Here is a 55,565-nt window from a genome sequence, read left to right as displayed (position 1 = left end):
CGATATTGTTTGATACTTCAGAGACGAGTCCAATACCCCAGAAGTTTAAGAAGTGTTGTCCATTTGCTTTTGCGACATCGATTGGTTTTATATGTCCTTTTGTAATGAGTTTTGCTGCTTCTGCAATATTTTGCGGAACGCCGAGTGTGCGAGAGAAGTCGTTGCAAGTTCCGCCTGGAATGATTGCAAGTGTAGGTCTAGTTTCAAGAGGGGCTAAGCCGTTTGTGCATTCAAATACAGTTCCATCACCACCAAAGACGATAATTAAATCTACTTTACTAGCAAACTCTTGGCAATATTTTGTTGCATCACCTTGTTTTTTCGTATGAAGGATATGCAGGTCAGGAAAAGCTGCCGCAAGAGGTGGTACGATTTTTGTTAAGTTCGTATGTAAATCGCCTTGTCCTGCTTTCGGATTTACGATGAGGAGTACTTTTTCAAATTTTGTCTTTGTCATTTTTATTCTCTCCCTTTGTCTTTTACGAATCGTGATAGAAAATAAACTTCCATCAATAATTGATGGAAGTTTACTCTATTTATATTACTCCGTTACAACTGAAGCGATAAATGGTAAGTTACGATATTTTTCTGCGCAGTCGATACCGTAGCCAACGATAAATTCGTCTGGAATTTGGAAGCCAACATACTCAGCTTTTAAGTCCACTTTACGGCGTTCAGGTTTATCAAGTAACGTACAGAATTTCAATGCTTTTGGTTTATGCATGAAGAAGTGATCTTTTAAGAAGTGAAGTGTTAAACCAGAATCGATAATGTCTTCTACGACAATTACGTTTTTTCCAGTAATGTTTACATCGATATCTTTTAATAGTTTTACTTTTCCAGTTGTTTCTGTTTGATTTCCGTAGCTAGATGCAGAGATAAAGTCGATAGTTAATTCGTTTTTAATATGACGAATTAAATCAGCAGCGAATACGAAAGATCCTTTTAATACAGCGATTACAACGATTTCTTCTCCTTCAAAATCACGTTCGATTTGAAGCGCTAGTTCTTTTACTTTTTCTTGTAATTGTTCTTCAGAAATTAAAGTGTCTTTTATTTCAATTTTCATTTGAATCCTCCTACAGTGTAAAACTTGTGAACATTTCGACTGTAAAGGATAGAAAGAAAAAAGTCAAAGAAGATATAAGGTTTTTACAGAAATCCCCACAAAATAGTCAGATGATATGATATACTGATAGCATTAAGAAAACGCTTCCAAAAAGGGTGATTATGATGAAAAAGAAACAGTATACAAGTGTAACATTTATAAAAGCATTGCTTTTAACAATTGTTCTTGGTATGTTGGCTTACATAATTGATGTACCTGCAATTCGCATTTCACTAATTGGAATGACTTTAGTATTAGGCGCAATTTCCCACGGTATGATGTCGCAGCTGCAAGAGGCTAGACTTGATGATATGAAAGATTCTATAGATAAGAAATGAGAAACCTTCACGTATATAGAGTGAAGGTTTTTCTTTTCTTACAAAAATGTAAGGTGATTTGTAAGACAAATCGATAGTTGCATAGTAGTGTTTTGGATAAACTATAAGTGTAAGGTAAAAGGCAAGCATATTTTAGGTAAATTAAGTTTTAGGCACTCTATATGTGAAAAAGGAGTAGGAGGGCATGGAGAAACATTGGACGACCTTTTCTTTTTTAGCAACTAGTAACACCGTAATGCTAGCTGGAGAAATGGATTTTTTGCATACGTTTGATCGAGAAGACGATCATTCTTCTTCTAAATTTACAATGAAATGGAGTAAGTGGAGCGATAGTTGTAAATTGGAAGAAGAGGCCCCTAACGAAAGGCAAAAAATTATTTTAACAAATCCTATTAAAGCATGGGTCGTTCAATGTCGTAAGTGTAACGTCAAAAATCACTTCAAGAAAACTGAGCCGAGACAATTAGTTATCACTCCGACCCTTTCTACTTCTCAATCACGCGAAAGTAACAAATAAATATCGAGACACACACCCGAAAAAACATCGTATATATTACGGTGTTTTTTTATTTTTCTAAAATGAAATCTTTAAATGAAATATATTTCATCTGCATCTTATATTTACATCCGTTGTTTACTCTAGTAATACATCCGGTGCGACGTGATGTGTTACTAGAATAAAGTATAAAAGGAGAGAAATAAAATGAAAAAAAAACTATTACCAATTTGTGCAATGGCACTTTTAACAGTAGGATATTCTTCAGTAGCGAGTGCGGATACTGGAACATTAACAAAAGAAGAATCAGCGCAAATGCAGCAAGATAAAGCTAAAAAAGAAGAAGCAATTAAGGAACAGCAAAAGAGCGAAGTAGAGAAAAAAGAAGCAGCACAAGTACAAGAAAAAAGTGATATGGCTAAAAAAGAGGAAGCAATAAAAGCAGGGCAAAAGAATGATACAGCGAAAAAAGAAGTAACACCACAAGTTCAAGAAAAGGAAGCTCTTGCAAAAAAAGAAGAAGCAATTAAGGCGGGGCAAAAGAATGATGCAGCGAAAAAGGAAGTAGCAAAGCCAGCTGTACAAGGTGAAAAATTACCAAACACAGCATCAAATAATGTAGCAATGATGGCACTAAGCGCATGTCTTGTAGGGATAGGGACATTATTTGGTTTGAAGCGTCGTAATAAAGTTAAGGCGTAAATAAAATATTTTTCTATAAAGAATGGGATAATTTCATATATTAAAAATGGTAGGTTATTCCTACCATTTTTTGCATGGAGGGATGGAACATGAAGTTACTCAATTATATCGGTATCATATTGATGGCCATAGGGCTATTCATGGGATCGTATTACGCTGTGGAATGGTATAAAGGAAAAAGCTCTGCTCAAGAATTAACGAAAGAAGAAATAAAGAGCCTTAAAAATATACAAGATAATCAACTTTCACATGAAACACCTGTAACTTCCAAAGTACCTTCTTCTCAAACTGAGCATAAAGAAGGAGAAAAGGTAGCAATGTTAAATATACCGAAAATAAAGAAGAAGTTTTCTATATATTGGGGAGCAAATGATGCAACATTGAAAAAAGGAGTCGGTATGTTTGTTAGTGATTTAACGACAACACCATCTGGAGGGGGACATACTGTACTGAGTGGGCATCGAGATACTGTATTTACAGATTTAGGAGAGTTAAAAGAAAAGGATAACCTTATTTTGGAGTATGATAATAAAATTTACACATACGAAATTCAAAAGACATGGATTACACATGCGGATGATCGCACTGTTATTGTAAAAAAAGAAGAGCCGACATTAACACTGACGACTTGCTATCCATTTGATTATATAGGGGATGCACCGGATCGATATATTATCGAGGCAAAGTTAATTACGAGCAATTCAAAATAAAATTATCAACTACAAAATGCTAGCTACTTAAAATGAGAGGGGGAGACATAGATTATGTCAAAAAACATTTTAATTGTTGAAGATGAAGATATTTTACGCGAAATATTAAAGGATTACTTTTTGAGTGAACAATATAAAGTGCTTGAAGCGAGAGACGGGAAAGAGGCTTTAGTTTTATTTGAAGAAGAAGAGGTCGATTTAGTTATACTTGATATTATGTTACCAGAACTAGATGGATGGTCTGTTTGCCGAAGAATTCGTAAGACATCCCAAATTCCTATCATTATGTTGACGGCACGTGTTGATGAAGATGATACGTTACTTGGGTTTGAGCTTGGGGCAGATGATTATGTTGCGAAACCATATAGTCCGCCTATTTTATTAGCGAGAGCGAAAAGGTTGTTGGAAAGTAGAAAAGCAACAAAGAAACCTTTAGAGAATGAAGATGATACGTTATCAATTCACGGCATTCATGTCCATTTCCCGTCACGTACTGTTACTGTTGATGAGGCAGACATTAGTTTAACACATACAGAATTTGAAATATTAGTGTATTTCATGAAAAACCAAGGAATTGTACTAACAAGAGAGCAATTAATTTCAAGAATTTGGGGATATGAGTTTGCTGGTGATGATCGAACGGTTAATAGCCATATTCGTAATTTGCGAAATAAATTAGGAGAGAAATCAAAGCACATTACAACTGTAGTGCGAACCGGTTATAAATTCGAGGGGAACATATGAGAAATGGGATTGTACTTAAATTATTTACACTTACAACAGCCCTATGTATGTTGATTTTAGCGACGATATTTATTGGGCAAACAATATTTTTCAAACAATATTATGCGAATCGAAAAGTGGAAGATATTAAAGTGAACTTAAATTCCTTTGCAAAGAACTATTTAAATTATGCAGGAAGTGCAGAAGAAGTTCAGAAACTGGAGCAAGATTTTTTAAGAGAAAATAATACGTGGATTACGACATTAGATCAGAATGGGAATTTAAAACATGTGGATGATTTTTATTTTGAAGTAACGATAGACCGTAGGCAACAAAAGAGCTTTGGACAACAAATATTCAAGATTCCCTTAGGTAATCTCGTCAATATAGAGGAGATTGATAATAAATTATCAGAGAAGTTTTTAGGACAAGAAATTTATTTTTCTGGAGTGAGAAAAGAAGAAAGTTTTATTCCATTCTCTTTCTCGTTAGGTAAACAAAATTTAAGTGGATCTAATAAACCGTTAGAAAAAGCATTTAATGAGAAAATGATTAAATTAGATCAGGAGAAAAAGAAAGCAGCTGAGGAACAAGTTGTTAAGGAAAAGAAGCCGGCCGTTCAGGAGCAAGCTGCTCAGGAATTAGATGCTGTCATAGTAGGACGTGTTACGAAAGTACAGTTCCCCGATGTAAAAGGTCCTGTGAATCCAATTTATAAAAATAGTTTATTCTTAGATAGCATAAAGGAATTTCAAACTGATTTATTATTAAAAGAGAATGATCATATACAGTATTCAACACAAATAATGGACTATGAAAAAAATGATATAAAATATAAATTATTAATTAAACCAAAAAAAGAAAAAGACGGATCGGTAACATATATATATGCGATGGCTTCTTTGCAACCTGTCGATGAGGCTGTACAAATGGTGCAAGATTATTACATCTACATTATTGCATTTGTAGTCGTTCTTATATTTCTAGCTTCTTTCTATTACTCAAAACAAATTGCAAAACCGTTACTAAAAATAAATGATACAACGAAGAAAATAGCTCATTTGGATTTCACAGAAAAAATTCCGATTACTTCAAAAGATGAAATTGGTGATTTATCGCAAAATATTAATACATTATCTAATAAACTACATTCACATATTGGACAGTTAGAACAAGATATTGAAAAAGAAAGAAAGTTAGAAAACACAAGGAAAGAATTTATTGCGGGTGTATCGCATGAACTAAAAACGCCGCTGAGTATTATGAAAAGCTGTATTTCCATTTTAAAAGATGGGGTAGCTGAACATAAGAAAGACTACTATTTTCAGGCGATGGAAAAAGAAGTAGACAAGATGGATATACTAATTTTGGATATGCTTGAATTAGCTAAATTTGAGTCTGGCACATATAACATGAAGATGGATTCTTTCTATATCGATGGAGTGATTGAAGAAATATGTGAACAGCTTTCAGCGGAGATAGAGAAAAAAGAACTGAGTGTGCACAAACATATATGTCCAGCAGAAGTGATTGGGAATCAAAATAGAATTGAACAAGTAATTGTGAATTTTATTACGAATGCAATACGTTATACACCAGAAAAAGAAGATATTATTATTTCCACAATAGACGGGAAGGATCATATAAAAGTATGTATTGAAAATAAAGGTGCTCACATTGAAGAAGAACAATTAGATAAAATTTGGGACCGTTTTTATCGCGTGGATGCGGCAAGGAAACGTTCACAAGGTGGAACAGGGCTTGGTCTTGCAATTTCAAAAAATATTTTAGAATTGCACGATGCTGAATATGGGGTGAAGAATACCGAAGATGGTGTGTTATTTTACTTCTATTTACCGAAAAAAGCGTAGACAATACAATCTACGCTTTTTTAATTTATTTTCATATTATCTTTACCTAATCTTTATTTCTAAACAGTATACTTTGAATAGAAGATGAGGTTATGTAAGGAGTCGATGAACCGTGCATAGCAATTGGCTAAGTATAATGGTATTTATTTTCTTTTGTGCATTTATTGTATTTTTAATTGATATTACGATATGAAAAAAAGAGCGCTAATTAAGCGCCCTTTTTTTGTGTATTCATTTGATAAGCACCGATGCTTTTGAATAAGCGTGGTGAAGTTGTAAATAAAAGAATTAGTAATACAGTACATAGTATGAAAGAACCGATCATGGTACTGCCGTTTACAATTAATGAATATAGCACAGCTGATTGTCCTTTAGGTGCATATTGACCAAAGAAAATAATACCAGCGATAAAATGACAGAAATAGCGTGCAAAGCTACCGACAAATGTTGCAATGATAATGTAAACAAGTGCTTTTTTTCCTTTGTTTTGTTTTGGTTTATCTTTGCGATTACCAAAACTTGAATGCTCTGCATTACTGATGTCTGAGGCAAGTGCTTTTTGAATTGGACGATAGAATAAACCAGCAAAGCCGATAAAGGCAAAGGCAATGAAGTACTCAATGAATGCTTGAACTGGTGTTAGAATGTAAGCATCGCCTACGACAATTTGTAAAAGTCCCCAAATTAAGCCTCCTAAGAAAGCCCTTTTGAAGCCCCAGCGGTATGCGATAATAAAAATGGGAATCATAGCAAATGAGATGGAACCGCCTGTTGGAAGTTTAATTGATAATGGTAGAATGTCGATAATCAAGGCGAAGGCTGCAAGAATAGCAGATTCGATCATCGCTTGTAAATTGGTGTTACGCATGTTGTCTCCCCCTAAATCCAAGTTGCACAAAAAAGAACATTATCATAGGAGGATACGAAATACGTAAATAAAAAAAGAGGTGTGTATTTCGGACGTTTGCACAATTCCTGCGTTAGCATTAACTAACAGGTTCAAAGGGTCGGAACGAATTGTTCCCTCTCAGCGGTAAGGCTCCCCCTGTGATAACGAGATTCTTTATTTGCTATTGTTCATTGTAAGCGAAATGGATGAGAATGGCAAATGAATACCGTATGACAATTATTGAAATAGAATTGTAGCGAAATGTTAATAAATATGAAGCAAAAGGGTATAGTCCAATTGAAATAGAGTATGATATAATTTTTCTGAAAATAATTATCATTCTCTTCTGAGGGGGAAGGTTATGAGCTTAGTAGATATTAAAATTGGCGAGAAAGTGTTAGTAAAAAGTATTCAGTCGTTAGATCAATTATTGAAGCGTAGACTAGCTGCTTTCGGTCTTGCGGAAGGAAGCGAACTTCGCTTGAAACAGAAAGCGATGTTTAAAGGTCCTTGTACATTGGAGTGTCGTGGACAGTTAATTAGTATTCGTCATTGTGACGCGAAAATGATAAAGGTGGAATTAGCGTGAATAAGGTTGCTTTGCTAGGGAATCCGAATACAGGGAAAACATCATTATTTAATGCACTTACTGGTTCTTATGAATATGTAGGAAACTGGAGTGGTGTAACAGTAGAAAAGAAGGTTGGTAAATTAAAAGATAAGCAAGGAACATTAATTGATTTACCAGGCGTTTATGATTTGAATCCAGTTTCACGTGATGAAGGTGTCGTTACGAATTTTCTACTAACAGATGAATTTCATCATATGTTAAATATAGTGGATTCTTCTCAATTTGAGCGAAATATGCATTTAACATTGCAATTACTTGAATTTGGTAAGCCCGTTTCAATTGGTTTAAATATGATTGATGTGGCAAAGCAAAGAGGAATTGTGATTAATGTAAAAAGGTTATCAGAAATATTAGGTGTAACAGTCGTTCCTGTCATCGCAAGAACCGGAAAAGGCTGTGAAGAATTACTTACTACTCTTCATGAAGAGAAACAAAAAGAGAAAAAGCCATTCATTATTTCATATGGTGTACAAATGGATGAAGGAATTGGAGAGGTAATCGCTCTTTTAGAGACAGCGAATTATGAGCATCCGAGATGGTTAGCCCTTCAATTTTTAAGCAATAACGAAGTAGTAGAAAAAGAAATGAAAGCATTACCAATTTATAAGGAACTTATAGCCATTCGATCTCGTTTAGATGGAAAACTTGATTGTACGTTGGAAGAGCACATTTACAAGACTCGTGAAGCGTATATTGAAAAGTTAAAAACAAATGTTATGCAACATGAGAAAGAAGGAAAAATTCCTTTTTCAGAAAAAATTGATAGGTTAATTACACATAAAATTTTAGGACTTCCAATCTTTTTAGCAGTTATGTTTTTTATTTTTCAAGTTACGTTTACGTGGATTGGTACACCTTTATCTGATATGCTTGATGGATTTTTTGGCGGACAACTTACTGATTGGGTTACAGCTGGGCTCACAAGTGTTGGGGCTTCTGACTTTATTCAAGCACTCGTTACAGAAGGTATTATTGCTGGTGTTGGTGCGGTATTAGTATTCGTTCCACAAATCTTTGCACTATTTTTCTTCATTTCATTATTAGAAGACTCAGGATATATGGCACGAATTGCAGTTGTTATGGATAGAATTATGGAGTTTTTCGGTTTAAACGGAAAAGCATTTATTCCGATGATTATCGGCTTTGGATGTAACGTTCCAGGTATTATGGCAGCGAGAACGATTGAACAAGAAAAAGAAAGGTTACTTACAGTTCTTGTAACACCGTTTATGTCTTGTTCGGCACGTTTACCTGTATATGCACTATTTGCGGGAGTTTTCTTCCCTCATAGTCAGGCGACTGTTGTGTTCTCTTTATATATCGCAGGGATTGTTCTTGCATTACTCGTTACAAAAATTATGTCTCTTACTATTTTAAAAGCAGAAAAATCTATTTTTGTAATTGAACTACCACCTTACCGTGTGCCGCAAACGAAAACGTTATGGCTGAGCACGTGGGAGAAAGGTAAAGGATTTGTTCGTAAAGCGGGTACATTCATCTTCGGTGGTTCTGTTGTCATTTGGTTATTAAACTATGCAGGTCCATCAGGATTTGGTGTTGATATGGGAGACAGTTTCTTAGCGATGATTGGTGGATTTATTGCACCACTTTTTGCACCGCTCGGTTTTGGAACGTGGCAAGCTGCGGCATCCCTTTTAACAGGATTTTTAGCGAAAGAAGTTGTCGTTTCTACGATGGCAATTATTTATGCGGTTAAAGAAGATGTGCTAGGAAATGTAATGGGAGCACATTATACTGCGCTATCAGCCTATGCATTTATGTTCTTTATTTTATTATATGTTCCGTGCTTAGCGACAGTAGCTGTTATTAAACGTGAAACAGGATCGATGAAATGGACAGTTTTCTCTGTCGTTTATCCGCTCGTTGTTGCTTATGTATTAACGCTCATTATATACCAAGTTGGGTCCTTACTCGGATTCTAGAAGGAGATGTATCGCGGTGATGGTCAATATTATAATTGGAGCTATCATTTTTGGTTATGCAGCATATACGTTAGTTAATTTTGTAAAGAGAAGTAAAAAGGGAAAATGCGCAGCATGCTCTTTAAGTAAGTCATGTCAGTCGCAAACTTGTAGTCCAGATATGGAGCAAATTGCTCAGAAATAGAAAAAAGCTTTGCGAATTTCGCAAAGCTTTTTTGTTTACTTTTTAATTTTTACAAGTTGTGATGCTTCTACTCCATTTGCTCCAGGTAATTCTTTGCTAGGGTCTTTATCAAATTTTAGAATACCTACAGATTTTTCTTCACCTTTTACATTTCCATATGCTGCGTCATCAACGATGGCAAACATATCTCCATAAGAACGGCCGTCACCGATAATTGTGTTACCTTCATATTTTAATTTCGCTCCATCAAGTGTAGCATTTTCAACTTTTTCTTTTGCAAATAATACACCTTGCTCTGTTGTTACAGCTGGTAACTTATCAATTGCTTTTGTGTCATCATTTTTATCGACTTTTTTAAGTAGTTCTTTCTTAACGAGTTCTTCACCAGTTTTCTTATCCATTACAAGTACTTTTTTACCTTCAAGTGTTGCAACTTTCATTTTATATACATCTTTTTCTTTTACATCTTTTTTGTTTTTATCTGCGATTTGCTGAACTTGATCTTCCGTTCCGTATAATACTAAGCCGTTCGCCTTTTCTCCTAATAAAGAACAACCTGATAATGCTCCGAATGAAATTGCTGCTGCTAATCCGATTCCTACTAATTTTTTCATGATGATTTCTCCTTTTTATATGTTTTATAGTAAATACAGTTTTTGTATTAGTCCTTACAGTATGAGAAGCTTTTTTGCTATTCCGTTGCTTCTGGTATTAGTGTATAAGAAATATTGAAACGTAACTATCGAGTTAGCTTACAGTAACATTACAATTATGTAATTTAGTGAAATCGCGCAAAAATAAGTTAATTTTGGAGGCAGAAATAATAAGGATATAGTAGGAATACAATATTATATTTGGAATGTCATATTATATTAGTTGTATTTTGGAAATAACATGTAAGGACATCTTAGTTTTGTTATAATAAACACATAGGTTGTAAAAATGAATATTCTTACTGAAAAGGGAGATTTTTAATTTTCCAAGTAGTGAATTTGAAATATGAGGTATATCATAGGAGGAATTTGGATGTCTGTATTTAAACGATTAAGAGATTTAACAATGTCGAATGTGTATTCATTAATTGAAAAAGCTGAAGATCCAGTTAAGATGACGGATCAATATTTACGCGATATGCAAGCGGATGTACAAGAAGCTGAGAAAAGTGTAGCAGCTCAAATCGCACTTGAGAAGAAATTCAAAATATTATTTGAAGAGCAAGAAGCACTTGTGAAAAAACGTGAAGAGCAAGCTCATATGGCTGTTCAAGCTAGCAACTTAGATCTTGCGCGCCGTGCTTTAGAAGAAAAACAAAATGCAGAGCAAAAGATGAATGAGTATAAAGCGAGCTATGAGCAAAACAAAGCAGCTGCTGATAACCTTCGTCTTAAGCTAGAAGAAATGCGTAAGCAATTAACAGAGCTGAAAAATAAACGTGAAACACTTGTTGCACGTGTAAATGCAGCGAAAGCACAAAAGAATATTAATCAGGCGATGTCTGGATTTGATTCAAATTCAGCAAAAGCTGGTTTAAGCCGTATGGAAGAGAAAGCACTTCAATTAGAGGCTGAAGCAGAAGCAAGCGGTGAAATTTACAAGAAAGAAAAGTCGTTAGATGATGAATTCGCAAGCTTAAACAAAAATTCTGTTGTTGACGATGAATTAGCTCGTATTATGAAGCAGTACGAGAAATAATATAGAATAGACAAAGAAACCGACATGTCTGAAGAGAATTCATGTCGGTTTTCTATTACCCCGCTATTTGCGGGCAAAGACTCCCACCTCAACATTTTGTGAAAGCAGAGAGGTTGGTGGGAGTCGGGCTGCCCGTAAATGCCCGATTGGTTCAACTAATAATCAGTAGGGGATGGAAAACTCCCCACTGATTAAAGTTTCACTTTACTTTTTTAGAGGAGGTTTTGTAATGACGTGGATGAATGTTTTAGCTATGCTTGTATGGACTGGAGCGAGTGCGGTACTTTTATTTGCAATTATGTGGGTTGATTCGATTTTTACAAAATACAATGATTTAAAAGAAATGAAAAATGGAAATACAGCAGTGACAACGCGTTTCGTTATGAAATTATTTGCGCAAGGGTACATTTTATCTCAATCTATAACGAAAGCGAATGACTTATGGCAAGCGCTTCTTGCCTCAGCAGTTTCATTCGTTATTTTATTAATTGTAGAAATGTTCATTGAGTTTGTGTTAAAGAAAATGTCTGGTTTAGATTTAGAAGAAGGAACGAAAGAAGGCAGCTTAGCACATGCGTTGTTAGCTGGTTCATTACATATCGTTGGTGCACTTATTTTAGGCGCTTGTTTATAAAGAGAAAAGGAGGGGTAGATTGTGAGTTTATTTAAACGTATTAAAAATATAATGAAGAGTCCGGAGCCGCCGAAGCCAGAAAAGAGTCTTTTAACATTGGCTCCTGGCGATATGATTGAAGTCTCGTTAGTCATGTACGAATTAACTGGGAAAACGAGCATGCATTCTAGCAAGGAGATTATTTTAACTTTGCAGGATGGGAAAGATATTCGTTATTTGAAAATCGAAGACCGTGAAAATACGTATTACAAATTGTATACACCGATTGATGGTCGTTTAGATTCAATCGATGAAATTCCGACGACGATTGAAATGGATGATATAGAGTATCATATGGAAGAACAATATAATGGACGTGTTGTTGTTATGGGGAAAACACCATTTGCTGCTTCAGAAGAACAGTACGTATGGGAATTCCAATCTGATAACCGTAAATTATTACGTGTTGAATGGCAAAATGGTCGCACAATGATGTATGAGGGAGAAGTAATTATTCCTGCTGATGTACAAATCATAAGAGCAACATAAGGGGGGCGTAATCATGTCAAACCGATTGTTTACCATGATTAAATCGTTCGTAATCCCTATACTTGCTATCGTTACATTACTTGTTATTGCCGGTTATGCTTTATCGGGCTGTCAAAGTGGTCAGGCGAAGTCAATTCAGGACCGTTACCCACTAGAGTCTGTCGCAAAGGATGGTAAACAAGAATCTTACGTGTATAGGGCCGCCAATCGGTCAGTTCCTGAAGTTGCAAAGGAACTTATAGCCGAAAGGAAACCGAAGCAAGCATCTAAAGAAGACGAAAATCAAATGTTCCTCGTTTATTCTGATAAAATGTATAATTTACAAAAGGATAAAGAGAAACCATCTGATACGTTAATTGAAATAAGCAATGAAGAATTTGTCCGTCAAAATTACCAACCATCCTTTTTACAAGGATATATCATGGGGAGTATATTAAACGATATATTCGGTTCACGCAAATCATCATACGGTGATTATCGCGGATATAATGACAGACAAAATCATAAACCGGTGATCCCGGAAAGACCACCTACGAAAGAGGAAAAGAAAACCCCGCCTCCAATTACGAAGGAAGGGAAAGGATCTATTATTAAGCGAGGCGATAATGTAGATCCGAAATCATCTGTAGGTGATAAAGGAAGTATTACGGAAAAAGGAAGTAAAACGACGCCACCGCCTTCTACCGGAAGTAAAGGGAAAATTACGAAAAACCCGGGTGGCTCGAGTGGATCTGATGTGAAGCCGAAATCATCCATTAAAAGCCCACCAAAGAATACGTCGCCCCCGAAAACAAGGGTTGGCGGTTCAGGGAAAATTATGAAGAGAAGATAGTATAGAGACTGAAAAGTGGAATTTGCTTTTCGGTCTTTTTATTATGGGAATTAATTCCTTATAGCTGGTACAATTAAGTTATAAGGAGGAGATTATTATGAGTATATATAAAAGGTTTAGTTTGATTATGTTCCTCGTCTTATTCCTCAGTTTGTTTATTAGCACAACGATGAAATTTCACTTTATAGTAGGTATTCTATGGATACTGTGTACATGTACTCTCTTTCTATATGTTCCGCTTCGCTTTCAGCATGAAGTGCCCGCCTTTCAAAAGTACGTCGATTGGATTAAAAGCGGGGGAAGATGGGGGGAGTAAAATATATCAACGGTTTTTCGATTATATCTATCGTAGCTCAAAATATATCAACGATTCGAAAAGGAATATCGATTTACCAACTTCATAATAAAAAGAGGCTGCACCAATATTTTGGCACACCCTCTTTTTTCATAATGATTAATGAATATCACGTTTCTTAAAGTTACCGCCTTTTACTTCAGCTACGTCATAAACTGTAATAAAGGCATTAGGATCGATTTCATTAATCAGGTCCTTCATTTTACTTTCTTCTAAACGGTTAATTACACAAGAAATTTCTTTGAATTTCTCTCTTGAATAACCACCGTATACTTCGTTATACGTTGCGCTTCGGCCTAAACGATCGCGAATTGTTTCTACCATTAATTCAGGCTCTTTCGTGATGATTTTAAATGTTTTCGAACCACTTAAACCAACTTCAACGATATGAATCACTTTCGAAGCGATAAAGTAAGCAATTGCCGAAAGGATAGCCCCTTGAAGACCAAATACTGTTGAAACAAAAATAAAGACAAACATATTTAAGAATAAAATAAGGTCACTTGTTCCAAAAGGTAACTTACGAGAAAGTAATACAGCTAGCATATCGATTCCATCTAATGCGCCGCCGTTACGTAATGCTAGTCCCATACCGAAACCGATAATAATACCACCAACAACTGTAACGAGTAATGTATCGCCTTCAATAATAATTGGTATTCCGTGCATGACAACGGTACCTATTGCTAATGAAGCAATCCCGATGATGGAATAAATTGCAAAGCTTTTACCGATTTGTTTATATCCTAACCAAACGAAAGGAATGTTAATAACTGCGATTAGAGCTCCTAATGGCAATCCAAATAATCTTGAACTAACGATACTTAAACCAGTCACACCACCGTCTGATACGTTATTTGGAATTAATACCGATTCTAATCCGTACGCTGTGATAAATGCCCCAATAATAATCATCAAAGCTTTTGAAGCGATTTTTAGCTTATTGGGCTTGTTTCTGATAATTTTCTCCATGTAATTTCCTCGTTTCAAACTAGTTTCTTATTTGTTACGTAATTCACACCTAAACTCCATTTTAACATTTAATTTGAAAAAATTCTCCTTTAATGGATGTATGCAGGGGATATTATCACCATATTATTAATTTAAATACGCCTGTAGCTGATAAGTGAGTGGTCATAATTTGATATAAACAAGTGGGAATGAACAGTATGGATATGTACACTTGGGACGTTGATCTTAAGGAGGGATTCTGTGAGATACTGTACGCGAAATGTGGAAATGAAACGAACGATGGTAATAAGTTTTGTGGACAGTGTGGAGAGAGTCTTAGTTATGCAACAGTTAAGGGAAATCCAGTAAATCGTCATTCAAATAGTGATATAGAGGTGTTTTCATTAGTTGGTTTTATAACAGGATTAATATCTTGGTTTATTAATTTGTGGGGACTTGTTGGCTTTATAGCTATCGTTTTTTCTATATTAGGTTTAAATAAAAAGGTAACAGGGACTAGTAAAGTGTTTGCTATCATAGGAGTTGTTTTTGGAATTATTAATGTTCTGTATGCGTTTATGTTAATTATTTAACTAAAAAATGCCCCTCTTTCATGAAAAAGGGGCATTTTTTTAGTTATTAAGAAACAATAAAACTAAGCACGGATACGAATAAAGCAAATCCTAAAACCGTTCCGCAAACTTTCATATGACGTTTACGTCCCATCACAATAATTGCGACATATTCACGAATCATTGCATTAGGCCAGTAATAAAATGCAGTTTTGGATCCAATTCCTTGGCTATTAAGACCAGCTTGTCTTGCATATATACCAGCGCGGAAAAGGTGAAAATTGTTCGTTGTAAAAATACTTCTATATTTACCTTCAGGCTTTAAAGAATCCATAATTTCTTTAGAGAACAACATATTTTGATATGTGTTTACAGAGCGATTTTCTTGTACTGTATGTTCAAGCGAAATTCCTTTTTCAACAGCGTAATTTTGCATCGCTTCCGCCTCAGGAAGGCCTTCATCTGGACCTTGTCCACCAGAGAAAATGATTGTTGGTGGTGTATTCACAGCGGCTTGTTTCCAATAGAAGTCGATCGCTTTATTAATACGACTTGCAAGTAATGGTGGCACTTTGTCATTAATTAAGCCACTACCAAGAACGATGATGAAATCTTGATTACGCCTTGGTCTGTTGAATTGGTATAAAAAATAAGCAGTTAAGAAGTTAGATAAGTGTATAAAAAAATATACAGTTATAAGAGAAATACCAGCGAAAATAGGCTGGAAATGTGATGAGAACAAACTTGCTGGATTTATAATAGGGAGTAACATAAAGAATAAAATACCTAAAGCAGCAATGAGTGTTAAACAGTTAGTGAAACGTCTTCCTTCTCGTTTCATTAAAATTCTAGCATTCAGAAATAACCCAAACATTAAAGCGATAATACCAAAAGGAATCATAATGATAAGTGCTAAAATAGGTAGCAATATGATTGAATGCAGGGTATTATTGCCTGAATCATAGGACGTAATAGTACAAAAAATAAGGAAAGAACAGAAAAAGGCATTAAATAGAAAGCCGTTTATAATTTTTCTTGGATCTTTTAAGTAAGAGATAAGAAAAATTATAAACAATGTAAGAGGAATAATTCCTAAATACATAAATATAGTACACCTCAATTTGTATAAGAATTTGACATACCTTTTATATTACATGATTTTATAATTGAAAATGAAAGAAAAAGGATTTTGAATTTTCTTAATAAAATATATGGATACATATGTTAAAATGTATTCAAGGCGATATATTAAAAGTAAAATGGTTGAAGAGGCACTCTGTGGAGTGTCTTTTTCTTTTTGGTATGTAATTATGCATATTATGTTTATTTTCAAGGGAAGAGGATTAAAATATAAGTTGTGGATACACGCTATAAAGCAGAATTTTATATTAATATTTATCTCTACTCTTTTGTACCTAACAATCTTGTAACAATTCATGATTCTGTTTTCTAGTGTGTGTTTACAAAAAGCGGGATGGGGTATATATATACAGGGGAAAGGACGTCTTCTTGAAAGGCGTCTTTTTGTTTCTTAGTATAGATAATTTCCACTATTAACGTAGTGCAAACTATCTATACTAAACATTAGCAATCTTCCGTATAAAGATTATCAATTTACTATATATTCCAGCGGTGTTAAGCTACATATGAAAGGCTTTCTTTTTCAAAATATTACCCCTAATAAAATTTTGAAGAAGTCAACTGTCTCCAAACTTGCCATTAATGCTTAGAGAAAAAGCACTCAATTTGAGTGCTTTTTCTTATTGAAACATGCTATTTTTGTAGGCGATGTTCATAAAATAAAAGTAACGAAATGAAAGTAGGTGATAAAATGCCAGCTATTGTTGAAGGGGTTATTATTGAGAACTGTAACGGGACAATTAACTTAGGTGATAAATATAACGTACATCCAATTGAAAAAACGAAAGCTTATAATGGATCTGGATCTTCAAATACGGGACTAAATGTGAGGACATTCAGTGGTATTAGTACGGCAGATGTAACGGATAACGATGTGTATGACCAAGTAATTCAATCTACGTTATAATTTTTATATGTAAAATTGCATAAAATGATGTGCTTGCCCTGTGATACAATTTAGTTGTGAGCTGTTAGTGATTCTTCTTTATCATAGTTGTTAGATTAGAAATGTAACATCTTATCGAAAATCATACGTAAAAAAAGACACTTCAAGCGAAGTGTCTTTTTCATTTTAGTGATATCCTTTAGCAGAGTCTTTATGAATTTTATTTTTAAATATGCTGTAGCTCCAAAGCTGATATCCAATAACGATTGGTACCATGACGATTGCAACGAAGAACATAATTTTTAAGTTTAATTGACTACCAGCTGCGTTGTATAACGTTGTACTATAAGCGTCGTTAATACGAGATGGTAACATTCTTGGGAACATACCTGCAAAACCAGTTGTCATAAACATTGCGATTGTTAAGCAAACGAATGTGAATGCAAGGCCGATTTTATGTTTGTACACCATAATAAGTGTGAGTACACTCATTAACATTGCAAGTACTGGAAGAATGAATAGTACAGGATATTCCGTGAAGTTTTGGAATAAATTTGTACGATTTGCAGTTGCGACATAGAAGATAGCTAAAATGATAGCAGCTGCCATTGAAAATGGTCTTGCGATTTTATAAGCACGATCAGATACTTCGCCAGTTGTTTTAATCATAATCCAAAGGGCACCAGATACGACGAATATAGCAGTGAAGAAAAGACCACCTAAAATACCATAATGGTTTAGTAAGCTAAGTAAAGTTCCTTCATAACCATCTTTTCCGATTTGCAGCCCGTAATACAGGTTAGCGAATGTAACACCGAATAAGAAGGCGATTAGGAAACTACCAATTGTAAACGCCCATTTACAAGTTTTTTGCCAAATTGGTGAATCGTCCTTATGCATAAATTCAAGTCCAGCGGCACGAGCAAATAGTGCAAGTAATACTAAAAATAGTGGTGTATATAGGTAGCTAAACATATTTGCATATGTGACTGGAAAGGCAGCAAATGTTGCGCCACCAGCTGTAATTAACCATACTTCATTACCACCCCAGAACGGGCCGATAGCTTCTTGTAATTGATTTCGTTCTTGTCGGTCTTTCGCAACGAATGGGAAAATCATTCCGTTACCGAGTGCGTAGCCATCAAGAATGAAGTAAACTGTCCAAATTACGCCCCATAAACCGAACCAGATGACTGCAAGCATATCATGAGACATGAGCTGTACCTCCTTCAGTAGCAGGTTCTTCTAATGCAGCTGGTCCTTTTTTCGCGAACTTCAGCATTAAGTATACGTCAGCAATTAAGAGTAAAGTGTAGAACAATATTAAACTAATTAATGAGAACCAAATTTGTGGAACTGATATAGGTGACACGGATTCTGCTGTACGCATTAGTTTATAAACTGTCCACGGTTGACGACCTACTTCAGCAACAATCCAGCCAGCATTAATCGCAATGTACGGAAGTAAGACAGACCACATTGTAATTTTTAAATAACGTTTTGAGTTTTCTAGTTTTCCTTTTCGGTTTAAATAGAAACCGTACCAAGTTAATGCCATAAAGAGCATGCCAAGTGCAACCATTAAGCGGAAGCTATAATACACGAGGTTAACATTTGGGCGTTCATCTTTCGGAATATCTTTTAAACCAACAATTTCTCCATCAAATGAGTTTGTATAGAAGAAACTTCCGAGCTTTGGAATAGTAAGTAGTTCAAAGTTCTTTTCATTTTTCACATCAGGAATTTGAATGATTGAGAAACCTTGTCCTTTTCCAGTGTCCCAAACAGCTTCCATTGCAGCTCCTTTTGCTGGTTGATACTTAGCCGCTGATACACCAGATTGATGGCCCATAAATGGTGTAATTGTTGCTGCGAATAACCCTAACATTAAGCCAAACTTAAATGATTTTTTGAAGAATTCCACTTCGTTTTTACGTAGTAAATGATATGCACTAATTGCCATAACGAAGAAAGCACCGACAATATAACAACCAATTACAGTATGGAAGAACATATTCCATGCATATGGATTTGTAACAAGAGCCCAGAAATCATTTAATTCAGCGCGGCCGTTACGTACTACATAGCCAACGGGGTTTTGCATAAAGCCGTTTGCTGTAATAATCCAAAGGGCAGAAATATTTGTTCCAAGTGCAACCATCCACATACAGAAAGCACGGAACTTTGGTGAGATTTTGTCTTTACCGAATAACCATATTCCCATGAAAGTAGATTCTAAGAAGAAGGCAACGAGTGCTTCGATTGCGAGAGGTGATCCGAAAATATCTCCCATATATTTGGAGTACTCAGACCAGTTTGTTCCAAATTGGAATTCCATCGTAATTCCGGTTATAATCCCCATTACGAAGTTAATTGTAAATAATTTACCCCAGAAATTTGCCATTTTGCGGTATGTTGGATTCAATGTGCGGGCGTATTGAGTCTCCATACATGCTACTAAAATAACAAGTCCGATTGTCAAAGGTACAAATAAAAAGTGATAAAAAATAGTAATTGCAAATTGAAAACGACTTAGTAACAGAACGTCGGACATAATAAATATTCACTCCTTTTTTACATTATCTACAATCAGTTTATAGTGAAAAAACGTTTAAAGTATGTGAGACTTGTTACAAAGGTGTGTGTATATTTTGAAAGAATTATGTCGATTATCTGAAAACATCCTATTTTTACTATAAAGCAATATCCTTTTTGAGTTTTTCAAATTTTGGTACACTATATATGTAGTGTAAATGAGAGAAAAGAGGGTTCTTTACTATGAAGTCATTAGAAGAGATTTTACAATACAATGAAAAATTTGTTGAAGAGAAAAAATACGAAGAGTATGAAACAGGGAAATTTCCAAACAAAAAGATGGTAATTATCTCTTGTATGGATACTCGTCTTGTTGAATTATTACCGAAAGCAATGAATATGCGTAACGGTGATGTGAAAATTATTAAAGTAGCAGGCGCTGTTATTTCACATCCATTCGGAAGTATTATGCGTAGTATTTTAGTCGCTGTATATGAGCTTGGAGCTGACGAAGTATGTGTTGTCGGTCATCATGATTGTGGTATGGCAAAAATTCAAGCAAGCAGTACAATTGAAAAAATGAAAGAGCGCGGCGTAACAGAAGAGAAATTAGATACACTTCGTTATTCTGGAATCGATTTAGAAAGATTCTTACAAGGGTTCTCTAGTGTAGAAGAAAGTGTAGAACATAGTGTGTCAATACTTCGCAACCATCCGTTACTTCCGGAAGAAGTACCTGTTCACGGTCTTGTTATAGATCCTGACACAGGAAAATTAGATTTAGTTGTAAATGGTTACGAAAATTAAGAATTTACTTTGTCATCCTTTTTATCTGGGACAGGATCAAATCCTCCTGGATGGAAAGGGTGACATTTTAATATACGCTTACATGTAAGCCAAAATCCTTTGAGGGCACCGTGTTTTTGAAACGCTTCTAATCCATAATGAGAGCAAGTCGGATGAAAGCGGCACGTTGGCGGTGTCATCGGAGAAATGAACTTTTGATAAAAGCGTATAATACCGATAAAAATCTGTTTCATAATGGTCTCCTTTTCAGCATAGTCTTAAAGTATTATAGCACGACAGTACATAATTCTTTACTAATGTCGATTTCCGTTATATCATATTGGATATAACGGAATTAAATTAAAAGCGGGAGAGATGTTGTATGCCATCAGTAGAAAGCTTTGAATTAGACCATACGATTGTAAAGGCGCCTTATGTAAGACATTGCGGAGTCCACAATGTAGGTAGTGACGGTATTGTAAATAAATTTGATATTCGTTTCTGCCAACCGAATAAACAAGCAATGAAACCAGATGTTATTCATACGTTAGAACATTTATTAGCATTTAATTTACGTAAATATATTGATCGTTATCCGCATTTTGATATTATCGATATTTCACCAATGGGCTGCCAAACAGGATATTATCTTGTAGTAAGCGGAACACCAACGGTTCGAGAAATTATTGATTTATTAGAACTAACATTAAAAGATGCGGTTCAAATTACAGAAATTCCAGCTGCAAATGAAACACAATGTGGCCAAGCGAAGCTTCACGACTTAGAAGGAGCACAACGCTTAATGAACTTCTGGCTAAGCCAAGATAAAGATGAACTTGAGAAAGTGTTTGGATAAAGTGATACTTTAATCAGTGGGTGAGAGTCTTATTGCCTACAAATAAAAAAACTGCCTGTGAAAGGGCAGTTTTTTTATTTGTAGAAATGTATGTTATGAAGAGTATTGACTTTAACGTATACGTCAAAGTTTATAGTAGGGATAAATAAAGTAAGTAAAGGGAGGAAATGATGGATAAGTATAGCATTGGCGAAATTTCAAAAGAAACGAATGTAACGACGAGAACACTTAGATATTATGAGGAAATTGGATTGTTAAGACCGTCTTATGTTGCTGATTCAGGATATCGTTACTATTCAAAAGATGATGTAATTACATTGCAGCAAATCACAACTTTTAAAAAGCTTGGTTTTAAGCTTTCAGAAATAAAAGAAGTATTAAAAGAAGAAAAGGGGATTTCAGAAGAAGGAAGATGGAAAAATGCGATTCAAAATGAAATTCAAACAATACAAGGGGAAGTAAAAAGATTACAGGATTTAGAAAAGCTACTATATACAACATTTCATTCCATTGAATTAACAGGAGAGCTTAGAACAGAAGATTTAATGTTATTTATAAAATCAGTACAGGGAATTGATCAGAGGGAGAAATTTTGGAAAAGATATTTTAATGAGGAAGAGCAGCAGATTATTCAGGGCTTACCAACATTTGAAGAAAACGATAAAAGAACGAAAGAGTGGCTGCAAGTATTAAGAGAAATTCGCGAGCGTATAAATGAACCAGTAGATTCACCAGAAGTTCAACAATTGGCGGAGAAAGTAGTGGCTTTTTCCATGCATATATTTCAAGAAGATGAACAATTAATAAATAAGTATTGGGAATTAATTAGACCTGAAGAGGGGGAGATTGCAAAAGTATATGGACTTGATTCGGAAACAATGAAGTATATAGATGAAATGGTAGATTATTATTTGAAAAAGGAGGAAGATAAATGACAGCTATGCAAAAAGAGAAGCTATATGGAAAGGAGCACGCGCGATTAGAGCGGCAATACTTTTATAAACATGTGGGCATTTTCATTCTTGCGCAGCTTTTATTTATTTTTCTAATAGGGCTTGTACCAGCTCAAGAGTTACCAAGTGGATCTTATATTCTTCATATGAAAGAATGGATTTTGAATAAACAAATAGGCTTTTATAAAAATGCAACTGTTAATACCATTATCAGTGTTTGGACATCGGTGCTCATTATTCATTTTATTTGGGCGATGTCGTATATCTTTTTTCCGAAAAAGAAACGTAGTTCGCTAAAGCAAGAAACACGACAAGAGGTAAAAGAAGAAGTGAAAAAGAAAAAGGAGATTAGTACAAATAGGGCGTGGCTGTATTTAGTATTTGGAGGCTTAATTGAAATATATTGGGCAACAGGATTAAAAACAAATTCGATGAGCATTTTGACACTTATTGCAATTTTAGTTAGTTTTCATCTATTAATTGAAGCAACTAAAAGAATCCCAATTGGAACGGCATATGCAGTATTTACTGGAATTGGGACAGTGGGAACGATAGTAGTAGATATTTTATATTTTAAAGAGCCATTTTCGTTTATTAAAATTTTCCTTGTTTGTTTATTAGCACTATTTATTATCGGATTGAAATTTAGTGGCGACAAGGAAGAGGTGAAATAAAATGGCGTGGATGTATTTAATTATAGCTGGGCTTTTTGAAATTGTCGGTGTAATTGGGATAAAGAAAGTAACAAAAGATAATAATTGGACGAATAATATTATTTTAATAGGTGGATTTATTATTAGTTTTCAATTTTTAACGATGGCGCTCCAAGAAATTCAGTTATCAATTGCATATGCAGTTTGGACTGGAATTGGGACGCTCGGTGCAGCGGTTGTCGGTATTTTATTTTTTAAAGAGCCGAAAAATGCTTTTCGGATTATTTGTATCGTTGGAATTATGGGGACGATTATTGGATTGAAAATGGTGAGTTAAGCAATAAAAGGCAGAAATAAATTACTAGATTTATTAAACGAATTGGATAGAGACAGCGAATAATTTGTGTTTGTTATGTGACAACTACACCCAGTCGTTGACAGAGCTGAAATAGTATGTTAAAAATAAGGAAAGCGTTTACAACCAAAAGAATTGTTACTGTTCGGCAGGCAAAACCTAAATTTGTATAAGGATAACTGTATCGTTATTCTTATGTGCAAATTTAGGTTTTTTTTATAACCTTTTGCCTGCAATATAAAAAAACAAGGACGAATGCGAATGGAAATAAAAAAAATTTTAAACAATAATGTTGCTATTACGCATAATGAGTTTAAACAAGAAATTGTCGTTATGGGAAAGGGTTTAGCTTTTCAGAAGAAAGTAGGAGAGACAATTGATGTTTCGAAAATAGAGAAAACATTTGTGCTAGAGAAGCATGGAGTTTCTGAAAAGCTTGCAAAATTATTAGAAGATACGTCTGAACTATATTTAAATATTTCTTCAAAAATTATAAACTATGCACAATCTAAGCTTTCATACAAATTGGATGAATATTTATATGTTGCGCTGACGGATCATTTAAGTTTCGCAGTTAGTAGATATAAACAAGGTATACAGCTCAAGAATGCACTGCTATGGGAGATTAAAAAATATTATAAACAAGAGTTTCAAATAGCGCTACATGCATTACATATGATTGAAAATGATATAGGAATTCGCCTTGGAGAAGATGAAGCAGCTTCTATTGCTTTGCACTTAGTGAATGGTCAATTAGCTAGTGATAATATGGCTTCTGTCGTGCAAGCAACTGAAGTGGTTAATAACATTTTGAATATCGTTAAATATCATTTTCAAATAGAAATGGATGAAAACTCGCTTAATTATGAACGCTTTTTAACACATCTTCGTTTCTTCTCGATACGATTTACTCGTAAAGAATATGCCCCTGAGGGTGATGATCAATTCCTTTATGAGCAAATCCAGCTGAAGTATCAATCAGCTTTTCAATGTAGCCAAAAAGTGAAGCATTATTTACAAAGCGTCTATAATTGGAGTGCTTCAAATGAGGAAATTGTTTATTTAACTTTACACATTCATCGGGTAACTTTTCGCCATGCATCGAATCGTATGGTGGATGAGGGGAAATAGCAGTAGGTTTGGAGAAGAAATGTATAATCGTTATTATTTATAAACTACATATTACTTAGAGGAATGTTACCTATGTTGGGCATAACCTGAGTCAAACTGAGCATGCAGCTTATTTGCGTGTATGTTCAGTTGGACTCAGGTTTTTTATTTACAAAAAAGTGATAGAAAGTGGGGATAAATATGAAATATGAACAATTAGCAAAGGACATTATTGAAAATGTCGGCGGTAAAGAAAATATTATTAGTGTTGTTCACTGCATTACCCGTCTGCGTTTTCAATTAAGAGATGAAGGAAAAGCAAAGACAGACGTTTTGAAAAATATGGAGGGGATCGTCACTGTTATGAAAAGTGGTGGACAGTATCAAGTTGTTATTGGAAATCACGTACCTGATGTTTACGAAGCAGTAGTAACGATTGGTGATCTTCATACGTCAGCACCTGAAGAGGCTGATAGTAAGAAAAAAGGGGTATTTAATCAATTTATTGATGTAATTTCTAGTATATTCAGTCCCATTCTTGGAGTTTTAGCTGCGACAGGGATGATAAAAGGTTTAAACGCTCTGTTTGTAGCGCTGGGATGGTTAAGTAATACATCGGGAACGTATCAAATATTAAATGCAATCGGAGATTCTCTATTTTATTTCTTCCCAATCTTCCTTGGTTATACAGCGAGTAAGAAATTTGGCGGGAACATTTTTATTGGTATGGCAATAGGTGCATCGTTAGTTTATCCAGCACTTTCTGGATTAACGACAGGCAAGCCACTTTATACATTATTTGCAGGGACGATGTTTGAATCACCTGTTCATATTACGTTTTTAGGAATTCCAGTTATTTTAATGAGTTATGCATCATCAGTTATTCCAATTATTATCGCAGCTTACATAGGAGCGAAAGCAGAGAAGACGTTTAAGAAATTAATTCCAGACGTTGTAAAAACTTTCTTAGTACCGTTCTGTACATTACTTCTTGTTATCCCGCTAACGTTTATTGTTATCGGACCGATTGCAACATGGGCTGGTCAGCTTTTAGGACAAGGAACGATTTGGTTGTATGAATTAAGTCCATTAGTAGCGGGACTTTTCATCGGTGGTTTTTGGCAAGCAATTGTTATATTTGGTCTTCACTGGGGACTTGTTCCAGTAGCAATTAATAATCTTACCCTTTTGGGATCAGATCCAGTTTTAGCACTTATGTTTGGAGCTTCATTTGCACAAATTGGTGCTGTTTTAGCGGTTTGGCTGAAAACGAAGCAACAAAAATTAAAATCACTTAGTATTCCAGCTTTCATTTCTGGTATCTTCGGCGTCACTGAACCAGCGATTTATGGGATTACACTTCCACTAAAAAAACCATTTATTATGAGTTGTATTGGTGGAGCGATTGGCGGAGGAATATTAGGTCTTGCAGGATCAAAAGTATATATGGTAGGTGGCCTCGGTATATTCGGTATTCCAAATTTCATTGATCCAAAAGCCGGTATTACTATGGCATTCTGGGGCGCTATTATTGCAATTATTGTTTCTTTTGTATTTGGATTTATTCTTACTTATTTATTTGGATTTGATAAAGAAAAAATAGCTACAACAGTTGATGAAGCGGCAGCTACGTCAAAGGAAATGAATCGTAAAGAAGTTGGATCTCAAAATGAAAAAAACATCATTACTAGCCCGTTTGAAGGGAAAGTAATACAGTTGTCCAGCATTAAAGATGCAGCCTTTGCATCAGGTGCGCTAGGAAAAGGAGTTGCGATTGAACCTTCTATCGGTAAATTGTTTGCACCATTTTCAGGAACAGTTTCAGCACTATTTCCAACAAATCATGCAATTGGGATTGTAACTGATTATGGAGCAGAATTGCTGATTCATATCGGGATGGATACAGTTCAACTTGGTGGAAAACACTTCTCTTCACACATTGCGCAAGGAGATCGTGTAGAGAAAGGGCAATTACTTATTGAGTTCGATATACAAGCGATTCAAGCAGTAGGATATGTTGTAACGACACCGGTAGTGATAACGAATACTGATAAATATGATGTAGTAGTAGCGGAAGCAAATCCAATTAAAATTAGTGAGAATTTAATCGAAGTAATTAGTAAATAAAGTGAAACGATAATCATCGGGGCATCCCTCGCTGATTATGATTCACATCAATTGAGGTTTTATGAAATTACAATAGAGTAGAGGAGTGCTAGATATGTTAAATAATAAATTTCCAAAAGGTTTTTTATGGGGCGGAGCAATTGCTGCGAATCAGGCTGAAGGAGCGTATTTAGAAGGTGGAAAAGGGTTAACAACGGTTGATTTATTACCAACGGGTGAAAAGCGTTGGGAGGTTATGGCCGGGAACCTTAATTCCTTTAAGCCGATTGAAGGAGAATTCTATCCTTCACATGACTCAATTGACTTTTATCATCATTTTAAAGAAGATATTGCTTTATTTGCAGAGATGGGATTTAAATCGCTACGTGTATCGATTGCTTGGACGAGAATTTTTCCAAATGGCAACGATGAGGCTGTAAATGAAGCTGGTTTACAGTTCTATGATGATTTATTTGATGAATTATTAAAATATAATATTGAACCAGTTGTTACGATGGCTCATTTTGATGTCCCTGTACATTTAGTTGAAGCATATGGGGGCTGGAGAGACAGAAAACTTGTACACTATTTTGAGAAGTATGCGAAAACTATTTTTAATAGATATAAAGATAAAGTGAAATATTGGATGACGTTCAATGAAATAAATATGCTACTTCATTTACCATTTGTAGGTGCAGGTCTTGTATTTAAAGAGGGAGAGAATAAAAAACAAATCCAATATCAAGCGGCGCATCACCAGCTTGTTGCAAGTGCACTGGCAGTGAAAGCTTGTCATGAAATTATACCTAATGCCAAAATCGGATGTATGTTAGCGGCAGGAACTGTATATCCACATACATGTAATCCAGAAGATGTGTTCAATGCAATGGAAAAAGATCGTGAATCCTTCTTCTTTATTGATGTTCAGGCTAGAGGAGCATATCCAGGATATGCGAAGAGATTCTTTAAGGATCATAAACTAGTAATTGAGATGGAAAAAGATGATGAAGAGATTTTGAAAAAGTATACGGTTGATTATATTGGATTCAGTTATTACTCAAGTAGGGTAACAAGTACGGATCCAAAAGTATTAAACAGTATGATAAATGGAAATGTATTTGGTTCTATTGAAAATCCTTATCTAGAAAAATCAGAATGGGGATGGACTATTGATCCAAAAGGTTTTAGGATTACTGCAAATCAGTTGTATGATCGCTATCAAAAGCCTTTATTCGTCGTTGAAAATGGTCTTGGGGCTGTTGATGAGGTTACTTCTGAAGGTGAGATTCATGATGATTATCGAATTGAATATTTAGAGAAACATGTGATAGAAATGGCTGAAGCGATTGAAGATGGAGTAGAAATTATAGGGTATACAAGCTGGGGACCGATTGATATTGTCAGCGCATCGACTGGCGAGATGAAAAAGCGTTATGGCTACATTTATGTTGATAAAGATAATGAAGGAAACGGATCAAAAAAGAGAATGAAAAAGAAGAGTTTTGATTGGTATAAAAAAGTGATTGAATCTAATGGTGAAAATCTGATCTAATCTTTAAAGCTATCTTTATATAGAAGAAAAACTGAGGAGTGGATTGTAATGAAAAAACAAACGAAAAGATTTCCTGAAGGATTTTTATGGGGCGGAGCTACTGCTGCTAACCAAATGGAAGGTGGATTTTACGAAGGTGGAAAAGGACTAAATATTGCAGACGTTTTACCTGGTGGAAAAGGACGTCTTAAAATATTGCAAGATCCTGGTTTTAATTTTGAAATTGATAAAACAAAATACAATTATCCAAACCATGAAGGTATTGATTTCTATCATCGTTATAAAGAAGATATTGCCTTGTTTGCAGAGATGGGTTTTAAATCTTTTCGTATGTCTATTGCTTGGACAAGAATTTTCCCAAATGGTGATGAACTAGAGCCAAATGAAGAGGGATTAGCTTTTTATGACCGCGTTTTTGCAGAGCTAGAAAAACACAAAATTGAGCCTGTTGTGACAATTTCTCATTACGAAATGCCAGTAAACCTCGTTAAGAAATATGGTGGCTGGAGAAATCGTGAAGTGATTGGTTTCTTCGAAAGATATGTAAATGCTATATTGAATCGCTACAAAAATAAAGTGAAATATTGGATGACATTCAATGAGATTAATAGCGGTTTAATCATGCCGATTATGGGACTTGGATTTTCTATTAATAAAGAAGAAGATAAATATGAGCCAACATTCCAAGCATTCCATCATCAATTTGTTGCGAGTGCACTTGCAGTGAAAGCTTGTCACGAGATCATTCCAGAATCACAAATAGGTTGTATGATTATATATGCTCCAGTCTACTCATATGATTGTGATCCGCAAAGTGAGTTGTATGCACTTCAAGAAGAGCGTTTATTTAATTACTTCTGTGCGGATGTTCAAGTTCGTGGTAAATATCCAACGTTCATTCAATCATATTTCAAAAAAAATAATATTGAATTAGACATTCAAGAAGGTGACTTAGAGTTAATTAAAGAGCATACAGTGGATTACATCGGTTTCAGCTATTACATGTCTCGTACGGAGAAAAAAGAGAAGACTGAGCAAGAAAAGGCGCAAGGAAATATTATGGCAGGTATAAAAAATCCATTCCTTAAAGCGAGTGATTGGGGATGGGAAATTGATCCGGCTGGCTTAAGAATTTCATTAAATAAATTATATGATAGATATGAAGTGCCACTTTTTGTTGTTGAGAATGGTTTAGGTGCTTATGATGAAATAGAAGAAGACGGTACAATTCATGATGATTACCGAATTAACTATTTACGTGAGCATATGATAGCAATGAGTGATGCGATACAAGAAGATGGCGTTGAAATGATTGGATATACGAGCTGGGGATGTATCGATCTAGTAAGTGCGTCCACAGGAGAGATGTCTAAACGCTACGGTTACATTTATGTTGATAAACATGATGACGGATCTGGAACGTTAGAGCGTAAAAAGAAAGACTCGTTCTTCTGGTATAAAGACGTTATTAATACTAATGGAGAAATACTTTAATACGAGTTTAAAAAAGAAGAGCAGGAATGCTCTTCTTTTTTATGGAAGTATACCGGACACTCCAACATATAAAGTAGCAGCAAAACAGAGAAAATAAACAAATGCTTTTGCTTTTTGCTGCTCTTCTATTTCATCAATTCTAAAAAGGATAAACATAATACTTAAAAGGATAAATACGAATGGTAAAAGCATAGGGAGGTTTGCAAAGAGGCTAAATAAAGCAAGAATAAGAGAAGCAGCTGCTAGTATAATTCGAATGTTTTTTAACATATAATCCTCCTTTAAATAGACAAATTAACGAAGTATTTCTGAGATACCTAGATATAAAACTGCTGCACCGACTAAAAAAACGAGTGTACTACTTACTTTTTTATGTTCCATCATTTCCTCTATACTTACAATGAAAGCCATACCGCCTAAAAAGATAAACATATAAGGGATAATTCCTCTATTTCCAGTAATAAAACCATAGATTGCTATAGATAAAGCGATAAGTGAAAAAGTAATTCGAACTCCTTTTAGCATAAAGAATCCTCCTTCTATTTTATGTATGTAATGATGAGAACAATCCAAGAGAATGCTCCAGCAACAATGCAAATAAATCCGGTTCCTGAATCCTTCTTTTTTATTTGCTCAATTGCGATGAGAAACATTAAAGCTCCTAATAGAAATTGTGAAAGTGGTAGAAAGTTATTTTGACCTGTATAGAGCCCAATTGCCGACATAATTATCACAGTGAGTGCGAGTGCGATGCGAAGTATACGAAGCATACTATGATTCCTCCTTATTATTTTTCGAGTAAGGGTTGTCTTCGGGCTTATCAACAGAATGTTTATATGCGTAGCCTTTATTAATCGTCATAACGGAGAGTACTAATATGATCAGTACGATTATAATGCCGATAATTAATATTTTGAGCATGAAATCCCTCCTTTTCTTTATTTTACATAATTTTGTAATTGATGAAAACAATAGAAATTAAAAGGATGAAAGAAGGGTGTTACATGGAGAATAAAAAAACATATTATATATCAGTTGGAAATGGTCAAATTTCGCAAGTGAAGACGGCGGATACGTATAATTTTGAAATTTATGCAAATGACGAAGAGATTACGGAGTTAAGAGAGTATTTTGATCAAGCGTATGAAGAGGACTTAGGTTCGTATGTACGCTCCCACGTTCCATTCGTTGAGTATCATCACGATTCGAATAATGATCGATATGATGAACAACTACAAAAAGCATATAAAATGATTTATGATCTAGGGAATCATGAAACGAAAGAATTAGTCGCACAAATGGGAATAATCAATGGATTGTAATTGGATAATATTATGCAGAAAAGCGAGAATATGCTACAATTTGTGGTAGGAAAAACTTGTAATCATCAATAGGGGAGTAATGGCATGTACAAATTTAAAGATTATTACCACAACACTGTACAATTATCGTTTGAACGTTACCCATTTTCTCCTGAGCCAAAGCATGTTTGGGTTGTATGCCGGTACGGGGATCAATGGTTATTAACGCATCATTTACGCCGTGGTCTTGAATTTCCAGGTGGTAAAGTAGAACTCGGGGAAACACCGGAAGAAGCGGCAGTTCGAGAAGTTCATGAGGAAACCGGCGGCATAGTTTCTGATTTAACTTACTTAGGGCAATACAAAGTATCCGGAAAAGACAAAATAATCATTAAAAACATTTATTTTGCAACAATTAGTGCGGTAGAGCAACATACGCATTACGAAGAAACGAAAGGGTCTGTTTTATTAAAAGACATTCCTGATAATATTAAAACTGATAGAAAATTTAGCTTTATTATGCGCGATGATGTATTAGCGCGTACGATGAAACATATAGAAGAAATCGGCTGTTTTACGAAGTAAAGTGGCCGGTTTCTTTTTTTGATTAAATACCCAAAAAAGGTGTGAATATATCTTTACTTTTAGGGAGGCATTTGGGAATGAAAGTATCCACTTACTATTGTCACTTTTTGTCGGTAAATCGATATATTTCAAAAATCGCTGATATATTTGGAGTTGCGGTCGATATATTCGAAAAATCGCTGATATAATTTATTTATTATTATATTGTTTTTCTCTCCGCCCCTAAAAACGAAAGCACTTCTAACAAATCATCCACCACACGTGAATGTTCAAAGTCACCCCAAAATAAATCTCTCTTCCAAACGCCAAGAATGCCTATTTGTTCAGCTCCTATTACGTCATTTTCTGGATGGTCTCCAACGTAAAGGCATTCTTCTGCTTTTACGTTTAGCTTTTGCAAAGCTCGTTCGAAAATCTCAGGATGTGGTTTTTTAATTCCTTCTGCTTCTGAAATGAAAATTGTGTTTGTATACGTATGTATGTTTAGTGCTCGAAGGGTGCTCATCTGAAATTTAGTAAAGCCGTTTGTAATAATACCAATTTTAATGTTTCGCTGAGTTAGTTGTTGAAGTAATTCATGCATGTTTTGGAAAGGAATACAATGATGTTGGAAGTTTGTAATGTAGTCGTGCAGCAGTTGCTCTTGCGTTAAAGTGGTAATGTTGTATTCGCAAAGGAGAGTGGAATATACCTTATCTTTCCACGTGTAACCATTATTGTCGAGTTCGAGAAAACGAGAGCAATACTCGAATTTTTCTATGTTTATCAAATGAAAGGCGAAGCGATTATATTGATCGCGAATAAATTGCTCTAGAGATTGGCGACGATCTAATAGTGTTCCATCTAAGTCAAATAAGATTGCTCGAATCATGGGAAACCTCCATACAGCTTTTATAATTAATTATCGCATATTCGTTAAAAAATGATTATGATATTTTTGTAGAATGGAATAATGGAGGTGCGTATGAAGAAACTGTATGGCAAGTTAATGTGTTTTATGATTTCAACGGGCTTAGTAGCTGGATGTGATATGTCGGAGCAAACTTCGAAAAGAGAGAAAAAAGATGTGTGCGAAACGACAGAAGAATGCACACAAATAGGTGATAAAACACTTCAAAAAGTATATAAAAAGATAGATGGACTTTCAGAACTTGAAGTACTAGAGGATTATGATTTAGAAGGACATTCAAGTAACGATATGAAAAAAAAGGATGATGAAAATTATTTCTTTTTAGCTTCTTATTATATCGATGGTGATGAAATTGTAGATCCTTATTTCGATAAACTAGATCGCAAACGATTGAATAAGGCTTTTGCGGAGGATAAGGACGCGAAAGAAGAAGTATTAAAGCAACGTCAAGATAGGGATTATCATGAATCGTTATGGGAGATGTATAGCACGCTTATTCCTGCTAAGTATCGCACTGACATAAAAGAGTTTGATATGGTAACAGATGGATACGATGGAATTGTGGCTCATGTTATGCCGAGTATGGAGTATCCGAAAGAGTGGACCATTAGTTTAGATACGCTTGATTCTGCAGTAAATATCGATCAAGTGATGAAAACATTAATACATGAGACGGCTCACGTATTAACGCTGGGACATAAACAAATACCAGTAAATGAAAAGTACTTAAAGGCTTTTGAAGAAGATAAAGATATTTCATCATACCAAAATAAATGTAAATCTCTTTTCTTACAAGAAGGATGTGCGAAGGAGAGCTCTTATATAAATCAATTTTATAATTCTTTCTGGAAACCAATTGACCAGGAGTGGACAGAAAAGAAAGTGGAAGAAAGCGAAGAAGCTCAAATTGAATTTTTTAAGGAAAAGCATGGTGAGTTTGTTTCACTGTATGGGACGACAAATGTGGCAGAGGATATTGCGGATACATTTACAGCGTTTATTTTACAAGATTCAAAAAAGGTGAAAGAAGGAACAGAATTAAAATATAAAAAAATTATCTTCTTCTATCAATTCCCCGAGCTTGTAAAAATGAGAGCGGAAGTGTTAGCGGGATTATATGATGTTTCGAAAACGATAGAACAACCAAGTGGACACTAATGCGAATTATGTGATCGATATATTTTAGCCAAGGGAAAACGTGAAGAATTATAGTTCTTTGCGTTTCTTTATGTTGATAAAATTGAAAATTCTGTCTTTTTTTAAAAAAGAAGAAGGAACTGAATCATTAAAATAGAATTAGTATAAAAACGTCACAAATTAGACACAATTATAATGCGCATAGTATAGGGGCTATAAGTTTACTCTCGAGGAGGTAATGAAACGTATGAAAACGATTCTTGCTGTTGCTGGTCTCATTTGGGTAATGTCTCACGGTTTTCCGATTTTTGAAGGAGAGCAAATTCGTAGTGCATTAAATAAAGAGTTTAATGATTATCATATTATTGATCGAAAAGATAATGTCGTTACGGTGCGTGTGAAAGATTGTTTCCATACAGTTACGGTTGCTAATGGGAATATTGCAGATGATTCAAAAATGTGTGATAAAAGGTAAGAGAAAGAAGCTGACTCTAGCATATCGCTCTAAGTCAGCTTTTTTTTCGTTTTCCAATAAGGAGTTTTTCAAATGCCTCGACAAATACATACATAAGAGTTGCGAGGACGCAAGTGAGCATTACACTGAGCAAGACGAGTGTGAAGTTAAAGACTTGGAATCCATAGCTAATTAAATAGCCAAGTCCTTGTTTAGAAACGAGGAGTTCCCCGAAAATAACACCGACCCATGATAAGCCAACATTTACTTTTAACGTTGAAATAATTGCAGGGAAAGATGAAGGGAGAATAACGTGCTTATAGCATTGCCATTTATTTGCGCCAAATGTGTCCATGACCTTAATATAGTTGGAATCGACTTCTTGAAATGCGCTGTAAATAACGAGAATGGTAATGATGATGGAGATGATTACCCCCATTGCGATAGAGGATGAAATATTTGGACCGAAAATAACAATGATGATTGGACCGAGTGCAACTTTTGGCATTGCATTTAGGACGACGAGATAAGGATCAAGTACGCGGGCCAAAAGTGGCATCCACCAAAGGAGAGTAGCAATAATAGCTCCGAGTACAGTTCCGAGAATGAAGCCTACTCCTGTTTCAAGTAATGTCGTCCATATGTGGACCCAAAGTGAACCGTCAATCCATTTCGTTAAAAAGAGATCCCAAATACTTGAAGGAGAGCTAAAGAGTAAAGGATCAATCCATTCTTTTTTACTAGCTATTTCCCATATTGCAAAGAAAAGAACAAGAAGTACAAGTTGTAAAGAGCGAGCTAACCATGCATGTTGTCTTTCTTTTTTTCGAAACTGTTCATGTAGTTGTTTTATATTATCCAAGTCGTTCCAGCTCCTTCCATATTTCTTGGAAGAGGGATGGAAAGTCATGGTGGTGGCGTGCTTCTAACGGCGATAAGGAACGGATACTTTCTGGAACGATGAATGTTTTTGCGATTTTTCCAGGGTTCGCCTGCAGTAAATAAATACGATCACTCATCGCAATTGCTTCTTCAATATCATGTGTCACAAGTAGGGATGTTTTCTTATAGTTACGTAGTAATGTGAAGACGAGATCTTCTAGTTTTAATTTTGTTTGATAATCAAGAGCGGAAAATGGTTCATCTAACAATAAAATTTTTGGGTCGGTCGCTAATGTTCGAACGAGTGCAGCACGTTGGCGCATACCACCGGATAGTTCACGAGGGTATTGCTGTTCTATATCATATAGGCCGACTTGTTTTAAAAGCTTTAATGTATGTTCTTTCGTATTTTCATCATAAACCTTCCGAATATGAAGTCCGAGCATAATATTTTCTTCAATTGTTTTCCACGGAAACAAGTAATCTTGCTGGAGCATATAGCCCATAGAGGGGGTCTTAGTTGTAATTGGTTCACCATCTAAAAATACGATACCTTCAATTGGATCAAGTAGCCCTGCGATGATGGAGAGGAGCGTTGTTTTTCCGCAACCACTTGGACCAAGGATTGAAATAAATTCGCCTTCTTCTACTTGCAAACTCATATCTTCAAGAATAAGTTTGGCATTTTCTTTTGCAAAAAAGCAGTGAGAAACGTTACGTATTTGTAAAAAGCTCATACACTTCGCCTCTATTTCTTAATAACGCTTTCGGCAATTTTTGTATTGACGAGCGCTTCATGTGGAACTTCTTTTTGTAATTCACCAGATTCTTTCATAATCGTTTGAAGTTGTTTCCATTCTACATCATCTAATAATGGATTTGTCGCATATGAATGTTGTTTTTTGTAGCGTTCAATTACTTTTACTGAAATGTCTTTTGAAGTGTCTTTAAATAGTGGTGAAACGGCATCGGCAATCTCTTCTGGACTATGTGTATCAACCCATTGCTGCGCTTTATATAGTGCGCGCGTGAATTTTTCTGCAGCAGCTTTATCTTTCTTTAAGAAACTTTCTTTTGCCATAAACGTTGTATAAGGGACAGTACCAGATTCAGCTCCGAAAGACGCGACGATATAACCTTTTCCTTCTTTTTCAAGTATACTTGCAGTCGGTTCAAAGAGCTGTACAAATTCTCCCGTACCAGATGCAAAGGCATTTGCAATATTAGCAAACTCGATATTTTGAATTAAGTTCGTATCTTTGCGAGGGTCAATGCCATTTTTCTTTAAAACGTATTCACCAACCATTTGCGGCATGCCGCCTTTACGCTGTCCTAAAAACGTAACGCCTTTTACGTCGTTCCAATTAAAAGAGTCTAATTTTTTACGGGAAACTAAAAATGTACCATCTGTTTGTGTAAGCTGCGCAAAATTAATGACAGGATCTTTTGCTCCTTGTTGATGAACATAAATAGACGTTTCTGAACCAACGAGAGCAATATCAATTCCGCCAGATAAAAGGGTGGTCATCGTTTTATCTCCGCCAGCTGTTGTTTGTAAGTCAATATTTAAGCCTTCATCTTTAAAAAATCCTTTTTCAATTCCAACATATAATGGTGCGTAGAAAAGAGAGTGTGTAACTTCGCCAACGCGAATTTTTTGAGCTTGTTTTTTCGTACTTTCCTTTGTACTACTACAAGCAGCGAATGTGAAAACAGCTAGTAACATGATGCAAAAAACGGTTATTAATTTTTTCACTATATGACACCTCCTAGAAGTCAATCTACAAGCATAATATGTAGGTAAGTGCCCATATGTGAGTATAGATAGCAGGAATTTTTCGGGTAATAAAGAAGTACAAATATAAGGGGTGATAAAATGGATTACGAATACGATGATAGCGTACATTTACATCTTGATTATTTCGGAACTGAATGTGATATGGAATCGATTGCTTATAAGAGGAAGCATGAAGACGTGTGGGATGTGTATTTTAATTTTGGAGTATACGGTCTTCAGAAAGAGGAGATAGAGACAGGTCGGTTTATGGACGAATATGCTGGTTATTACGTTTTTTCTGTACATGCTCGTGATTTGAGCTGGGAGTTTGGAAGTGCTCAGTTTGAGGAATGGGTTTTGAAGAACCATATAGTAGAAAGAACGCTTCAAAAATAGGGAGGAATTTTGTGTTTGAATTTCTCATCTTATTGCTTATTTGTGTAATTGGAATTTACATCATGCAAGTGCTCACTTACCGATTCGCAAAGAAAAATATTCATAAATATAAGGAAATGAAATGGATTCATATGTGGCTAGACATGACTATGAAAAAGGGTCCGAGATTAGATTTGTTTGATTTTGTACTTATAGTAATCGTAAGTATCATATGGAAAATATGGATGCTTCCTCTTGTATAGTAAACATACTAATCATTTCGTCATTTTCCCGTTCATAATAAATAACGAAAAGAACCTGTCATGTGACAGGTTCTTTTCTATTTGTAGCATGTAGTGTTACATAGAAAATCCAATACATACGACAAATTACGACAAGTGGGTTCATACATATTTGTTATTCTATTAAAGGTCATTATTTGTAATGTATATATAGGGGGATTTTTTAATGTTAAAGAAATTATTATTATTATTACTTACGGGCTTATGTGTAGTTGTTTTAACAGCTTGTAAAGATGAAGAGGACAAGCTGAAGGCGGCGGAAGAACAGAAAATAGATGAGAAAAAAGTTGAAGAAGATAAGAAGGCTGAAGAAAAGCGTAAGCAAGAAGAGCAGCAAAAAGTAGAAGAAGAAAAGCGTAAGCAAGAAGAACAACAAAGAGTAGAAGAAGAAAAGCGTAAGCAAGAAGAGCAGCAAAAAGTAGAAGAAGAAAAGCGTAAGCAAGAAGAGCAGCAAAGAGTAGAAGAAGAAAAGCGTAAGCAAGAAGGGCAGCAAAGAGTAGAAGAAGAAAAGCGTAAGCAAGAAGAGCAACAGAAGGCTCAGCAGCAACAGTCTGCACAACAAGAGAGAACACAAAAACAAGAAAAAACAACACAAGCAACAGGTGGGAAGCCGACAAGATCACAAATTTCGGTTGGTTCACATGTGGTTATTCAATTAGATAAAGATTATAGTAAAACAGTGAGTGGTGTTGTGAAAGATATTTTAACAAATACAGAAACACATACGTACGGAATTAAAGTTCGATTACAAGATGGACAAATTGGCCGTGTGCAAAGTGTTGGGTAATGAAAAAAAGAGATTTCCTTTCTTAGGAAATCTCTTTTTTTCATTCGGTATGTACAAGAGGTAACAGATGACATTATACGGAGGGTGTACATGAGAAGACGTTGTGTACATAATATGTTATGTTTATATAAGTAATATTTTATTACGGTGCGGGGTGAAATTAATAAACAGAAAAGAGGGAATGAATTGAGGGGGAATTTTTCATTTCATCAGCCAAGAAGAAGTATATTAATTTCAGCGATGTTAAGTGGTCTAGTAACCCTATATGTAGTACCCACAATTTACTTGATTTTAAAATATTTTAGTTTAGATACAATGAAAGATATGTTAAATCAAAAAATTGTCTTAAGTATAATGACAATTTTGATGTGGATTGTACTATTGAATGTTGCGCATTTGAATAAAGATATAGTTAATAAATTTAAACCGATTATTAGGATTTATATTAGAATGTTTTTAGTAGCCCATGTGGTTACTTTGCTTTTTATTTTCACGCAAAATAATATGAATCTCGTAAATACACTGAATTGGATTTACAATTATAACGCACAGTTTATATTTAGTTTAATTGTAATTTATGCGATATATGTTTTGGTGTATAACGTGCTTGGGAAAGTTTTTTTGAGTACTATTTTGACAAGCATTTTGCTAATCATTTTGGTTATTGTAAATCACTTCAAAATTGTTTTTAGGGGAGACCCACTATATCCTTCTGATTTTACACAGATTGGACATATGCAATCTGTTATACCAATGGTGATGGATTATTTTAGTTGGGGTTATATTCTTCTCGTTATTGTAAGTGTTGTTGTCTGTATTTTGGCGGGTATGTATGTGAGGAAGTATATTCAAAATGTAAAAGTTCATGCAGGCGTACGAGTTCTATTTATAATAGGATCCGTTTTTATTTTATATGTGTATGGTAATTTTACGGATACGTTTTTGAATAAATGGTTTCAAAAGTCAGGTATAGAGTTCATTTTGTGGAATCAAAATGAAAATTATGCTTCAAATGGTTTTGTGCTAGGATTTATAAGTAATTTAGATACGACAGTCATTGAAAAGCCGAAAGATTATTCAAAAGAAAATATGCTTCAAATAGCAAACGATATAAAGAAACAATATAGTAGCAATATAGGGGCGCAGAAGCAAAAAGAGAAACCGAATATTATTTTTGTAATGAGTGAATCGTTTTGGGATCCAACGAAGTTAACGAACCTGTCCTTTAGTGAAGATCCTTTACCTAATTTGCATCATTATATAGAAAGTTTTCCTGGTGGACAAACTATTTCTCCTGCATTTGGAGGAAATACTGCGAACGTTGAATTTGAGGTATTAACGAGTTATTCAATGAGTTTGTTAAAACCAGGATCTATACCATATCAGCAAGTTGTTACAAATAAGAAAGAAATTCCATCAATTCCTCGAGCTTTGAAAAAAGAAGGGTATTATACAAGTGCAATTCATTCGTTCGGTCGCTCATTCTTTAAACGGGATGATGTATATAAAGTGTTAGGGTTTGATAAGTTTAATGCACAAGATACGATGGAAAATGTAGAAGTTGATGGAGATTATATTAGCGATTTATCTATGAGTAAAGAGATAATAGCTGAATTAGAGAAGCAAAAGAAACCTACGTTTGTTCATGCAGTTACGATGCAAAATCATTTTCCATTTACAGAAGGAAGATTTGGTGAAAATCAAATAGAGATTAGTGGATTAGAAAATGAAGAGTCGAAGGCTGAATTAGAGACTTATACAGAAGGGTTAAGACGTTCAGATGAAGCTCTTCAATATTTAATAGAGGAGCTAGATAATTTAGATAGACCTACATTATTAGTATTCTTTGGGGACCATCTCCCATCACTAGGAACAAATAAATCTCTTTATAAAGAGACTGGTTATATAACAAATGAAAAAACGCCAAGTGAACGATTAGCGATGGCGCAAACGCCGTTATTAATGTATGCAAATTTTGATATGCCAAATGACAATTTAGGTTTAGTAAGTCCAATCTATTTTTCAAATCTTGTCTTTGATTATGCTGGATTAAATAAGGTACCATTCTATCAATTTTTATCGAAGTTATATGGAGAAATTCCCGTACTTCGTGATGAATTGAAGATAGGAAAAGACGGAGAAGCAATAAAAAGTTTAACAGAAAAACAAAAAGAAATGTTAAAGCAATATGAGTTTATTCAATATGACTTACTCATCGGAAAGCAATATAGTAAGGATATATTATTTAAATAGGCGACAAAAAAGAACTTGTATACGATACAAGTTCTTTTTTCATAGTATTTAACGGGATAATCAGACAAGCTAGGTTTAGGGAGTATTACTTGTACATTTAGTATAAATTAAAATAGGGTCGTTTTAATAATTGATTTGTGAGAAGTGTGTGAATTTTTCATCTAGTATATAATTGGACAATTTGTTTAATTTTAATAGAATCAGTTCCAGATCTATTATTAGTTTTTAGTTTACAATTATTTGTTGTGTGGATTTATAAACAAACAGGATTTCGAGTGGTTAGTATTTATGCGTTTAACGATGAGCGTGTTTATTTTTTATCTATTCTTTGTATGACAATTGTTCCAACTCTTCATTTTTTCCGCATTATCGTTTTATTTTTAATGGAAGAGAAGAATAAGTCATATGTGGAATTTGCTCGTGCAAAAGGTAGTTAAGAAAAAAGAATTTGCCGTAAGGGCAAATTCTTTTTTTACTGTAAAGGAACTATGAATTTAAAAATTTTATCAGTTCCTTATTTAATTCATCCGCTTGATCGATCGGAGAGCCGTGGCCACTATTTGTAAGAGGATATAGTTCAGAGTTTTTAATTCGCTCTTTTGTTAGCTCAGCACTTTTATAAGGGATGAGTTGGTCGTGAACACCGTGGAATATTTTTGTTGGGACGTTAATTTTACTTAAGTCCTTCGTTACGTCTTCGTTTGCAGCGGCTTGCAAAATTTTGATGAGAGCATAAGAAGCGGACTGCATACCGAGATAAGAAAACCATTCTAACGTGGCAGCTCCTAAGTTTCTATTAAAAAATGATAAAGATACATCACTTAGAAACTTAGGTAAATTTACATACATTTGAGCAATCAGAGCATCTGCTTGTTCTTTCGGTACGCCGTAAGGGGATTCTTGGTTTTTCACGAAAGAAGGAGAGACAGCATCCACTAATGCAAGTTTGGAAATACGACGCCCATTATATCGTGACATATACCGAATAGAGAGAGCGCCACCGACTGAGAAGCCGACTAACGTAGCATCTTCTATTTGAAGTGCATCTAATACAATTGCGATATCATCAGCTAAACGATCATAAGTGTAACCAGTCCATGGTTTATCAGACTGTCCGTTTCCTCGTATATCCATGGCGATGCAGCGGAAACCATGTTGTGGTAAGATATTAAATTGATATTGGTACATTTGATGATTTAAAGGCCAGCCATGAACGAAGAAGACAGGTTTACTTCCAGGGCCTGGGTTAATATCCTCAACAAAAATGTGTACATCTTTTTCCACTGTAACGAACATGACGTATCCTCCTCATGTATTTTAATAGGCTCTTTCCCAAAATCGCTGTTTTGTCATTGCCTGAATAAATTCATTCGCAAGTAAGGTAGGATTTTGTTCTGTTATAACGCCAGGTTTTCCTTCGATGTTTAAAGATTGAACAATAGTAGTTCCATTTTGGAAAGCGCCAATTGGCTTAAAGTGATTATACGATTCTACGACGAATGAACTTGCCTTGTTAAGAAAATGATCATTAATATTTCCGCCAATAAGAAGTAGCCCATCATAAAGAAGTGGTGATCCTGTTAAGAAAGTATCATTCACTTCCCACTGTCCATTTTGAGAGCCTTGCACAAAACCTAATCGTTCGGAAATAATAACGGGCTGAAGACCGGCTTGTTTGAATTGATTTATAATATATTGTGCGTTTTGACCGTCATATCCGTTTGCGACAATGACGCCTACTCGTAATGTATTTGGGCTGAATGTTGTATGTTCCATACTTAGTGCTGGTGAGGATTTTGTAACATTTGATTCTTGAACATTTGGCACTGTTGCCCCGACTGCTTCAGCTACTAAAGTAGCTAATTCTGTACTTATATGACCAATCATACCTACGACTTGTTGGCGAATTGATTTACTTTTTACTTTTCCTAATTCAAAGGAAAAGGCCTGCATAATATGGATTTTTTCGACGTGGCTCATACTATTCCAAAATAAACGGGCTTGTGAGAAATGGTCTTTAAAACTAGCGGCTGTCTCTCTTGTTTTATGTCCAGAAACAGTAGAAGGATATGTAACGAAACCGCCTTTCGTACCAGGTACAGTAAAGGGAGAGTTATTAGCTAAAGAGTTATTATGGTAAGCGACTTTTCCTTTATCAATTATATATTTAGACGCACCATCTCTTTGATTGTTATGAAAAGGACATACCGGACGATTAATCGGTAACTCTTGATAGTTTGTACCGACGCGGGCTAATTGTGTATCTGTATAAGAAAAGAGTCTACCTTGTAAGAGAGGATCATTTGTAAAATCGATACCGCGGACGATGCTTCCAGGGTGCAGTGCGACTTGTTCTGTTTCCGCAAATACGTTATCAACGTTTCGGTTTAACGTCATTTTTCCGATGATCTTAACAGGGAAGTCTTCTTCCGGCCAAATTTTTGTTGCATCTAATATATCGAAATCGTATTTAAATTCATCCTCTTCTTCTAAAATTTGAACGCCAAGTTCGTACTCAGGGTAGTTTCCGGCATTAATATTTTCCCATAAATCACGGCGATGATAATCTGGATCAGCGCCGCCTAGTTTTTGAGCTTCATCCCAAATTAACGAGTGAACGCCAAGCTTTGGCTTCCAGTGGAATTTTACGAATCGTGACTTTCCGTGCGTATTAACTAAACGAAATGTATGAACGCCGAACCCTTGCATCATTCGAAAACTTCTCGGAATTGCGCGATCCGACATAATCCACATCATCATCGCAGCTGATTCTTGATTATTGGCGATAAAGTCCCAAAAAGTATCGTGTGCTGTTTGTCCTTGGGGAATCTCATTATGTGGCTCTGGTTTAAGAGCATGAATAAGATCCGGAAATTTAATACCATCTTGAATGAAGAAAATCGGAATGTTATTACCCACTAAATCGAAATTTCCTTCCTCTGTATAAAACTTAACAGCGAATCCTCGTACATCTCGGTTTGTTTCATTTGCACCTTTTGATCCAGCAACTTCAGAAAAACGAATAAAAATAGGTGTCTTTTTAGATGGGTCTTGTAAAAAATGAGCCATTGTTAAGTCTTCTAAAGAATCATATAGCTCAAAAACACCATGTGCTCCGTAACCGCGGGCATGAACGACTCTTTCAGGAATTCGTTCACGGTCAAAATGAGCGAGTTTTTCTCGCATCAGGAAATCTTCTAAAAGTGTAGGACCACGATCGCCGGCGGTTAAAGAGTTTTCATCATTTGAAATTTTGACACCCGTATTCGTTGTCATCTCTTTTCCTTCATTGTTTTTCGTAAAGGATTGTAACTGTTCTATCTTCTTATTTTCACGACCGTCCATATAAAGCACCTCCCATATTATACGTATTATTGTGCATGGTTTTTATGCTTACATATGGTGTGGGGAAGTATATTATCTATGGATTGATTTTCCTCATTTGTTCAATTTATCTTTGTTTGTCTATGAAAATCATTTATTATAATAAATGGTATTCTTTTGAAGGGGTGTTGAAGTGGAAGAGAGTTTTCTATCAGCTAAAGAAGAAAAGAAAAACGCTAAGATTTTCTTATGGGTAATACATGTTATTTTAATTGTATACGAGGTTGCATACGCGATTATATTAGAAGATACAATGCCTTTAGGAAATTGGCATAAAGGGATATGGAAGCTTGCATATATTATGGCTATATTAGGTATTAGTGTTTACTTATTTGAGAGAGAAAAAGCATATTTAGTTAAATATACATATTTATTTGCATACATGATCGCAGAGACTTTTAATATTGGATGGTATGCTTTTCATAATAGAATAGCATTTGATGAAGGGAATGTAATTGAATATATTTTTATTTTCTTCGTACCGATCTTTTTGAGTAAAAGATATTTATTTGTCTTAGCGCCATTCCTTATAGGGAAATATATGATATACCTATTTGTATTTGGAGAACTTAACCTGTTTATGTCTCTTGTTATAAATATGGTGTTACTTTTCGTGTCATTTATTATTTTAAATCGATTTTTACAATATCTTTCAGCAGTAAAGGGACGTATTGCAGAGGCAAGTCAGTCACAAAAATTGGCGGTTATCGGAAAAATGGCAGCGACAGTCGGACATGAAATTAAAAACCCACTTGCTTCATTAAAAGGGTTTACGCAATTACAAAAAGAGAAACACGAAAAAGATGCAACATATGAACAAATGATTCTCAAAATCGAAAATATGAATAATATGATTAGCGAATTAATGGAGGTTGCTACATGTAAACCTTCTGTTTATGGAAAACACATTATAAGTGATGTTTTAGTACAAGCGGTAGAAAACATGCGCGGAAAAATGAACGAGTTAAATATAAATTGCACCTTTAATGAAGAGCAAAATAGAAGTGAAATTGAATGTGATAAACGCAAATTAAAAGGAGTATTTTTGTATGTTATTAAAAATGCTTTAGAGGCAATGGAACATGGCGGAACATTAAAAATACAAGTTGAAAATAAAAAAAGAGATTATGTAATAGTAAGTATAGTAGATAGTGGTTTTGGGATAAAAAAGGATAATTTAGGACGAGTTAAGGATGCTTTTTATACAACGAAGCAAGATAGAATTGGATTAGGTCTTACGGTAGCAGAGCGAATTGTGACAGAGCATCTTGGAGAATTACACATTTCTAGTGAAGTAAAGAAAGGAACGAGAGTAGAAATACTGCTCCCGAAAAAATGTGAGCGCAATGTGACACAAGATTAAGAGGTGTTGTTAAAGGAGTTATCATATGGAAAAAGGAAATATATTTGAAAAAGAAGAGATAAAGGCATTAATAATATTTTTAAGCTTATTCTTCGTTATATTTTTTGCGTATGATTTTGCTGAAAAAGTTATTGTCCTTTTATCAGATAAAAATCAAAAACTAGCAGATGCTTTTGGAGAAGGGTTAGGTTTATGGCTATATAGTTTGATGGTTGGATTATTCTTTATAGGACTTTATTTTATGAAATGGAAAAAGCCGTATATTGTGAAGTATATTATTTTAATTGGCTATAATATATTGGATTTTATTAATAACTTCATTATTTATTACGGAAGTGATGCGGAATTTGATGGCGGGAATATAGTAGAAGGATTCTTTATTTTATTTGCACCGATATTTGTGAATAAGAGGTACTTTTGGTTAGTTGCCGGAACTATTGTTGGAAAATATGCACTTATGGGATTCGTTGTTCAATCCTTTATTGTTCTTATCCCAATAGCATTATATAGCGTGTTTGTTATTATATGTTGGATTATATTTTTAAGATTCCAATCTTACGTTCGTACACTTGAAATGATGGATAAAGAAATAAGAAATGTAGAGAAATTAGCAATGGTTGGGAAAATGGCGACAGTAATTGGCGATAAGATTAGAAGACCGTTAGAAAAATTGAAAAAACTTGTGAATAAGCAAGCGAAAAAATATCCAGAAGATAAAATTTATAGTGAAATTATGAGACAGGAAGTAGAGCGAATTCATACAATTGCTACAGAACTAAATGGGTTTGAGAAATCTAAATCGGTAGAATCCGAAACGCATAATATTAAAGAAATCATCTCTTATGTTATCAGGGTTATGGAAAAGCCAGCTTTAGAACAAGGGATAAAAATGCATGCTATTTATAGTAAAGATATACCATCAATTACATGTGAGGAAAAACGATTGAAACAAGTATTTTTTAATTTAATAAAAAATGCGATTGAAGCAATGTCAGTTGGCGGAACTATTACTGTAAAAGTTATAGTGGAAGATGTGATCATTGTTCAAATTATAGATGAGGGATGCGGCATTCCGAAAGATAAAATTCCGAAGCTAAATGAAGCTTTTTACACAACGAAAGAAACTGGAACAGGCTTAGGATTAGTAGTTACGGAAAAAATTATTAAAGATCACCACGGTAAATTGAACTTTGAAAGTGAAGTTGGAGTTGGAACGACTGTTGAAATTATGTTGCCGATTTAATTATAGTGGGATATTTTAAAAAGGGGAAATCACTTTCTTTAGAGTGATTTCCCTTTTCAGTGTGGAAGGAAGTACGGAATTTTAATAAACGGGATGTTTACAACATTGACAAACTGTACAAATTCACAATCCAAAATATGGGTGTTTTAAAGCGAGAGTATATAATGAATTTGTCTGTTATTTGTTTTCATTTATTTGTAATTTTTTTGCCTCGGTAGCGAGTTTTTTGTGAAATGAACGATTTGTAAGTGAGGGCTATATATCAGTGATTAGAAAAATAGAATATACAGCACTTGCCGTAATCCCGGGGGTAATATAAAGAGATATCGCATCCCCCCTCGAAAACAGGTTTCCGGTTGTAATACTAGTCCAAGTTACAGTGGCAGGTCCAGGTGCTGGAGTAGGGTTATACACTTGAGGTTGTCTAGAGCCAATATCCGTAGGTTTAATTGAAAATGTGATAGTTCCCGTAATTTTATCTGTAGTAGTTAAAGTAATAGTAGATAGGATGTAACTAGAGGTAGGGGCAGAGAGGTTTGTTGGGACATTCCTGCAAATATCAATCGTATAAACAGCAGCGGGTAAGTTATTAATATTTATAGATGTAGCAAAACCAACTATATTTCCAGCTCCAGCAGTTACATACGGAATAACGTTAGAATCAATTCCAGGAGAACCTGCTATACGTTGAAACCCAGCATTCGTCCCTTGAAAAACAATACTTTTCGCTGTTGAACTACCAGCAGGTCCAGTAGTTCCAGTAGAACCAGTGACTCCAGTAGCTCCGGTAGAACCAGTGGCACCAATAGTTCCGGTAGCTCCGGTAGAACCAGTGACTCCAGTACTTCCGGTAGCTCCGGTAGAACCAGTGACTCCAGTAGTACCGGTAGAACCAGTAGTTCCGGTAGTTCCGGTAGAACCAGTAGAACCAGTAGTTCCGGTAGCTCCCGTAGAACCAGTGGGACCAGAAGTTCCGGTAGCTCCGGTAGGACCACCTTCTACCAATACGATATAATCTTGAGACACATTCGGAAATCCTTGAGGTGCATCTTTTTTTACAACATAGCCGCTACTCGTGTAAGTGACAACTTGTCCCGTTTTATAGTTAGGAGCGGCTGCTAGACTAAAAGCGGTAGTACTTTGCAAACCGGCCCCGGCATTGCCAGTAGGTCCAGTAGCACCAGTGGGTCCAGTAGGTCCAGTACTGCCGATAGAACCGCTGTTGCGTCTACCGTCACAACTAAAGCAATTGCGTTGGTACATATATTATCTCCTTTCTATATTTTTGAAAATCTAGTTTTAAAAGTAGAACTACTTTATATATATTGTAGATTCTATATTTATGTGTGGTCGATCGTATTGTGTATATAGATTTTAAAAATAGGGGAGGTGTTATTAGTTTTATAACCACCAGGTCTCCTGCGGAATCAAAGTAACATCTACATCAATGTCTCTTTCACTAAATATTCAGAGGCAGAGTGTGACACACCGATGAGTGACATATTTGTTTCTTTCGCATAATCCATAATGAGTGAGTATTTATGCCTACCATAATCATTGTCGATATGGCAATGGATTTCTCCTGTAATAAATGATTAAGTTATTGTTCTATTTCTTTTAAGGCTGGCATGTTTGGTAATCCTCCTTAAGATAGTTCTTACTTTGTTAGTTGTTTTTGTTTTTTTATGGAAAAATAAGAAGCGGATAGGAAACAAATAAAACCTAGAATCCAGCCAATAGAAGGAGAATAGGGAAGTATATGTTGTAATACCATTCCGCTAGAAATAAAAAAGCTACCTAATAGACCTAAGAAAATGAGATATCGCTGTAGTTTGAACATCAGTGATACAACCTCCTTTATCATGCATTAACTACTCGTAAAAGCCTGATTGGCGAGGGCTAATAATCAGAGGGGGATGGATACCTCCCTGATTAAAGTTTCACTTTATCACATATATTTTATAGTAGTCTTAATTTTCTGTATATAAGATTCAAGAAAAATGGTGGTACAATATATAAATGATACGAGAAGAGAGGATGTAGGTTAACACATGTACGTTACTGTAACAGAGGCAGCATATAAAAAGATTATGAATACGATTCCAAGTGAAACGAAATATATAAAGTTATTTTATGATAATGAAGGTTGCGGTTGTGTTATGAGCGGGATTATTGATTTAGTAGCCGTTTCAGAGAAAGATGAGCGCGATGTAGATATCGAATCAAGCGTACTAAACTTTATTGCAGATCGCACAAAGCTTGTATTTATGGATGATAAATTAACAGTTGATTGGCATGAAGTTGGAGGGACTTTCCAGTTGAAGAGCCCAAGCCAGTTTTATAATCCGAATATGAAGTTACATGTTCGATTATAATGAAGAGAGAAGGAGTATATAATATGCTCCTTTTTCTTATGGATTTTTTCACATAATGAAATGTACATATAGTTGAATTTTCTGTATAATTCTCTTTGCGGAGGGGGTTGCGCATGAAAAGGTGGGGAATTGAGTTATTAATTTTAAGTGTCGTTATTATTTGGGGGATTAACTATACGATTGCGAAATATGGACTTTTAGAATTTACAGCAATAGAGTTTACTGCAGTTCGAATGATGACAGCAGCACCACTACTGTTATTACTTACGTTCTTTATCGAAAAGTCACTTTATATGGAGCGAAAAGATATACCAAGATTAATCATCGTTAGCGTTGTAGGTATTGTACTGTATCAAACGTTATTTATGGAAACTGTAAAATACACATCCGCTACAAATGCTTCTTTACTCATATCTATTTCACCTATTTTTACAACTGTATTTGCGATTTTCTTGAAACAAGAAAAATTTTCTTCTCGAAAGTTAGTTGGTTCCATGATTGCCTTTATTGGTGCTACATTAGTTTTAGTAGCGGGGCATTCACTCGCTAGTTCTTTCTACGGAAATGGGATTGGACTTATTACATCAATATGTTGGGGACTTTATCCCGTTTTAGCAGGGCCGCTTATTAAAAAATACTCAGCATTACGTGTTACTGCATGGTCGACATTAGTTGGAGCGATTCCGCTCTTATTGTTAAGTGGTCCACATGTATTTGTCATGCCATTTCACATTACACACGGAATGACATTGTTTGCTTTACTATATTCTATTTTCTTTGTAACAGTATTCGGTTTAGTCATGTGGTATGTTGGTGTTCAAAAAATTGGTGCGTCACATACGATGGTATATATGTATATTACGCCGCTTGTAGCTGTTTTATTTGCAGCTGTATGGGCAAATGAATATGTATCGTTTCAACAAATAATCGGTGGAATCATCATTTTCTTCGGTCTATGGTTTGTGAAATCAGAGAAAGTAGAAGCTAATTCTATCGTGCAAGAACCTATATCAAAATAGGAAAACAGATCACCTATGATCTGCTTTCCTATTTTTTTATTTTTGGTAAAAATACGAGGAATAAAATGGCAGTAATAAGTGGGATTAAATTAAGAAAAGGAATGCGGAAGAGTGTAATAAGAATAATACCTGGAAGAAGAACACCGAGGACAGCATAGAAAATACTATGTTTTTTCGTGTACCAATACAAGGAAAGTCCAATAAGTGCAGGAACAATGAGATGAATGAGAGCCATTAAAAAATAAATCATTAGACGCCCCCTTTATTTATGTGCTTATTACATCATATCCGTATGTTCATAGATTGATATCAATTTTTTCATAATTGGACGAAAATGTTTTGAAAAACGTCACATTTATGAGGGATTCTATATTAGAAATCTTGTATAATATTATTTCCTAAAAGCATTTAAAAAACATAAACATACTGTTTATGTTTTTTAAATTTGAGTGAAATGAATTTTAAGTACCATAGACTCGAAAGAAATGAGTTATATAGCTTTGGTTGGATAGATAAAAACTATTGAAGGGGAGTACAATATGATTAGTATGTCATTAAGGTCGTTTAAAATTCAATCGTATTATCTACTAGGTATTCTGTTATTAGGCTGGATGTTAACACCGTTTTCAGCACATTTTCTAGGTGCAGGAATTGGACTTATTGTAAGCATGTATTGTGTTTGGATTTTAGGAAGGCGTATCGAAAAGCTTGGAGATAGTATAGTAAAGAAGACGAAAGCGCCGACGCTTGGTATGTTTAATCGCTTTGCAGCTGCAATTTTTGGTGCTATTATCATGTACGAAATTGAGCATCATATGGTAATGTGGGCATTTGCAGTAGGTATTCTGGGTGGTTATTTCTTAATCGTTATTAATTTAGGGTATTATAGTATGAAGGATGAGGAAGAATTAACGAAGGGCTGAAAAAGATAAAAAGATGAAAAGCCTCTTTTTAGATGGAATAGAGGATCCAGCGGTGGATAGAAGCGGTTAGGGCCTTTTTTAGCCACATGCGGTGCGAAACCAGAAGGAGCAAGTGAGCGAGAGATATCTTTATATTTTCAAAGCCTTGATTTGTATGTGTGAAAATCCGAGTATATCAATTGAAAATTAGGTTTGGAACTTTTTTAGATGGAATAGAGGATTCGGCGGTGGATAGAAGCGGTCAGATCCTTTTTTAGTCCCATGCGGTGTAAAACCAGAAGGATGTAGTGAGTGGGAAAATAGTTTATATGTTCGAAGCCGTGGTTTGTATATATGAAAATCCGGTTATTTAAATTGAAAATTGGCTTACTCTGGAATAAGGGATCCGGCGATGGATAGTACAACAGGAAGCGTAACTTTGTATAAAATATAGGTTTCCGCTTCCAATAAGTTAATATGAAATCACTTAGTAGTATGACTCTTAGGTTCTTTAAAAAAGTTGGATACAATACAACAAACTATTCCGGTAATTAGAATAATGTATTTTATCGTTTCACTTGTATGCTCAAATAAATTAACGTTAAGCATTACAAGTCCCCAAAACATTTGAATCGCTCCATAACTGAATAAAATTTTTCCTGTACGAGAAAAATTTTTCATGGGCCTCACCCTTTCCTTTATATGTAAATTATATCATAGGAAACTACAAACGAATGATTATAAAATGAATTTTCTGTAAATTTATAGGTATTGGTATGCAATAGATGAAGAGATTAAAGTTTCACTTTATATAAGATATAGAAAGAAGCTTACGTTTTTAACGTAAGCTTCTTTTTTATGTAAGTGTGTGTAACCGTTAAGCCGCATTGGGTTTTGTCGGTGAGTACGCGGAACTTTACGGTTACACGACACTTATTCATATGAGTAAAAGGGTTATTCCAACAGAAAATTTGTAATTAAGCGATTGGACCGCCTAAGTTAATAATAGCTTCAGAAACGCTATCGAATTTTTTGAAGTTTTCTTTAAATTCGTTTGCAAGCTCAATTGCTTTCACTTTGTAAGCATCTTTATCAGCCCAAGTTTGTTCAGGCATTAATACTTCATCAGGTACACCTGGAACATGACGAGGTACTTCAAGGCCAAAGATGTCGTGTTTTGCAGTTTCAGCTTTAGCAAGTTCACCGCTTAGTGCTGCTTGAATCATTGCACGAGTGTAACCTAAGTTCATACGTTTACCAACGCCGTATTCGCCACCAGTCCAGCCAGTGTTTACTAAGAATACTTTCGCATCATGTTTCTCGATTTTTTCACCAAGCATTTCAGCATAACGAGATGCATCAAGCGGTAAGAACGGTGAACCGAAGCAAGTAGAGAATGTAGCTTGCGGAGATGTAACACCGCGCTCTGTTCCTGCTAGCTTACTAGTGTAACCGCTTAAGAAATGGTACATAGCTTGTTCTTTTGATAACTTACTGATTGGAGGCAATACGCCAGATGCATCAGCAGTTAAGAAAATAATTGTATTTGGATGTCCTGCAACACTTGGCAGTACGATATTGTCAATCGCATGCATAGGGTATGCAGCACGTGTATTTTCTGTTAAAGTAGTATCGTTATAGTCAGCGATGCGTGTTTGACCATCAATGACAACGTTTTCTAAAACTGAACCAAATTTGATTGCATCGAAGATTTGTGGTTCTTTCTCATGAGAAAGGTTTACACATTTTGCATAGCAACCGCCTTCAATATTGAATACGCCGTTATCAGACCAACCGTGCTCATCGTCACCGATTAATTTACGGTTTGGATCAGCAGATAATGTTGTTTTGCCTGTTCCAGATAGACCGAAGAATAGTGCTACGTCGCCTTCTTCGCCTACGTTTGAAGAGCAGTGCATAGAAAGAATGTCTTGTTCAGGTAGTAAGAAGTTCATAATAGAGAAGATTGATTTTTTCATCTCTCCAGCGTATTCTGTACCACCGATTAGTACGATACGTTTTTCGAATGAAACCATAATGAATGCTTCAGAATTTGTACCGTCAATTGCTGGATCTGCTTTGAAGTTTGGTGCAGAAACAATTGTGAACTCTGATTCGTGAGTTGCTAATTCTTCTTCATTTGGACGAATAAACAATTGATGTACGAACAAATTATGCCATGCATATTCGTTAACAACTTGAATTGGTAGGCGATAGTTGCGATCAGCGCCAGCAAATCCTTTGAAGATGAATAACTCTTCTTTTTCTTTTAAGTATTCTAAAACTTTTATATATAATTTATTAAAATGTTCTTCAGAGATCGGTTGGTTCACGGCTCCCCAAGCAATTTTGTCAGCAACCGATGCTTCCTTCACAATAAATTTATCCTTAGGAGAACGTCCTGTGTATTTTCCTGTTGAAGCAGAAACGGCACCAGTAGAAGTTAATTTCCCTTCGTTTCGCATTAATACTTTTTCCACTAATTGCGGAACACTTAATTGAATCTGTGCATTGCTTCCGTTCAATAATTCATGTAAACCAATTTGGACATTCACAGTACTCATATTTATATACCATCCTTTTCATTTAATGAAATATTTCTCGTAATCCCCATCAATAGTATAACACAATTATATAAATAATGTATACTATTTATTTATTTTTGTTTGTGTGAATGTATCATTTCCCTATTAATATTTCATTCTATGGGTATTGAGAAAAACTTTCAGGAAAATGTGAATATTAATTGACAAATGAATATCATTTCTTTAGTATAGGTTGGGACGGATACTCTCTTATCCCGAGCTGGCGGAGGGACAGGCCCGATGAAGCCCAGCAACCTCATTTGTAGTGGTAAATACAGGTGAATAGGTGCTAAAACCTGTGCGAGGCTAACGGTCTCGAACGATAAGAGCAAAGGGCAAAAAGCAGTATGCAAGTAGCAAATTAAACCTTTCCTCTATGTTAAGTAGGAAAGGTTTTTCTGTATGCTTGTGTGGGAGAATAAATGTATGTCGCAGTTTGTGGCAAATTAAGGATGAGTTCCGTACAATATATACAATTACTGTAGGGAGGTTTACCACATGACAAAAAAACGTCATCTGTTCACATCTGAGTCTGTAACTGAAGGACATCCAGATAAAATTTGTGACCAAATTTCTGATTCAATTTTAGATGCGATCTTAGCAAAGGACGCAAATGCACGTGTAGCTTGTGAAACAACTGTAACAACTGGTTTAGTATTGGTAGCGGGGGAAATTACGACTTCTACTTACGTAGATATTCCAAAAATCGTTCGTGAAACAATTCAAGGCATTGGTTACACACGCGCAAAATACGGATTCGATGCAGAAACTTGTGCAGTTTTAACATCTATCGATGAGCAATCTGCTGACATCGCTATGGGTGTTGACCAAGCACTAGAAGCACGCGAAGGTCAAATGACTGACGCTGAGATTGAGGCAATTGGTGCGGGAGACCAAGGTTTAATGTTTGGCTTCGCATGTAATGAAACACAAGAATTAATGCCACTTCCAATCTCGCTTGCTCACAAATTAGCTCGTCGTTTAACTGAAGTACGTAAAGATGACACATTATCATACTTACGTCCGGATGGAAAAACGCAAGTTACAGTTGAGTATGATGAAAATGGTAAACCTGTACGTGTGGATACAATTGTAATTTCTACACAACATCATCCAGATGTTACGTGGGAAGAAATCGATCGCGATTTAAAAGAGCACGTAATTAAAGCTGTAGTTCCAGCAGAATTAATGGATGGAGAAACGAAATTCTTCATTAACCCAACTGGCCGCTTCGTAATTGGTGGACCACAAGGTGATGCTGGTTTAACAGGACGTAAAATCATCGTTGATACTTACGGTGGATACGCTCGCCATGGCGGTGGTGCATTCTCTGGTAAAGATGCAACGAAAGTTGACCGTTCTGCAGCATATGCAGCTCGTTATGTTGCGAAAAACATCGTAGCAGCTGGTCTTGCTGACAAAGCAGAAGTACAACTTGCATACGCAATTGGCGTAGCACAACCAGTATCAATTTCAGTTGATACATTAGGCACTGGTAAAGTATCTGAAGACGTATTAGTAGAACTAGTTCGTAACAACTTCGATCTTCGCCCAGCTGGTATTATTAAAATGCTAGACTTACGTCGCCCAATTTACAAACAAACAGCAGCTTACGGCCACTTCGGACGTACTGATGTAGATCTTACATGGGAACGTACAGACAAAGCAGCTACTTTAAAAGAGCAAGCTGGTCTATAATATATGAAAAAAAGCTTTGCGCTGTGTGCGCAAAGCTTTTTTTATTTGGTTTTATCCCGTAAAAGCCCGATTGGTTTAACTAATAATCAGTGGGGAAGAACAAAATCCCCACTGATTAAAGTTTCACTTTATTTACTACTTGAATGCAAGAACTACAATAAACTTCCCCGTCTAGCTCAATATACTTCTTCATATTTGTCATACCACTTGCCGGAAATGGCATATGAATCCACGCTTTTTCATACGTTTGTATTTCCTTTTCACATGATTTACAAAGGATTGGTTTCTTACGGAACATAGACGGTCACCCTTTCAGTTGGCGTGCTTTTCCTGCGCAAAAAGCACTGCTCAGTAAAAATAGCGTTGCGAATATAATACTCACTAATGTAGCGTATGGAATTGCTCCTTTTAGAGAAAAACCGACAGTGATGGAAGCAACAAATAAGAGGATGAATGTTGTTGTTAATTTTTTGTATAGTTCCATAGTGAGTGAACCTCCAAATTATTTTGTAATTTAAAATGAAATCTACTATGTAGAAAATATAAGGGGATTTAAAGAGTAGCTAATGGTGTGTAGTCCAGGCGTATAAGAAAGTATATTTTCCTTTTTGTGGTCGTATATACTTATATTGTATCACGGTGCATCAT

66 protein-coding genes, 1 pseudogene and 2 riboswitches (1 of these 69 cut by a window edge) are annotated in these 55,565 nt (G+C 35.2%); of the genes and pseudogenes, 40 read left to right on the top strand and 27 right to left on the bottom strand.

Annotated elements, in window-relative coordinates:
- Positions 1-457, bottom strand: partial view of a diacylglycerol/lipid kinase family protein gene (locus tag NSQ08_RS22795; protein WP_340778997.1) — the 5' portion only. The gene continues 446 nt to the left of window position 1, outside the view; 457 of the gene's 903 nt are visible here — the first part of the coding sequence; its start codon is at positions 455-457; its stop codon lies beyond the left edge, outside the window.
- Between the two features lie 84 nt (positions 458-541).
- Entirely contained in the window at positions 542-1,069 is a 528-nt protein-coding gene (hpt, locus tag NSQ08_RS22790; protein ID WP_000687585.1) for a hypoxanthine phosphoribosyltransferase, read from the bottom strand.
- A 161-nt stretch (positions 1,070-1,230) separates the two neighbouring features.
- On the opposite strand from hpt, the gene NSQ08_RS22785 reads away from it, so the two are divergent.
- From NSQ08_RS22785 to NSQ08_RS22760, 6 genes are all read left to right on the top strand, one after another.
- Positions 1,231-1,446 carry a hypothetical protein gene (locus tag NSQ08_RS22785; protein WP_002034478.1) on the top strand — a complete coding sequence of 72 codons (216 nt, stop codon included), beginning with the start codon at positions 1,231-1,233 and terminating at the stop codon, positions 1,444-1,446.
- Between the two features lie 184 nt (positions 1,447-1,630).
- The gene (locus tag NSQ08_RS22780; RefSeq protein WP_340778995.1) at positions 1,631-1,963 is read left to right on the top strand and encodes a hypothetical protein; all 333 of its coding nucleotides are present in this window, start codon (positions 1,631-1,633) and stop codon (positions 1,961-1,963) included.
- A gap of 186 nt (positions 1,964-2,149) precedes the next feature.
- Positions 2,150-2,644, top strand: a complete 495-nt coding sequence (locus tag NSQ08_RS22775) for an LPXTG cell wall anchor domain-containing protein (protein ID WP_061688362.1) — start codon at positions 2,150-2,152, stop codon at positions 2,642-2,644.
- A gap of 89 nt (positions 2,645-2,733) precedes the next feature.
- On the top strand, positions 2,734-3,354 hold the full coding sequence (locus NSQ08_RS22770; RefSeq protein ID WP_000771585.1) for a class D sortase: 621 nt from the start codon (positions 2,734-2,736) through the stop codon (positions 3,352-3,354).
- A gap of 54 nt (positions 3,355-3,408) precedes the next feature.
- Positions 3,409-4,098: a response regulator transcription factor gene (locus tag NSQ08_RS22765; RefSeq protein WP_044443872.1), complete on the top strand. Its 690-nt coding sequence runs from the start codon at positions 3,409-3,411 to the stop codon at positions 4,096-4,098.
- Positions 4,095-5,948, top strand: coding sequence for a sensor histidine kinase (locus NSQ08_RS22760; protein ID WP_340778988.1), 1,854 nt, complete (start codon positions 4,095-4,097; stop codon positions 5,946-5,948). The genes NSQ08_RS22765 and NSQ08_RS22760 overlap by 4 nt, the downstream gene beginning before the upstream one ends.
- A gap of 208 nt (positions 5,949-6,156) precedes the next feature.
- On the opposite strand, the gene thiT is transcribed toward NSQ08_RS22760, so the two are convergent.
- A complete protein-coding gene (thiT, locus tag NSQ08_RS22755; RefSeq protein ID WP_340778985.1) occupies positions 6,157-6,816 on the bottom strand; it encodes an energy-coupled thiamine transporter ThiT in 660 nt (219 codons plus the stop codon).
- Positions 6,817-6,902: 86 nt separating this feature from the next.
- Positions 6,903-7,004, bottom strand: a riboswitch (TPP riboswitch).
- A gap of 194 nt (positions 7,005-7,198) precedes the next feature.
- On the opposite strand from thiT, the gene NSQ08_RS22750 reads away from it, so the two are divergent.
- The 3 genes from NSQ08_RS22750 to NSQ08_RS22740 are packed head-to-tail and all read left to right on the top strand — an operon-like array spanning position 7,199 to position 9,595.
- Complete coding sequence (locus tag NSQ08_RS22750; RefSeq protein WP_000060512.1) at positions 7,199-7,426, top strand: FeoA family protein; 228 nt, start codon at positions 7,199-7,201, stop codon at positions 7,424-7,426.
- Positions 7,423-9,411: a ferrous iron transport protein B gene (feoB, locus tag NSQ08_RS22745; RefSeq protein ID WP_340778984.1), complete on the top strand. Its 1,989-nt coding sequence runs from the start codon at positions 7,423-7,425 to the stop codon at positions 9,409-9,411. The genes NSQ08_RS22750 and feoB overlap by 4 nt, the downstream gene beginning before the upstream one ends.
- 16 nt (positions 9,412-9,427) lie before the next feature.
- On the top strand, positions 9,428-9,595 hold the full coding sequence (locus NSQ08_RS22740) for a FeoB-associated Cys-rich membrane protein (RefSeq protein ID WP_033708410.1): 168 nt from the start codon (positions 9,428-9,430) through the stop codon (positions 9,593-9,595).
- Positions 9,596-9,630: 35 nt separating this feature from the next.
- Here NSQ08_RS22740 and NSQ08_RS22735 read toward each other — a convergent pair whose 3' ends face one another.
- On the bottom strand, positions 9,631-10,209 hold the full coding sequence (locus NSQ08_RS22735; protein WP_002034472.1) for a lipoprotein BA_5634 family protein: 579 nt from the start codon (positions 10,207-10,209) through the stop codon (positions 9,631-9,633).
- Positions 10,210-10,621: 412 nt separating this feature from the next.
- Here NSQ08_RS22735 and NSQ08_RS22730 point away from each other — a divergent pair, with 412 nt between their 5' ends.
- The 5 genes from NSQ08_RS22730 (at position 10,622) to NSQ08_RS22710 (ending at position 13,597) form a co-directional block, all read left to right on the top strand.
- On the top strand, positions 10,622-11,287 hold the full coding sequence (locus NSQ08_RS22730; RefSeq protein WP_002015754.1) for a PspA/IM30 family protein: 666 nt from the start codon (positions 10,622-10,624) through the stop codon (positions 11,285-11,287).
- A 229-nt stretch (positions 11,288-11,516) separates the two neighbouring features.
- Positions 11,517-11,921, top strand: coding sequence for a DUF350 domain-containing protein (locus NSQ08_RS22725; protein ID WP_002015753.1), 405 nt, complete (start codon positions 11,517-11,519; stop codon positions 11,919-11,921).
- 21 nt (positions 11,922-11,942) lie between these two features.
- Positions 11,943-12,449, top strand: coding sequence for a DUF4178 domain-containing protein (locus tag NSQ08_RS22720; protein ID WP_340778976.1), 507 nt, complete (start codon positions 11,943-11,945; stop codon positions 12,447-12,449).
- Between the two features lie 13 nt (positions 12,450-12,462).
- Positions 12,463-13,281, top strand: coding sequence for a DUF4247 domain-containing protein (locus NSQ08_RS22715; protein ID WP_061674545.1), 819 nt, complete (start codon positions 12,463-12,465; stop codon positions 13,279-13,281).
- Between the two features lie 97 nt (positions 13,282-13,378).
- Positions 13,379-13,597, top strand: a complete 219-nt coding sequence (locus tag NSQ08_RS22710; RefSeq protein WP_002167505.1) for a hypothetical protein — start codon at positions 13,379-13,381, stop codon at positions 13,595-13,597.
- Between the two features lie 138 nt (positions 13,598-13,735).
- On the opposite strand, the gene NSQ08_RS22705 is transcribed toward NSQ08_RS22710, so the two are convergent.
- On the bottom strand, positions 13,736-14,608 hold the full coding sequence (locus NSQ08_RS22705) for a YitT family protein (protein ID WP_002191001.1): 873 nt from the start codon (positions 14,606-14,608) through the stop codon (positions 13,736-13,738).
- Between the two features lie 197 nt (positions 14,609-14,805).
- Between NSQ08_RS22705 and NSQ08_RS22700 the strand changes: the two genes are divergently transcribed.
- Positions 14,806-15,180 carry a zinc ribbon domain-containing protein gene (locus NSQ08_RS22700; RefSeq protein WP_340778974.1) on the top strand — a complete coding sequence of 125 codons (375 nt, stop codon included), beginning with the start codon at positions 14,806-14,808 and terminating at the stop codon, positions 15,178-15,180.
- A gap of 46 nt (positions 15,181-15,226) precedes the next feature.
- On the opposite strand, the gene NSQ08_RS22695 is transcribed toward NSQ08_RS22700, so the two are convergent.
- Positions 15,227-16,261, bottom strand: a complete 1,035-nt coding sequence (locus tag NSQ08_RS22695) for a YdcF family protein (protein ID WP_340778973.1) — start codon at positions 16,259-16,261, stop codon at positions 15,227-15,229.
- 711 nt (positions 16,262-16,972) lie between these two features.
- On the opposite strand from NSQ08_RS22695, the gene NSQ08_RS22690 reads away from it, so the two are divergent.
- On the top strand, positions 16,973-17,206 hold the full coding sequence (locus tag NSQ08_RS22690; protein ID WP_002015747.1) for a spore germination protein: 234 nt from the start codon (positions 16,973-16,975) through the stop codon (positions 17,204-17,206).
- A gap of 165 nt (positions 17,207-17,371) precedes the next feature.
- Here the strand turns inward: NSQ08_RS22690 and cydB are convergent, their stop codons facing one another.
- Positions 17,372-18,400, bottom strand: a complete 1,029-nt coding sequence (cydB, locus tag NSQ08_RS22685; RefSeq protein ID WP_305926778.1) for a cytochrome d ubiquinol oxidase subunit II — start codon at positions 18,398-18,400, stop codon at positions 17,372-17,374.
- Positions 18,390-19,739, bottom strand: coding sequence for a cytochrome ubiquinol oxidase subunit I (gene cydA, locus NSQ08_RS22680; protein ID WP_149191016.1), 1,350 nt, complete (start codon positions 19,737-19,739; stop codon positions 18,390-18,392). The genes cydB and cydA overlap by 11 nt, the downstream gene beginning before the upstream one ends.
- A 224-nt stretch (positions 19,740-19,963) precedes the next feature.
- Here cydA and NSQ08_RS22675 point away from each other — a divergent pair, with 224 nt between their 5' ends.
- Positions 19,964-20,527 (top strand): beta-class carbonic anhydrase, encoded by a 564-nt coding sequence (locus NSQ08_RS22675; protein WP_002089163.1) that lies wholly within the window; start codon positions 19,964-19,966, stop codon positions 20,525-20,527.
- On the opposite strand, the gene yidD is transcribed toward NSQ08_RS22675, so the two are convergent.
- Complete coding sequence (gene yidD / locus NSQ08_RS22670) at positions 20,524-20,760, bottom strand: membrane protein insertion efficiency factor YidD (protein ID WP_000809328.1); 237 nt, start codon at positions 20,758-20,760, stop codon at positions 20,524-20,526. The genes NSQ08_RS22675 and yidD overlap by 4 nt on opposite strands.
- Before the next feature lie 128 nt (positions 20,761-20,888).
- On the opposite strand from yidD, the gene luxS reads away from it, so the two are divergent.
- From luxS to NSQ08_RS22630, 8 genes are all read left to right on the top strand, one after another.
- Entirely contained in the window at positions 20,889-21,362 is a 474-nt protein-coding gene (gene luxS, locus NSQ08_RS22665; RefSeq protein ID WP_001141371.1) for an S-ribosylhomocysteine lyase LuxS, read from the top strand.
- 170 nt (positions 21,363-21,532) lie between these two features.
- Entirely contained in the window at positions 21,533-22,297 is a 765-nt protein-coding gene (locus NSQ08_RS22660; RefSeq protein ID WP_215588551.1) for a MerR family transcriptional regulator, read from the top strand.
- Positions 22,294-22,989 (top strand): DMT family transporter, encoded by a 696-nt coding sequence (locus NSQ08_RS22655; RefSeq protein WP_080448092.1) that lies wholly within the window; start codon positions 22,294-22,296, stop codon positions 22,987-22,989. Before NSQ08_RS22660 ends, NSQ08_RS22655 begins: the two co-directional genes overlap by 4 nt.
- Before the next feature lies 1 nt (position 22,990).
- A complete protein-coding gene (locus tag NSQ08_RS22650; RefSeq protein WP_256485410.1) occupies positions 22,991-23,305 on the top strand; it encodes a DMT family transporter in 315 nt (104 codons plus the stop codon).
- Between the two features lie 279 nt (positions 23,306-23,584).
- A complete protein-coding gene (licT, locus tag NSQ08_RS22645; protein ID WP_256485409.1) occupies positions 23,585-24,454 on the top strand; it encodes a BglG family transcription antiterminator LicT in 870 nt (289 codons plus the stop codon).
- 180 nt (positions 24,455-24,634) lie between these two features.
- Positions 24,635-26,560 (top strand): beta-glucoside-specific PTS transporter subunit IIABC, encoded by a 1,926-nt coding sequence (locus NSQ08_RS22640; protein WP_340778964.1) that lies wholly within the window; start codon positions 24,635-24,637, stop codon positions 26,558-26,560.
- 94 nt (positions 26,561-26,654) lie between these two features.
- Positions 26,655-28,091, top strand: coding sequence for a 6-phospho-beta-glucosidase (locus NSQ08_RS22635; protein ID WP_256485407.1), 1,437 nt, complete (start codon positions 26,655-26,657; stop codon positions 28,089-28,091).
- Between the two features lie 48 nt (positions 28,092-28,139).
- Positions 28,140-29,585 carry a glycoside hydrolase family 1 protein gene (locus NSQ08_RS22630; RefSeq protein WP_256485406.1) on the top strand — a complete coding sequence of 482 codons (1,446 nt, stop codon included), beginning with the start codon at positions 28,140-28,142 and terminating at the stop codon, positions 29,583-29,585.
- A gap of 39 nt (positions 29,586-29,624) precedes the next feature.
- On the opposite strand, the gene NSQ08_RS22625 is transcribed toward NSQ08_RS22630, so the two are convergent.
- Genes NSQ08_RS22625 through ytzI form a run of 4 tightly spaced genes read right to left on the bottom strand, consistent with a single transcriptional unit; the run spans position 29,625 to position 30,506 of the window.
- Positions 29,625-29,855: a DUF3953 domain-containing protein gene (locus NSQ08_RS22625; RefSeq protein ID WP_340778961.1), complete on the bottom strand. Its 231-nt coding sequence runs from the start codon at positions 29,853-29,855 to the stop codon at positions 29,625-29,627.
- Positions 29,856-29,879: 24 nt separating this feature from the next.
- The gene (locus NSQ08_RS22620) at positions 29,880-30,110 is read right to left on the bottom strand and encodes a DUF3953 domain-containing protein (protein WP_256485404.1); all 231 of its coding nucleotides are present in this window, start codon (positions 30,108-30,110) and stop codon (positions 29,880-29,882) included.
- 14 nt (positions 30,111-30,124) lie between these two features.
- Positions 30,125-30,355 (bottom strand): YczI family protein, encoded by a 231-nt coding sequence (locus NSQ08_RS22615; protein ID WP_012261874.1) that lies wholly within the window; start codon positions 30,353-30,355, stop codon positions 30,125-30,127.
- Between the two features lies 1 nt (position 30,356).
- Positions 30,357-30,506 carry a YtzI protein gene (gene ytzI, locus NSQ08_RS22610; protein ID WP_012261873.1) on the bottom strand — a complete coding sequence of 50 codons (150 nt, stop codon included), beginning with the start codon at positions 30,504-30,506 and terminating at the stop codon, positions 30,357-30,359.
- An 83-nt stretch (positions 30,507-30,589) separates the two neighbouring features.
- Between ytzI and NSQ08_RS22605 the strand changes: the two genes are divergently transcribed.
- Both NSQ08_RS22605 and mutTA read left to right on the top strand, forming a co-directional pair.
- Positions 30,590-30,907, top strand: coding sequence for a hypothetical protein (locus NSQ08_RS22605; protein ID WP_002089150.1), 318 nt, complete (start codon positions 30,590-30,592; stop codon positions 30,905-30,907).
- Positions 30,908-30,991: 84 nt separating this feature from the next.
- Positions 30,992-31,471, top strand: a complete 480-nt coding sequence (gene mutTA / locus NSQ08_RS22600) for an antimutator 8-oxo-(dGTP/GTP)ase (RefSeq protein WP_002015736.1) — start codon at positions 30,992-30,994, stop codon at positions 31,469-31,471.
- Positions 31,472-31,670: 199 nt separating this feature from the next.
- On the opposite strand, the gene NSQ08_RS22595 is transcribed toward mutTA, so the two are convergent.
- A complete protein-coding gene (locus NSQ08_RS22595; RefSeq protein ID WP_340778950.1) occupies positions 31,671-32,342 on the bottom strand; it encodes an HAD family hydrolase in 672 nt (223 codons plus the stop codon).
- 93 nt (positions 32,343-32,435) lie between these two features.
- Here NSQ08_RS22595 and NSQ08_RS22590 point away from each other — a divergent pair, with 93 nt between their 5' ends.
- Both NSQ08_RS22590 and NSQ08_RS22585 read left to right on the top strand, forming a co-directional pair.
- Positions 32,436-33,539, top strand: coding sequence for a recombinase family protein (locus NSQ08_RS22590; RefSeq protein ID WP_340778948.1), 1,104 nt, complete (start codon positions 32,436-32,438; stop codon positions 33,537-33,539).
- A 226-nt stretch (positions 33,540-33,765) separates the two neighbouring features.
- Positions 33,766-33,993, top strand: a complete 228-nt coding sequence (locus NSQ08_RS22585) for a hypothetical protein (protein ID WP_002129567.1) — start codon at positions 33,766-33,768, stop codon at positions 33,991-33,993.
- 34 nt (positions 33,994-34,027) lie between these two features.
- Here NSQ08_RS22585 and NSQ08_RS22580 read toward each other — a convergent pair whose 3' ends face one another.
- Genes NSQ08_RS22580 through NSQ08_RS22570 form a run of 3 tightly spaced genes read right to left on the bottom strand, consistent with a single transcriptional unit; the run spans position 34,028 to position 36,610 of the window.
- A complete protein-coding gene (locus tag NSQ08_RS22580) occupies positions 34,028-34,834 on the bottom strand; it encodes an ABC transporter permease (protein ID WP_033709532.1) in 807 nt (268 codons plus the stop codon).
- Positions 34,827-35,591, bottom strand: coding sequence for an ABC transporter ATP-binding protein (locus NSQ08_RS22575; RefSeq protein ID WP_002034467.1), 765 nt, complete (start codon positions 35,589-35,591; stop codon positions 34,827-34,829). The genes NSQ08_RS22580 and NSQ08_RS22575 overlap by 8 nt, the downstream gene beginning before the upstream one ends.
- A gap of 11 nt (positions 35,592-35,602) precedes the next feature.
- Positions 35,603-36,610 (bottom strand): ABC transporter substrate-binding protein, encoded by a 1,008-nt coding sequence (locus NSQ08_RS22570; RefSeq protein WP_140152360.1) that lies wholly within the window; start codon positions 36,608-36,610, stop codon positions 35,603-35,605.
- Positions 36,611-36,730: 120 nt separating this feature from the next.
- Here NSQ08_RS22570 and NSQ08_RS22565 point away from each other — a divergent pair, with 120 nt between their 5' ends.
- From NSQ08_RS22565 to NSQ08_RS22545, 5 genes are all read left to right on the top strand, one after another.
- Positions 36,731-37,027, top strand: a complete 297-nt coding sequence (locus NSQ08_RS22565) for a DUF3986 family protein (protein ID WP_002034469.1) — start codon at positions 36,731-36,733, stop codon at positions 37,025-37,027.
- Between the two features lie 11 nt (positions 37,028-37,038).
- A complete protein-coding gene (locus tag NSQ08_RS22560) occupies positions 37,039-37,269 on the top strand; it encodes a hypothetical protein (protein ID WP_002034470.1) in 231 nt (76 codons plus the stop codon).
- Positions 37,270-37,474: 205 nt separating this feature from the next.
- The gene (locus NSQ08_RS22555) at positions 37,475-38,095 is read left to right on the top strand and encodes a YwbE family protein (protein WP_340778937.1); all 621 of its coding nucleotides are present in this window, start codon (positions 37,475-37,477) and stop codon (positions 38,093-38,095) included.
- A 186-nt stretch (positions 38,096-38,281) separates the two neighbouring features.
- Positions 38,282-40,348 carry an LTA synthase family protein gene (locus tag NSQ08_RS22550; RefSeq protein ID WP_340778935.1) on the top strand — a complete coding sequence of 689 codons (2,067 nt, stop codon included), beginning with the start codon at positions 38,282-38,284 and terminating at the stop codon, positions 40,346-40,348.
- Between the two features lie 152 nt (positions 40,349-40,500).
- Positions 40,501-40,785, top strand: a complete 285-nt coding sequence (locus tag NSQ08_RS22545; RefSeq protein WP_306302657.1) for an ABC transporter permease subunit — start codon at positions 40,501-40,503, stop codon at positions 40,783-40,785.
- Positions 40,786-40,834: 49 nt separating this feature from the next.
- Here the strand turns inward: NSQ08_RS22545 and NSQ08_RS22540 are convergent, their stop codons facing one another.
- Positions 40,835-41,644 carry an alpha/beta fold hydrolase gene (locus tag NSQ08_RS22540; RefSeq protein ID WP_002034438.1) on the bottom strand — a complete coding sequence of 270 codons (810 nt, stop codon included), beginning with the start codon at positions 41,642-41,644 and terminating at the stop codon, positions 40,835-40,837.
- Between the two features lie 21 nt (positions 41,645-41,665).
- Positions 41,666-43,693 (bottom strand): catalase, encoded by a 2,028-nt coding sequence (locus tag NSQ08_RS22535; RefSeq protein ID WP_340778931.1) that lies wholly within the window; start codon positions 43,691-43,693, stop codon positions 41,666-41,668.
- 172 nt (positions 43,694-43,865) lie between these two features.
- Here NSQ08_RS22535 and NSQ08_RS22530 point away from each other — a divergent pair, with 172 nt between their 5' ends.
- Together NSQ08_RS22530 and NSQ08_RS22525 are read left to right on the top strand one after the other, a co-directional pair.
- On the top strand, positions 43,866-45,095 hold the full coding sequence (locus NSQ08_RS22530) for an ATP-binding protein (protein ID WP_340778929.1): 1,230 nt from the start codon (positions 43,866-43,868) through the stop codon (positions 45,093-45,095).
- Positions 45,096-45,120: 25 nt separating this feature from the next.
- Positions 45,121-46,338, top strand: coding sequence for an ATP-binding protein (locus tag NSQ08_RS22525; protein ID WP_002034441.1), 1,218 nt, complete (start codon positions 45,121-45,123; stop codon positions 46,336-46,338).
- Between the two features lie 255 nt (positions 46,339-46,593).
- On the opposite strand, the gene NSQ08_RS22520 is transcribed toward NSQ08_RS22525, so the two are convergent.
- The 3 genes and pseudogenes from NSQ08_RS22520 to NSQ08_RS22510 form a co-directional block, all read right to left on the bottom strand.
- Entirely contained in the window at positions 46,594-47,601 is a 1,008-nt protein-coding gene (locus NSQ08_RS22520; protein WP_340778925.1) for a collagen-like protein, read from the bottom strand.
- 138 nt (positions 47,602-47,739) lie between these two features.
- A pseudogene (locus tag NSQ08_RS22515) lies at positions 47,740-47,933 on the bottom strand (Nif3-like dinuclear metal center hexameric protein); the annotation flags it as partial.
- Positions 47,934-47,995: 62 nt separating this feature from the next.
- A complete protein-coding gene (locus NSQ08_RS22510) occupies positions 47,996-48,178 on the bottom strand; it encodes a hypothetical protein (protein ID WP_002034443.1) in 183 nt (60 codons plus the stop codon).
- 211 nt (positions 48,179-48,389) lie between these two features.
- Here NSQ08_RS22510 and NSQ08_RS22505 point away from each other — a divergent pair, with 211 nt between their 5' ends.
- Positions 48,390-48,713, top strand: a complete 324-nt coding sequence (locus NSQ08_RS22505; protein ID WP_061674603.1) for an iron-sulfur cluster biosynthesis family protein — start codon at positions 48,390-48,392, stop codon at positions 48,711-48,713.
- Positions 48,714-48,826: 113 nt separating this feature from the next.
- Positions 48,827-49,732: a DMT family transporter gene (locus tag NSQ08_RS22500; protein ID WP_061688343.1), complete on the top strand. Its 906-nt coding sequence runs from the start codon at positions 48,827-48,829 to the stop codon at positions 49,730-49,732.
- Positions 49,733-49,760: 28 nt separating this feature from the next.
- Here the strand turns inward: NSQ08_RS22500 and NSQ08_RS22495 are convergent, their stop codons facing one another.
- A complete protein-coding gene (locus tag NSQ08_RS22495) occupies positions 49,761-49,982 on the bottom strand; it encodes a hypothetical protein (protein ID WP_002034446.1) in 222 nt (73 codons plus the stop codon).
- Positions 49,983-50,271: 289 nt separating this feature from the next.
- Here NSQ08_RS22495 and NSQ08_RS22490 point away from each other — a divergent pair, with 289 nt between their 5' ends.
- Positions 50,272-50,655 carry an ATP synthase subunit I gene (locus NSQ08_RS22490; protein ID WP_340778918.1) on the top strand — a complete coding sequence of 128 codons (384 nt, stop codon included), beginning with the start codon at positions 50,272-50,274 and terminating at the stop codon, positions 50,653-50,655.
- 462 nt (positions 50,656-51,117) lie between these two features.
- Here NSQ08_RS22490 and NSQ08_RS22485 read toward each other — a convergent pair whose 3' ends face one another.
- Together NSQ08_RS22485 and pckA are read right to left on the bottom strand one after the other, a co-directional pair.
- The gene (locus NSQ08_RS22485) at positions 51,118-51,315 is read right to left on the bottom strand and encodes a hypothetical protein (protein ID WP_002089120.1); all 198 of its coding nucleotides are present in this window, start codon (positions 51,313-51,315) and stop codon (positions 51,118-51,120) included.
- 296 nt (positions 51,316-51,611) lie between these two features.
- Entirely contained in the window at positions 51,612-53,198 is a 1,587-nt protein-coding gene (gene pckA / locus NSQ08_RS22480; RefSeq protein WP_002034448.1) for a phosphoenolpyruvate carboxykinase (ATP), read from the bottom strand.
- Between the two features lie 228 nt (positions 53,199-53,426).
- A riboswitch (SAM riboswitch) is annotated at positions 53,427-53,548 on the top strand.
- Positions 53,549-53,717: 169 nt separating this feature from the next.
- Between pckA and metK the strand changes: the two genes are divergently transcribed.
- Positions 53,718-54,917 (top strand): methionine adenosyltransferase, encoded by a 1,200-nt coding sequence (metK, locus tag NSQ08_RS22475; RefSeq protein ID WP_002015707.1) that lies wholly within the window; start codon positions 53,718-53,720, stop codon positions 54,915-54,917.
- A 115-nt stretch (positions 54,918-55,032) separates the two neighbouring features.
- On the opposite strand, the gene NSQ08_RS22470 is transcribed toward metK, so the two are convergent.
- Positions 55,033-55,215: a hypothetical protein gene (locus tag NSQ08_RS22470; RefSeq protein WP_002067721.1), complete on the bottom strand. Its 183-nt coding sequence runs from the start codon at positions 55,213-55,215 to the stop codon at positions 55,033-55,035.
- 6 nt (positions 55,216-55,221) lie between these two features.
- Positions 55,222-55,401 carry a hypothetical protein gene (locus NSQ08_RS22465; protein WP_002067722.1) on the bottom strand — a complete coding sequence of 60 codons (180 nt, stop codon included), beginning with the start codon at positions 55,399-55,401 and terminating at the stop codon, positions 55,222-55,224.
- Between the last annotated feature and the right edge of the window lie 164 nt (positions 55,402-55,565).

The sequence above is a fragment of the Bacillus sp. FSL E2-8887 genome (genome assembly GCF_038007205.1).
Taxonomy (GTDB): Bacteria; Bacillota; Bacilli; order Bacillales; family Bacillaceae_G; genus Bacillus_A; species Bacillus_A mycoides.
This window is presented reverse-complemented; position numbering and strand designations above follow the sequence as displayed.

Bases quoted from the DNA above. Each gene is read 5' to 3' on its own strand.
- NSQ08_RS22490 (WP_340778918.1), top strand. From the start codon at position 50,272: ATGATTAGTATGTCATTAAGGTCGTTTAAAATTCAATCGTATTATCTA.
- NSQ08_RS22760 (WP_340778988.1), top strand. From the start codon at position 4,095: ATGAGAAATGGGATTGTACTTAAATTATTTACACTTACAACAGCCCTA.
- NSQ08_RS22465 (WP_002067722.1), bottom strand. From the start codon at position 55,401: ATGGAACTATACAAAAAATTAACAACAACATTCATCCTCTTATTTGTT.
- NSQ08_RS22775 (WP_061688362.1), top strand. From the start codon at position 2,150: ATGAAAAAAAAACTATTACCAATTTGTGCAATGGCACTTTTAACAGTA.
- NSQ08_RS22620 (WP_256485404.1), bottom strand. From the start codon at position 30,110: ATGCTAAAAGGAGTTCGAATTACTTTTTCACTTATCGCTTTATCTATA.
- yidD (WP_000809328.1), bottom strand. From the start codon at position 20,760: ATGAAACAGATTTTTATCGGTATTATACGCTTTTATCAAAAGTTCATT.
- NSQ08_RS22780 (WP_340778995.1), top strand. From the start codon at position 1,631: ATGGAGAAACATTGGACGACCTTTTCTTTTTTAGCAACTAGTAACACC.
- luxS (WP_001141371.1), top strand. From the start codon at position 20,889: ATGCCATCAGTAGAAAGCTTTGAATTAGACCATACGATTGTAAAGGCG.
- NSQ08_RS22590 (WP_340778948.1), top strand. From the start codon at position 32,436: ATGAAGAAACTGTATGGCAAGTTAATGTGTTTTATGATTTCAACGGGC.
- NSQ08_RS22595 (WP_340778950.1), bottom strand. From the start codon at position 32,342: ATGATTCGAGCAATCTTATTTGACTTAGATGGAACACTATTAGATCGT.
- NSQ08_RS22565 (WP_002034469.1), top strand. From the start codon at position 36,731: ATGGATTACGAATACGATGATAGCGTACATTTACATCTTGATTATTTC.
- hpt (WP_000687585.1), bottom strand. From the start codon at position 1,069: ATGAAAATTGAAATAAAAGACACTTTAATTTCTGAAGAACAATTACAA.
- NSQ08_RS22690 (WP_002015747.1), top strand. From the start codon at position 16,973: ATGAAAGTAGGTGATAAAATGCCAGCTATTGTTGAAGGGGTTATTATT.
- NSQ08_RS22630 (WP_256485406.1), top strand. From the start codon at position 28,140: ATGAAAAAACAAACGAAAAGATTTCCTGAAGGATTTTTATGGGGCGGA.
- NSQ08_RS22695 (WP_340778973.1), bottom strand. From the start codon at position 16,261: ATGTATTTAGGAATTATTCCTCTTACATTGTTTATAATTTTTCTTATC.
- NSQ08_RS22700 (WP_340778974.1), top strand. From the start codon at position 14,806: ATGGATATGTACACTTGGGACGTTGATCTTAAGGAGGGATTCTGTGAG.
- NSQ08_RS22730 (WP_002015754.1), top strand. From the start codon at position 10,622: ATGTCTGTATTTAAACGATTAAGAGATTTAACAATGTCGAATGTGTAT.
- NSQ08_RS22510 (WP_002034443.1), bottom strand. From the start codon at position 48,178: ATGTTCAAACTACAGCGATATCTCATTTTCTTAGGTCTATTAGGTAGC.
- NSQ08_RS22585 (WP_002129567.1), top strand. From the start codon at position 33,766: ATGAAAACGATTCTTGCTGTTGCTGGTCTCATTTGGGTAATGTCTCAC.
- NSQ08_RS22640 (WP_340778964.1), top strand. From the start codon at position 24,635: ATGAAATATGAACAATTAGCAAAGGACATTATTGAAAATGTCGGCGGT.
- licT (WP_256485409.1), top strand. From the start codon at position 23,585: ATGGAAATAAAAAAAATTTTAAACAATAATGTTGCTATTACGCATAAT.
- NSQ08_RS22470 (WP_002067721.1), bottom strand. From the start codon at position 55,215: ATGTTCCGTAAGAAACCAATCCTTTGTAAATCATGTGAAAAGGAAATA.
- thiT (WP_340778985.1), bottom strand. From the start codon at position 6,816: ATGCGTAACACCAATTTACAAGCGATGATCGAATCTGCTATTCTTGCA.
- NSQ08_RS22715 (WP_061674545.1), top strand. From the start codon at position 12,463: ATGTCAAACCGATTGTTTACCATGATTAAATCGTTCGTAATCCCTATA.
- NSQ08_RS22525 (WP_002034441.1), top strand. From the start codon at position 45,121: ATGGAAAAAGGAAATATATTTGAAAAAGAAGAGATAAAGGCATTAATA.
- cydB (WP_305926778.1), bottom strand. From the start codon at position 18,400: ATGTCTCATGATATGCTTGCAGTCATCTGGTTCGGTTTATGGGGCGTA.
- NSQ08_RS22710 (WP_002167505.1), top strand. From the start codon at position 13,379: ATGAGTATATATAAAAGGTTTAGTTTGATTATGTTCCTCGTCTTATTC.
- NSQ08_RS22535 (WP_340778931.1), bottom strand. From the start codon at position 43,693: ATGGACGGTCGTGAAAATAAGAAGATAGAACAGTTACAATCCTTTACG.
- NSQ08_RS22495 (WP_002034446.1), bottom strand. From the start codon at position 49,982: ATGATTTATTTTTTAATGGCTCTCATTCATCTCATTGTTCCTGCACTT.
- NSQ08_RS22785 (WP_002034478.1), top strand. From the start codon at position 1,231: ATGATGAAAAAGAAACAGTATACAAGTGTAACATTTATAAAAGCATTG.
- NSQ08_RS22520 (WP_340778925.1), bottom strand. From the start codon at position 47,601: ATGTACCAACGCAATTGCTTTAGTTGTGACGGTAGACGCAACAGCGGT.
- NSQ08_RS22575 (WP_002034467.1), bottom strand. From the start codon at position 35,591: ATGAGCTTTTTACAAATACGTAACGTTTCTCACTGCTTTTTTGCAAAA.
- NSQ08_RS22615 (WP_012261874.1), bottom strand. From the start codon at position 30,355: ATGCTTCGTATACTTCGCATCGCACTCGCACTCACTGTGATAATTATG.
- NSQ08_RS22635 (WP_256485407.1), top strand. From the start codon at position 26,655: ATGTTAAATAATAAATTTCCAAAAGGTTTTTTATGGGGCGGAGCAATT.
- NSQ08_RS22485 (WP_002089120.1), bottom strand. From the start codon at position 51,315: ATGAAAAATTTTTCTCGTACAGGAAAAATTTTATTCAGTTATGGAGCG.
- NSQ08_RS22605 (WP_002089150.1), top strand. From the start codon at position 30,590: ATGGAGAATAAAAAAACATATTATATATCAGTTGGAAATGGTCAAATT.
- NSQ08_RS22660 (WP_215588551.1), top strand. From the start codon at position 21,533: ATGGATAAGTATAGCATTGGCGAAATTTCAAAAGAAACGAATGTAACG.
- NSQ08_RS22675 (WP_002089163.1), top strand. From the start codon at position 19,964: ATGAAGTCATTAGAAGAGATTTTACAATACAATGAAAAATTTGTTGAA.
- NSQ08_RS22625 (WP_340778961.1), bottom strand. From the start codon at position 29,855: ATGTTAAAAAACATTCGAATTATACTAGCAGCTGCTTCTCTTATTCTT.
- ytzI (WP_012261873.1), bottom strand. From the start codon at position 30,506: ATGCTCAAAATATTAATTATCGGCATTATAATCGTACTGATCATATTA.
- mutTA (WP_002015736.1), top strand. From the start codon at position 30,992: ATGTACAAATTTAAAGATTATTACCACAACACTGTACAATTATCGTTT.
- NSQ08_RS22650 (WP_256485410.1), top strand. From the start codon at position 22,991: ATGGCGTGGATGTATTTAATTATAGCTGGGCTTTTTGAAATTGTCGGT.
- NSQ08_RS22555 (WP_340778937.1), top strand. From the start codon at position 37,475: ATGTTAAAGAAATTATTATTATTATTACTTACGGGCTTATGTGTAGTT.
- NSQ08_RS22735 (WP_002034472.1), bottom strand. From the start codon at position 10,209: ATGAAAAAATTAGTAGGAATCGGATTAGCAGCAGCAATTTCATTCGGA.
- NSQ08_RS22540 (WP_002034438.1), bottom strand. From the start codon at position 41,644: ATGTTCGTTACAGTGGAAAAAGATGTACACATTTTTGTTGAGGATATT.
- NSQ08_RS22770 (WP_000771585.1), top strand. From the start codon at position 2,734: ATGAAGTTACTCAATTATATCGGTATCATATTGATGGCCATAGGGCTA.
- NSQ08_RS22750 (WP_000060512.1), top strand. From the start codon at position 7,199: ATGAGCTTAGTAGATATTAAAATTGGCGAGAAAGTGTTAGTAAAAAGT.
- metK (WP_002015707.1), top strand. From the start codon at position 53,718: ATGACAAAAAAACGTCATCTGTTCACATCTGAGTCTGTAACTGAAGGA.
- NSQ08_RS22725 (WP_002015753.1), top strand. From the start codon at position 11,517: ATGACGTGGATGAATGTTTTAGCTATGCTTGTATGGACTGGAGCGAGT.
- NSQ08_RS22500 (WP_061688343.1), top strand. From the start codon at position 48,827: ATGAAAAGGTGGGGAATTGAGTTATTAATTTTAAGTGTCGTTATTATT.
- NSQ08_RS22705 (WP_002191001.1), bottom strand. From the start codon at position 14,608: ATGGAGAAAATTATCAGAAACAAGCCCAATAAGCTAAAAATCGCTTCA.
- NSQ08_RS22765 (WP_044443872.1), top strand. From the start codon at position 3,409: ATGTCAAAAAACATTTTAATTGTTGAAGATGAAGATATTTTACGCGAA.
- pckA (WP_002034448.1), bottom strand. From the start codon at position 53,198: ATGAGTACTGTGAATGTCCAAATTGGTTTACATGAATTATTGAACGGA.
- NSQ08_RS22505 (WP_061674603.1), top strand. From the start codon at position 48,390: ATGTACGTTACTGTAACAGAGGCAGCATATAAAAAGATTATGAATACG.
- NSQ08_RS22655 (WP_080448092.1), top strand. From the start codon at position 22,294: ATGACAGCTATGCAAAAAGAGAAGCTATATGGAAAGGAGCACGCGCGA.
- cydA (WP_149191016.1), bottom strand. From the start codon at position 19,739: ATGTCCGACGTTCTGTTACTAAGTCGTTTTCAATTTGCAATTACTATT.